General features: G+C 28.6%; 49 protein-coding genes and 1 other annotated feature. Of the genes, 46 read left to right on the forward strand and 3 right to left on the reverse strand.

The annotated features are described in order from the left end of the window. The first annotated feature begins 36 nt into the window (after window positions 1–36). The 19 genes from ABCM86_RS08715 (at window position 37) to ABCM86_RS08805 (ending at window position 19,005) form a co-directional block, all read left to right on the forward strand. Entirely contained in the window at window positions 37–813 is a 777-nt protein-coding gene (locus ABCM86_RS08715) for a shikimate kinase (RefSeq protein ID WP_295777654.1), read from the forward strand. Between the two features lie 342 nt (window positions 814–1,155). Then, window positions 1,156–1,713, forward strand: a complete 558-nt coding sequence (efp, locus tag ABCM86_RS08720; RefSeq protein ID WP_195929040.1) for an elongation factor P — start codon at window positions 1,156–1,158, stop codon at window positions 1,711–1,713. Between the two features lie 288 nt (window positions 1,714–2,001). Beyond that, window positions 2,002–2,523: a CD1247 N-terminal domain-containing protein gene (locus ABCM86_RS08725; RefSeq protein ID WP_195929042.1), complete on the forward strand. Its 522-nt coding sequence runs from the start codon at window positions 2,002–2,004 to the stop codon at window positions 2,521–2,523. 137 nt (window positions 2,524–2,660) lie between these two features. Beyond that, window positions 2,661–3,362 (forward strand): ribonuclease III, encoded by a 702-nt coding sequence (rnc, locus tag ABCM86_RS08730; protein WP_195929043.1) that lies wholly within the window; start codon window positions 2,661–2,663, stop codon window positions 3,360–3,362. 14 nt (window positions 3,363–3,376) lie between these two features. Further along, window positions 3,377–4,444 carry a radical SAM protein gene (locus tag ABCM86_RS08735; protein WP_295675901.1) on the forward strand — a complete coding sequence of 356 codons (1,068 nt, stop codon included), beginning with the start codon at window positions 3,377–3,379 and terminating at the stop codon, window positions 4,442–4,444. A 20-nt stretch (window positions 4,445–4,464) separates the two neighbouring features. Continuing rightward, window positions 4,465–8,019, forward strand: a complete 3,555-nt coding sequence (gene smc / locus ABCM86_RS08740) for a chromosome segregation protein SMC (protein ID WP_343003859.1) — start codon at window positions 4,465–4,467, stop codon at window positions 8,017–8,019. A gap of 450 nt (window positions 8,020–8,469) precedes the next feature. Then, entirely contained in the window at window positions 8,470–9,399 is a 930-nt protein-coding gene (gene ftsY, locus ABCM86_RS08745) for a signal recognition particle-docking protein FtsY (protein WP_343003873.1), read from the forward strand. Between the two features lie 99 nt (window positions 9,400–9,498). Continuing rightward, a complete protein-coding gene (gene ylxM / locus ABCM86_RS08750; protein WP_195929050.1) occupies window positions 9,499–9,867 on the forward strand; it encodes a YlxM family DNA-binding protein in 369 nt (122 codons plus the stop codon). Further along, on the forward strand, window positions 9,864–11,216 hold the full coding sequence (gene ffh / locus ABCM86_RS08755) for a signal recognition particle protein (RefSeq protein ID WP_295675907.1): 1,353 nt from the start codon (window positions 9,864–9,866) through the stop codon (window positions 11,214–11,216). Before ylxM ends, ffh begins: the two co-directional genes overlap by 4 nt. Window positions 11,217–11,260: 44 nt before the next feature. After that, window positions 11,261–11,509 carry a 30S ribosomal protein S16 gene (gene rpsP, locus ABCM86_RS08760; RefSeq protein WP_195929054.1) on the forward strand — a complete coding sequence of 83 codons (249 nt, stop codon included), beginning with the start codon at window positions 11,261–11,263 and terminating at the stop codon, window positions 11,507–11,509. A 44-nt stretch (window positions 11,510–11,553) separates the two neighbouring features. After that, entirely contained in the window at window positions 11,554–11,781 is a 228-nt protein-coding gene (locus ABCM86_RS08765; RefSeq protein WP_195929056.1) for a KH domain-containing protein, read from the forward strand. A 63-nt stretch (window positions 11,782–11,844) separates the two neighbouring features. Beyond that, a complete protein-coding gene (gene rimM, locus ABCM86_RS08770; protein WP_195929058.1) occupies window positions 11,845–12,357 on the forward strand; it encodes a ribosome maturation factor RimM in 513 nt (170 codons plus the stop codon). 8 nt (window positions 12,358–12,365) lie between these two features. Further along, window positions 12,366–13,061, forward strand: coding sequence for a tRNA (guanosine(37)-N1)-methyltransferase TrmD (gene trmD / locus ABCM86_RS08775; protein WP_195929060.1), 696 nt, complete (start codon window positions 12,366–12,368; stop codon window positions 13,059–13,061). A gap of 96 nt (window positions 13,062–13,157) precedes the next feature. Beyond that, window positions 13,158–13,511 (forward strand): 50S ribosomal protein L19, encoded by a 354-nt coding sequence (gene rplS, locus ABCM86_RS08780; protein ID WP_195929062.1) that lies wholly within the window; start codon window positions 13,158–13,160, stop codon window positions 13,509–13,511. Window positions 13,512–13,690: 179 nt separating this feature from the next. After that, window positions 13,691–14,590, forward strand: a complete 900-nt coding sequence (ylqF, locus tag ABCM86_RS08785; RefSeq protein ID WP_195929064.1) for a ribosome biogenesis GTPase YlqF — start codon at window positions 13,691–13,693, stop codon at window positions 14,588–14,590. 304 nt (window positions 14,591–14,894) lie between these two features. Continuing rightward, complete coding sequence (gene brnQ / locus ABCM86_RS08790; RefSeq protein WP_195929066.1) at window positions 14,895–16,196, forward strand: branched-chain amino acid transport system II carrier protein; 1,302 nt, start codon at window positions 14,895–14,897, stop codon at window positions 16,194–16,196. Window positions 16,197–16,359: 163 nt separating this feature from the next. Continuing rightward, the gene (locus ABCM86_RS08795) at window positions 16,360–17,127 is read left to right on the forward strand and encodes a ribonuclease HII (RefSeq protein ID WP_195929068.1); all 768 of its coding nucleotides are present in this window, start codon (window positions 16,360–16,362) and stop codon (window positions 17,125–17,127) included. Between the two features lie 64 nt (window positions 17,128–17,191). Next, the gene (locus ABCM86_RS08800; protein ID WP_195929070.1) at window positions 17,192–18,211 is read left to right on the forward strand and encodes an alpha-hydroxy-acid oxidizing protein; all 1,020 of its coding nucleotides are present in this window, start codon (window positions 17,192–17,194) and stop codon (window positions 18,209–18,211) included. A 167-nt stretch (window positions 18,212–18,378) separates the two neighbouring features. Beyond that, entirely contained in the window at window positions 18,379–19,005 is a 627-nt protein-coding gene (locus tag ABCM86_RS08805; RefSeq protein ID WP_295675913.1) for a hypothetical protein, read from the forward strand. 127 nt (window positions 19,006–19,132) lie between these two features. Here ABCM86_RS08805 and ABCM86_RS08810 read toward each other — a convergent pair whose 3' ends face one another. Further along, window positions 19,133–20,416: a CapA family protein gene (locus tag ABCM86_RS08810; protein WP_295734162.1), complete on the reverse strand. Its 1,284-nt coding sequence runs from the start codon at window positions 20,414–20,416 to the stop codon at window positions 19,133–19,135. Window positions 20,417–20,549: 133 nt separating this feature from the next. Between ABCM86_RS08810 and ABCM86_RS08815 the strand changes: the two genes are divergently transcribed. The 25 genes from ABCM86_RS08815 (at window position 20,550) to ABCM86_RS08935 (ending at window position 47,156) form a co-directional block, all read left to right on the forward strand. Beyond that, window positions 20,550–20,921 carry a YraN family protein gene (locus ABCM86_RS08815; protein WP_195929074.1) on the forward strand — a complete coding sequence of 124 codons (372 nt, stop codon included), beginning with the start codon at window positions 20,550–20,552 and terminating at the stop codon, window positions 20,919–20,921. A gap of 12 nt (window positions 20,922–20,933) precedes the next feature. Next, window positions 20,934–22,466, forward strand: a complete 1,533-nt coding sequence (locus tag ABCM86_RS08820) for a YifB family Mg chelatase-like AAA ATPase (protein ID WP_295675918.1) — start codon at window positions 20,934–20,936, stop codon at window positions 22,464–22,466. A gap of 9 nt (window positions 22,467–22,475) precedes the next feature. Next, window positions 22,476–23,600 (forward strand): DNA-processing protein DprA, encoded by a 1,125-nt coding sequence (gene dprA, locus ABCM86_RS08825; protein ID WP_195929078.1) that lies wholly within the window; start codon window positions 22,476–22,478, stop codon window positions 23,598–23,600. A 24-nt stretch (window positions 23,601–23,624) separates the two neighbouring features. Beyond that, complete coding sequence (topA, locus tag ABCM86_RS08830) at window positions 23,625–25,703, forward strand: type I DNA topoisomerase (RefSeq protein WP_195929080.1); 2,079 nt, start codon at window positions 23,625–23,627, stop codon at window positions 25,701–25,703. A 170-nt stretch (window positions 25,704–25,873) separates the two neighbouring features. Continuing rightward, entirely contained in the window at window positions 25,874–26,659 is a 786-nt protein-coding gene (codY, locus tag ABCM86_RS08835; RefSeq protein ID WP_195929082.1) for a GTP-sensing pleiotropic transcriptional regulator CodY, read from the forward strand. Between the two features lie 89 nt (window positions 26,660–26,748). Further along, entirely contained in the window at window positions 26,749–28,017 is a 1,269-nt protein-coding gene (locus ABCM86_RS08840) for a replication-associated recombination protein A (RefSeq protein WP_295734165.1), read from the forward strand. A 270-nt stretch (window positions 28,018–28,287) separates the two neighbouring features. Next, entirely contained in the window at window positions 28,288–29,064 is a 777-nt protein-coding gene (locus ABCM86_RS08845) for a GNAT family N-acetyltransferase (protein WP_295675924.1), read from the forward strand. Window positions 29,065–29,223: 159 nt separating this feature from the next. After that, on the forward strand, window positions 29,224–29,697 hold the full coding sequence (locus ABCM86_RS08850; protein ID WP_195929088.1) for an Rrf2 family transcriptional regulator: 474 nt from the start codon (window positions 29,224–29,226) through the stop codon (window positions 29,695–29,697). 12 nt (window positions 29,698–29,709) lie between these two features. Continuing rightward, window positions 29,710–30,909, forward strand: a complete 1,200-nt coding sequence (nifS, locus tag ABCM86_RS08855; RefSeq protein ID WP_195929090.1) for a cysteine desulfurase NifS — start codon at window positions 29,710–29,712, stop codon at window positions 30,907–30,909. A gap of 155 nt (window positions 30,910–31,064) precedes the next feature. After that, the gene (nifU, locus tag ABCM86_RS08860; protein ID WP_195929092.1) at window positions 31,065–31,511 is read left to right on the forward strand and encodes a Fe-S cluster assembly scaffold protein NifU; all 447 of its coding nucleotides are present in this window, start codon (window positions 31,065–31,067) and stop codon (window positions 31,509–31,511) included. A 147-nt stretch (window positions 31,512–31,658) separates the two neighbouring features. Continuing rightward, window positions 31,659–32,747, forward strand: coding sequence for a tRNA 2-thiouridine(34) synthase MnmA (gene mnmA / locus ABCM86_RS08865; protein WP_295572632.1), 1,089 nt, complete (start codon window positions 31,659–31,661; stop codon window positions 32,745–32,747). Window positions 32,748–32,866: 119 nt separating this feature from the next. Beyond that, window positions 32,867–33,084, forward strand: a binding site (T-box leader). Between the two features lie 67 nt (window positions 33,085–33,151). Then, window positions 33,152–35,791, forward strand: coding sequence for an alanine--tRNA ligase (alaS, locus tag ABCM86_RS08870; protein WP_343003860.1), 2,640 nt, complete (start codon window positions 33,152–33,154; stop codon window positions 35,789–35,791). A gap of 73 nt (window positions 35,792–35,864) precedes the next feature. Further along, window positions 35,865–36,125: an IreB family regulatory phosphoprotein gene (locus ABCM86_RS08875; RefSeq protein ID WP_195929098.1), complete on the forward strand. Its 261-nt coding sequence runs from the start codon at window positions 35,865–35,867 to the stop codon at window positions 36,123–36,125. A 42-nt stretch (window positions 36,126–36,167) separates the two neighbouring features. Further along, window positions 36,168–38,372 (forward strand): hypothetical protein, encoded by a 2,205-nt coding sequence (locus ABCM86_RS08880; RefSeq protein ID WP_343003861.1) that lies wholly within the window; start codon window positions 36,168–36,170, stop codon window positions 38,370–38,372. Window positions 38,373–38,474: 102 nt separating this feature from the next. Then, on the forward strand, window positions 38,475–38,900 hold the full coding sequence (ruvX, locus tag ABCM86_RS08885; RefSeq protein WP_195929102.1) for a Holliday junction resolvase RuvX: 426 nt from the start codon (window positions 38,475–38,477) through the stop codon (window positions 38,898–38,900). Window positions 38,901–39,009: 109 nt separating this feature from the next. Then, window positions 39,010–39,300, forward strand: coding sequence for a DUF1292 domain-containing protein (locus tag ABCM86_RS08890; RefSeq protein ID WP_330593176.1), 291 nt, complete (start codon window positions 39,010–39,012; stop codon window positions 39,298–39,300). Window positions 39,301–39,497: 197 nt separating this feature from the next. After that, complete coding sequence (locus ABCM86_RS08895) at window positions 39,498–39,941, forward strand: Fur family transcriptional regulator (protein WP_195929104.1); 444 nt, start codon at window positions 39,498–39,500, stop codon at window positions 39,939–39,941. Between the two features lie 301 nt (window positions 39,942–40,242). Then, entirely contained in the window at window positions 40,243–41,919 is a 1,677-nt protein-coding gene (locus tag ABCM86_RS08900) for a ribonuclease J (protein WP_195929106.1), read from the forward strand. 123 nt (window positions 41,920–42,042) lie between these two features. Next, window positions 42,043–43,194, forward strand: coding sequence for a D-alanyl-D-alanine carboxypeptidase family protein (locus ABCM86_RS08905; RefSeq protein ID WP_195929108.1), 1,152 nt, complete (start codon window positions 42,043–42,045; stop codon window positions 43,192–43,194). Window positions 43,195–43,580: 386 nt separating this feature from the next. Next, on the forward strand, window positions 43,581–44,180 hold the full coding sequence (locus tag ABCM86_RS08910; RefSeq protein ID WP_195931754.1) for a site-2 protease family protein: 600 nt from the start codon (window positions 43,581–43,583) through the stop codon (window positions 44,178–44,180). Continuing rightward, the gene (locus ABCM86_RS08915; RefSeq protein ID WP_195931755.1) at window positions 44,181–44,906 is read left to right on the forward strand and encodes a segregation/condensation protein A; all 726 of its coding nucleotides are present in this window, start codon (window positions 44,181–44,183) and stop codon (window positions 44,904–44,906) included. A 1-nt stretch (window position 44,907) separates the two neighbouring features. Then, complete coding sequence (gene scpB / locus ABCM86_RS08920; protein WP_343003862.1) at window positions 44,908–45,441, forward strand: SMC-Scp complex subunit ScpB; 534 nt, start codon at window positions 44,908–44,910, stop codon at window positions 45,439–45,441. Window positions 45,442–45,461: 20 nt separating this feature from the next. Then, entirely contained in the window at window positions 45,462–45,659 is a 198-nt protein-coding gene (locus ABCM86_RS08925; protein WP_295572653.1) for a hypothetical protein, read from the forward strand. A gap of 320 nt (window positions 45,660–45,979) precedes the next feature. Next, window positions 45,980–46,171 (forward strand): transposase, encoded by a 192-nt coding sequence (locus tag ABCM86_RS08930; RefSeq protein ID WP_295572699.1) that lies wholly within the window; start codon window positions 45,980–45,982, stop codon window positions 46,169–46,171. A 154-nt stretch (window positions 46,172–46,325) separates the two neighbouring features. Continuing rightward, window positions 46,326–47,156, forward strand: a complete 831-nt coding sequence (locus ABCM86_RS08935) for a transposase (RefSeq protein WP_343003863.1) — start codon at window positions 46,326–46,328, stop codon at window positions 47,154–47,156. Window positions 47,157–47,217: 61 nt separating this feature from the next. On the opposite strand, the gene ABCM86_RS08940 is transcribed toward ABCM86_RS08935, so the two are convergent. Continuing rightward, window positions 47,218–47,361: a hypothetical protein gene (locus ABCM86_RS08940; protein ID WP_022072466.1), complete on the reverse strand. Its 144-nt coding sequence runs from the start codon at window positions 47,359–47,361 to the stop codon at window positions 47,218–47,220. 163 nt (window positions 47,362–47,524) lie between these two features. Between ABCM86_RS08940 and ABCM86_RS08945 the strand changes: the two genes are divergently transcribed. Further along, complete coding sequence (locus ABCM86_RS08945; RefSeq protein ID WP_195930233.1) at window positions 47,525–47,695, forward strand: hypothetical protein; 171 nt, start codon at window positions 47,525–47,527, stop codon at window positions 47,693–47,695. A 141-nt stretch (window positions 47,696–47,836) separates the two neighbouring features. On the opposite strand, the gene ABCM86_RS08950 is transcribed toward ABCM86_RS08945, so the two are convergent. Then, window positions 47,837–48,583 (reverse strand): NAD-dependent protein deacylase, encoded by a 747-nt coding sequence (locus ABCM86_RS08950; protein WP_343003864.1) that lies wholly within the window; start codon window positions 48,581–48,583, stop codon window positions 47,837–47,839. 283 nt (window positions 48,584–48,866) lie between these two features. On the opposite strand from ABCM86_RS08950, the gene ABCM86_RS08955 reads away from it, so the two are divergent. Beyond that, on the forward strand, window positions 48,867–49,556 hold a 690-nt coding region (locus ABCM86_RS08955; RefSeq protein WP_343003865.1), incomplete at its 3' end, for an SH3 domain-containing protein.

Here is a 49,556-nt window from a genome sequence, read left to right on the forward strand (position 1 = left end):
GTATTTTAAATACAATTAGATAGGGTGGGTATATATATGGATAATATAGACAAAGTAAGAGCAAAAATAAGTATGTATGATGATGAAATTATAAAAATTTTGTCAAAAAGAATGGATTGTATAGATGAAATAATGGAATACAAAAAAGAAAAAGGTATGCCTATACTACAACCAGAATATGAAGGTAAAAAAGAAATAGCACTATGTAAAAAATTAAAAGATAATAAATATCAAGATGAAATTATGAACATATTTAGATATGTTGTAAAGAATGCAAAAAAATATCAAGCTAAAAATTTATTTCCATATAATATAATGTTGATTGGATTTATGGGATCTGGGAAATCTACTATAGCAAAATATTTAAGCCATATACTTGAAATGCAGGACTTAGAAACTGATGAGTTTATAGTTAAAAGAGAAGATATGACTATAAATGAAATATTCCAAAGAAAAGGAGAAGAGTATTTTAGAAGATGTGAAAATAATGCATTGAGAGAATTAGAAACTAGACAGGGAATTATAATTTCTTGTGGAGGTGGAATGCCTATGAAAGATGAAAATGTCGAATTAATGAAAAAAAACGGAAAAATAGTACTACTTACAGCATCACCAGAGACTATATATGAAAGAGTAAAATATAGTAATGAAAGACCTCTATTAAATGGGAATATGAATGTTGAATATATAAAAGATTTAATGGAAAAACGTAAAGATAGATATGAATCTATAGCAGATATAGTAGTAGATACAAATAATAAGCCTATACATGTTATAGCAGAAGAAGTAGTAAGCAAATTGGCGACTTTATAAAAAGAAAAAATAAATAATTAATACAAAAAATCCTTCCTTTTATATATATAATTTAGGAAGGATTTTATTTATTGTAAATTTTAAGGAAATATGTGTTTTGAAAGAATTTTGACTAAAGATTTTATTGTAAACGTTGAATAAATATTATGTAGAAAGTCAAAATTATAATATAGAAACAAAATATAATAAACTAAAGACAGTTAAAACCTTGTTTACTCGAGATAATTTATGATATTATAGTATATGAGATTGTTAATTTATATAAAAACTTGACAATCTGAATAACATATATATAATAAAACTGATAAAACATTAGAAATTTATTTAGATGGAGGAATAACAATGGTAACAGCAGGAGATTTTAGAAAAGGTGTAACTTTCGAAAAGGATGGTCAACCATGTTTAGTAGTTGATTTCCAACACGTTAAACCAGGTAAAGGTGCAGCTTTCGTAAGAACTAAATACAAAAACTTAAAAACAGGAGCTATAAGAGAAGAAGCTTTCAACCCAAGTGATAAATTCCCAAAAGCAATAATAGAAACAAAACAAATGCAATATTTATACAATGATGGTGAATTATACTACTTCATGGACGAAGAAACTTTCGACCAAATACCACTAAACTATGAGCAAGTTGAAGATGCTATAAAATTCTTAAAAGAAAATGAAGCAGCTACAATAAGATTCTACCAAGGACAACCATTCCAAGTAGAAGCACCAAACTTTGCAGAATTAGAAGTAACTGAAACTGAACCAGGTATAAAAGGTGATACAGCAAGTAACGTTACTAAATCAGCTACAGTAGAAACTGGAGCAGTAGTTCAAGTACCTTTATTCATAAATGAAGGAGATAAAATAAAAATAGATACTAGAACTGGAGAATATTTATCAAGAGTTTAATATTTTAGCATAAAAAAAGCTTATATATCCAATATTAATGGTATATGAGCTTTTTTATAACACATACTAAAGATAAATAATGCTTAATAAATAAGAAAAATACAATTTACTTACTTTAATAAGCACAAAATAAAATTTTTTAAAGGAATTAAATTGTATTCCTTAGAAATTATAATACATACGATTTTTGGTAACGTGTTAAAAATCTATCTTAATGAAAATCTACTTTAAAAAATTTTAATAATGATTTTCTACAAGATATAAAAAATGCAAAAGGAGAGGTTTATCATGAAAAAACTAGGTGAAGAAGTTGCATATTTAAAAGGTTTAGCTGAAGGATTAGATATCGATGATAAGAGTAAAGAAGGCAAAATGATTAGCAAAATAGTAGAGATATTAGGAAGTTTTGCCGATACTGTAGAAGAATTAGAATATTCAGTAGTAGACTTAGAAGATCAAGTAGAAGAATTACAATACGAAGTAGAAGAATTACAACAAGACGTAGAAGATTTAGAAGAGTGGCTTTATGACGAAGATGAAGACTACGATGATGAAGACGACTACGATGAATACGATGACGAAGAAGAAGAGGACGACGAAGAATTAAGTTTCATAGAAATGGAGTGTCCCAATTGTTCTGAAATCGTAGAAATTGATGAAGAATTATTATTTGACGACTCAGTAGATGTTGTTTGCCCAAGTTGTCACGCAGTTATATTATCATCTGAAGATGATGAGTGTGGTGATTGTGATGATGAAGGTGGATGCTGTGGTTGTGGTGTAGAAATACACGAAGAAGATAATGAATAACAGTTGTAATTTTTAACAATGAATGTTTGGTTTAAAAAGCGCCTATGAAGTTTAAATCTTCATAGGTTTTTTAAAGTAAATATGTTTTAATTATATTGAGATTGATCTAACAAAACAATTAATTTGGAGGATGTTTAATGAAAATTAATAAAAGGATATTAAATAACATATCGTTATTTGAAGAAAATATAAATTATGAATTTACAAATAAAGAATATATATTAGAAGCTTTAACACATAGTTCTTATTCAAATGAAAATAAAAACTATGCTTTTAATGAAAGATTAGAGTTTTTAGGAGACTCTGTCTTAAGTATAGTAATAAGTGATTACTTATTCAAAAAAGAAACAAAACTTCCAGAAGGGGAGCTTACAAAAATAAGAGCCAATATAGTTTGTGAAGAATCTTTAAGTGAAGTATCTAAAGATATCCACCTAGGTAAATATATGCTTTTAGGTAAAGGAGAAGAAGCTACAGGTGGTAGAGAGAGAATATCTATACTTGCAGATGCTCTAGAGGCAGTTATAGCAGCTATTTATTTAGATGGTGGATTAGATAAAGCTAGAGAGTTCATATTAACTTATATGGATAAAATAATAAATGACTCTATAAAAGGAAAAATATTTAGAGATTATAAAACTTGCCTTCAAGAAGTACTTCAAAGCAACGGCGAAAATAATATCTGGTATAAATTAATCGAAGAAAAAGGACCAGATCACAACAAACGATTTGTTATGGAAGTCGGCATAAATGATACAGTATTAGGCGTAGGAGAAGGTAAAAGTAAAAAAGACGCAGAGCAAGTTGCTGCAAAATGCGCACTAGACAAAAAAATGTAAGGTGGTCTATTTAAATGAAAAAAAGAATAATACCTATATTTGTTCCACACAGAGGATGCCCTCATGATTGTATATTTTGCAATCAAAAGAAAATAACAGGAGTAAGTACTGAAGTTACAGCACAAGATGCTAGAAATATAATAGAAGAATGTCTAGAAACTATAGATAAAGATACAAATGTAGAGATAGCATTTTTCGGAGGAAGCTTTACTGCAATCGAAGAAGAATGTCAAAATGAATTATTATCAGTTGCAAAAGAATATGTAGATAAGGGGTTAGTCCACGAAATAAGAATGTCTACAAGACCTGACTGTATAAGTGACTCTATATTAGAAAGACTTAAAAAATATGATGCAAGCATTATAGAGCTAGGTGTTCAATCTATGGACGCTAAAGTACTTATAGACAGTGTAAGGGGACATGATATAGAATCAGTAATAAAAAGTGCAAAATTAATTAAAAAACACGATATAAAATTAGGTCTACAGATGATGGTAGGACTTCCTTCTGACACAGAAGAAAAATGTATAGAAACTGCGAGAAAGTTTATATCATTACAACCTGATTGTGTAAGAATATACCCTACATTAGTAGTTAAAGATACGGGGCTTGAAACTCTTTTAGAAAGAGGAGAATACACTCCATTTTCTTTAGAAGAATGTGTAAATATAGTTAAAAAATTATTAGTTTTATTCTATATTAACGATATAAACGTAATAAGAGTTGGTCTTCAAGCTACTGACGATATACAACTTGGAAAAGGTGTTGTCGCAGGGCCATACCATCCTGCATTTAGAGAGTTAGCAGAAGCTGAGATGATAAAAGACTACTTAGACTATATCGTAAAAGAAAATAATATAGAAAAAGAGCTTATAGTAAATACAAATAACAAAAATATTTCTAAAATAGTAGGAAATAAAAAATCAAATAAAATATATATGAAAGAAAAACACAATATAAACCTTAAAACAATGCCTACAGATTTACAAATAGATGAGTTAGTAATATCATCATCAAAAGGCAGCTTTAGTGTAAATATGAATGAAGTTTATGCTAAATTATTAGAGATATATAACCTTTAGTTTTGAAGGGAGATGAAACAGTGCATTTAAAGAGATTAGAATTAAAGGGATTTAAATCCTTTCCAACAAAGACAGAGATAAATTTTAACGAAGGAATAACAGCGATTGTAGGACCAAATGGTAGTGGAAAAAGTAATATATCTGATGCAGTTAGATGGGTTTTAGGAGAGCAAAGTATAAAAAGTCTTAGAGGAGATAAGCTAGAAGACGTTATATTTGCTGGTACAGTAGATAAAAAACCTATGAATTACTGTGAAGTAGCTTTAACTATAGATAATAGCGATCAAAAGTTAAATATCGACTTTAGTGAAGTTACTATAAAGAGAAGGGCCTATAGAAATGGAGAGAGTGGATTCTTTTTAAATGACAAAGCTTGTAGATTAAAAGATATAAAGGAATTACTACTAGATACAGGAATAGGTAAAGATGGATACTCTATTATAGAGCAGGGGAAAGTAGATGAAATATTAAGCAATAACCCAGCTAATAGAAGGAAAGTCTTTGATGAAGCATGCGGTATATCAAAATACAGATATAAAAAAATTGAAGCTGAAAAAAATCTAAAAAATACTAAAGAAAATTTAGAGAGAATAGAAGATATATATATAGAAATTGAAAATAGGATAAAACCTCTTTTCACTCAACAAAAAAAGGCTCTTAAATATTTAGAACTTAGAGAAAGTCTAAAAAAACTAGAAGTAAATAACTATATAAGAGAAATTAAAAAAATAGATTTAGAGTTATCAGAAATAACAAAGCAAAAGACAATACTTGCAAAAGAGTTAAATGAAAAAGAAGAATTAAGAGAAAAAATGGACAAAAATGTAGAACTAGCTAATGAGGAGATAGAAAAACTAGAACAAAATATATCAAAACTTGGCGAATACATAGACTCTATAAAAGATGTAATAAATCAAAATGATTCTCACATCTCTCTTATAAATGAAAGAATAATTAACTCAAAAGTTAATATAGAAAATAATAATAAAACTTTAGAAGAATTTGAACTTAAGTTAAAACAAGACAATGAAAAATTAGCTTCATTACAAAGTAAAAGACAAGTAGATAAAGAAGCTATATCTATATTAGAAAAAGATATTTACGATATAGAACAAAAGACTAGTCAAAAAGAAGCTAAATTAAATGACTTAACTAAAAATTTAGAGAACTTAAAAGATAATATAATAACTTATTTAAATGAAAAAAGAGATTTAAGTAATAGTTTATCTATGTTAGGTGCAAATATTGAAAATATAAATTCTAGAAATGAAGCAATAGAAAATAATATTTTAGATATAAATACTTCATTAGAAGAAAAGAAATCTATTTATATAGAAAAAGAAGAAAAAATAAGTGAGATTAGAAAAGATCTAAAAGATGAAACTATATCTTTAAATAATTTAAAAAATGATTTAGAAAATTATAGACTTAAAAATAAAGATATAGATTTAAAAATACAAAACAACAACTATTCTCACAAAGAATACTCTTCTAAACTACAAATATACATAGACATGGAAAAACACAATGAAGGCTTCAATAGAGGTGTTAAAGAAGTATTAAAAAATAAAAACTTATCCGGTATATGTGGAGCATTAGGACAAGTTATAACTACTGAAGAAGCTTATGAAAAGGCAATAGAAGCTGCCCTAGGAGCTTATATGCAAAATATTATAACTACAGATCAATATGCAGCGAAAAATGCAATAAATTATCTGAAGAAAAATAATATGGGTAGAGTAACTTTTCTTCCTATGAATGTTATAAAATCTAAGAGAATAGATGAAAAAACTATAAATGCAAAGACAAAATATATAAAAGTAGCAAGTGATTTAGTTTCTTTTGATGAAAAATATAGAGATATAATTGAAAGTATATTAGGTAGAACTATAGTAATTGATAATATGGATGAAGGTATAAAGTTTGCAAATGAAACTAACCATAGATTTAAAGTAGTCACTTTAGATGGAGATATATTAAATCCAGGTGGGTCTTTAACAGGAGGAAGTTTAAAAACTACTACAAACATATTATCTAGAAAAAGACTTATAAATGACTTTGAGGAAAAGATACAAAGTATAAAAATAGAAAATGAAAAACATCTAGAAAATAAACAAAGAGTTATTGAATCTATTTCAAATACTAAAAAAGAAATAGAAAAATATGAAATTGATATAAATAATTTAGAAAAAGAAATCGTAAGACAAAATACTAAATTAAAATCAATGGAATATGAAATAGACTCATTAAATCAAAATATTGAAAAGCTTCAAAAAGAAAAAAATGGTCTAAAATCAAATTTAGACTATACATCTAATAAAATAGAAAATATAGAACAAAATATAAAACAAATAGAATTAAAAGAAATTGAAAATAAAAAGCAAATTGAAGAACTTAGCAAAATGCAAGAGTCTCAAAATGAAGATTTCGATAAAGATAAAAAGCAAATTGAAAGTTTAAAATTAGATTTTGTTCAAAAAAGCGAAATATTTAAATCTACAGATGCTGAGATAAATAGAATTAAAGAAGAGGTAGATGATACTAATAAGAAAATTATCGAAAATAAAAATTCTATAGAAAATCTACAAAAAGATATAGAAAGTCTAGGCAATGAAGCTCAAATCCAAAAAAGAGAGAGCGAAAATTTAAATAAAGAACTTTTAAAGAAAAATAAAGAGATGGATAATGCTCAACAAGCTAAAAATAAATTTAAAGAAAATATAAATGATTTAAATAAAAAATTAAAGGCTTTTGAAAGAGAGAGCATGGAGCTTAGACAAAGTGAATTTAAAATAGAATCAAAAATGGAGAGATTATCGGCAAATAAAGAAAGTTATACAACTAGATTATTTGAAGATTATGACTTAAGCTATGTAAAAGCTTTAGAATTTAGAGATGATTCTATTGAAATAAATAAAAAAATACTTGAATCTATAAAAAGAGAAATTGCAAGTCTTGGAAATATAAATATAGATTCTATAAATGAATACAAAGAAACTAAAGAGAGATATGATTTCTATAGCGAGCAAAAAACAGATTTAGAAGAATCTATAAATGCAATAGAAAAAATCATAGAAGAGCTTGAAGTGAATATGAAAGTTCAATTTAAAGAACAATTTACTCAAGTAAACGAAAACTTCAAATACGTATATAAAAGACTATTTGGAGGTGGAGAAGGAGAGCTTACAATATTAGACGAAGATAATATACTTGAAAGTGATATTCAAATAACTGCTAAGCCACCAGGTAAAAAGATGAAAAATCTAAACTTACTATCAGGTGGAGAAAAAGCATTAACAGCTATAAGTATCTTATTTGCAATAATATTAGCTAAACCTACGCCGTTTTGTATCTTAGATGAAATTGAGGCGCCACTAGATGATGCCAATATATTTAGATTTGGAGAGTATTTAAAAGAATTATCAGAAGATACTCAGTTTATAGCAGTAACACATAGAAGAGGTACAATGGAAGCAGCCGATTATATTTATGGTGTTACAATGGAGCAAAAAGCTATATCAAAAGTAATTAGCTTAGACCTTCATGAAGCACATAAAATGACAGATATAGTATAAAATGGAGGAAATAGTATGTTTAAAAAACTTTTTGGTTTTGGGAAAAAGAAAAAAGAAGAAATACAAGAAGAATCAGTAGAAGAAATACAAGTTGAAGAAGATGATAATTCTGAATTAGAAGAAGCTCAAAATGACTCTGATGATTTAAAAGAAGAAATTGAAGAACAAGCAGAAGATATTGAAGTTCAAAGTGCAGATGAAGACGAAATATCTACAGAATATGAAAAACAAGAAGAAATAATTAATGAAAAATCACAAGATGAAGAAAAAGCTGTAGATGTTGTCGCAGAAGAAAAAGAATTAGAAACTTCAGATGAAGAAATTGAAGAAATAAAAGAAGAATTAGCTCAAGAAATAGAAGAATCTGAAGAAGCTCAACAATCTCAAGAAATAGAAGAAGATATAGAACAAGAAGATGAGTTTGTAGAGGAAATTGAAGAAACAGAAACAATAGAAGAAAAGCCTAAAAAAGTAAGTCTGTTTGACAGATTAAAACAAGGTTTAACAAAAGCTAAACAAGGTATAACAGATAGAGTAGATGAAGTATTAAAAGCATACACAAAAGTAGATGAAGAACTTTTAGAAGACTTAGAAGAAGTTTTAATAACTGCTGATGTTGGCGTTAATACTACTATGGATATAATCGAAAAATTAGAAGATGCTATAAGACGTAAGAAGATAACAGATCCACAAGACGTAAGAGAAGAATTAAAATTAATAATAGCAGATATTTTATCTAAAGATGATACTAAGTTAGATGCATCACACAGTCCAACTATAATATTAATGGTAGGGGTAAATGGTGTAGGAAAAACTACAACAATAGGTAAATTAGCTCATAGATATAAGTCAGAAGGTAAAAAAGTATTACTTGCTGCAGGAGATACATTCAGAGCAGCTGCTATAGACCAATTAGAAGTATGGGCAAATAGATGTAATGTAGATATAATAAAACATCAAGAAGGTGCAGACCCAGGAGCTGTAATATTTGATGCTATAAAAGCATCTAAATCAAGAGGGGTAGACGTATTAATCTGTGATACAGCAGGACGTCTTCACAATAAATCAAACTTAATGAATGAATTAGGCAAAGTATTTAAAATAGTAGATAGAGAATATCCAGAAGCTAAAAAAGAAGTTTTACTAGTAGTTGATGCGACTACTGGACAAAATGCAGTATCACAAGCTAAAAGCTTTAAAGAAGTATGTGATATAACAGGATTAGTTCTGACAAAACTAGACGGAACAGCAAAAGGTGGAGTTGTTTTAGCTGTTAAATCAGAAGTAGATGTACCTGTTAAATTGATAGGTGTAGGGGAACAAATGGAAGATTTACAAGATTTTGACTCTAAATCGTTTGTAGATGCTCTATTCGGTTAAACTTAGCATAAAATAAATGTTGACAAGAGTATTTATTTGATATAAAATACAATGTGTAAAGTAAAGAACCTTTACAGTAAGGTCTTGGAAGTGATTGTTATGAACATAGAAAAAATGGTTGAGATTGGATTGTTGTTTGAGCAATACAAAGAGCTATTGACTGACAAACAACGAGAAATGGTATCTCTTTACTATGAAGAAGATTATTCATTAGGAGAGATAAGTGAAAACTTAGGTGTATCACGACAAGGAGTTTACGACACATTGAAGCGTTCAGAGAAAATACTTAGAGAATACGAAAGTAAACTACATTTAGTAGCTAAGTTAAAAGACCAAGAAAAATTCCTTAAATCTATTAGGGAGAAAATTATTGACATAAAAGAAGATTTATTGCACAATAGAGATTGTGCTGATTTAATCCCTAAGCTAGAAAATATAGAAGAAATATGTAGGGAGTTGTTAAAATGATATTTGAAGGTTTATCTGATAAATTGCAAGGTGCCTTTAGTAAGTTAAAATCAAAAGGAAAACTTACTGAAAAAGATGTAAAGGCTGCTATGAGAGAAGTAAAACTTGCATTACTTGAAGCCGATGTAAACTTTAAAGTCGTAAAAGATTTTGTAAAAAAAGTGCAAGAAAGATGTGTTGGACAAGAAGTTATGGAAAGTTTAACTCCAGCACAACATGTTATAAAGATAGTAAATGAAGAACTTACTGCTTTAATGGGAGATGTTCAAAGTAAAATAACAATATCTTCAAAACCACCAACAATAATCATGATGGTAGGTTTACAAGGGGCAGGTAAGACGACAACATCAGGAAAGCTTGGCGGATATTTCAAGAAACAAGGAAAGAAACCATTACTTGTAGCTTGTGACGTTTATAGACCAGCAGCGATAAAACAATTAGAAGTTGTAGGTTCAAGCTTAGGCATAGAAGTATTTAACATGGGCGATAAAGAAAACCCAGTTAATATAGCAAAAGCAGGACTTAGTCATGCTATGAAAAACAACAACGATTTAGTTATAATAGATACAGCAGGTAGACTTCATATAGATGAAGAATTAATGGATGAATTAAAATCTATTAAATCAGAAGTCAAACCACATGAAATACTTTTAGTAGTCGACTCAATGACAGGTCAAGATGCAGTTAACGTAGCTGAAAGTTTTGATAATGCTTTAGGTATAGATGGAGTTGTACTTACTAAACTAGATGGTGACACTAGAGGTGGGGCAGCACTTTCGATAAGAGCTGTAACACAAAAACCTATAAAATTCATAGGTATGGGTGAAAAATTAGATGATTTAGAACCTTTCCATCCAGACAGAATGGCTTCTAGAATTTTAGGAATGGGTGATGTCTTAAGTTTAATTGAAAAAGCTCAAGAAACTATGGACATGGAAAAAGCAAAAGCACTAGGTGCTAAGCTTAAAAAACAAGAATTTGATTTTGAAGATTTCTTAGATCAAATGGAACAAATCCAAAAGATGGGGTCTATGGACAAGATTCTTGGAATGATTCCAGGAATGGGAGATATAAAAAATCAATTAGGCGACGTAGATATGAATGGCAAAGAAATGAACAGAGTAAAAGCCATAATACAATCTATGACGATTGAAGAAAGAAGAAATCCACAAATACTTAATGCATCTAGAAAAAGAAGAATAGCAAAAGGTAGTGGAACAAGTGTACAAGAAGTAAATAAACTAATAAAACAATTAAATGAAATGAAAAAAATGATGAAGATGTTTACTTCTAATAGTAAAGGTATGAAGAAAAGAGGCGGTTTTCCCGGACTTCCTTTCTTTAAATAAATAAATTAAAAACTAAAATAGAAAAAAATTTCGGAGGTGGCCAAATGGCAGTTAAAATAAGATTAAAAAGAATGGGTTCAAATAAAAAACCTTTCTACAGAATAGTGGTAGCAGATTCAAGAGCTCCAAGAGATGGTAGATTCATAGAAGAAATAGGATACTACAATCCAGTTTCTGAACCAAAACAAATAAAAATAAACGATGAAAAAGCTAAAAAATGGTTAGGTGTTGGTGCACAACCTACTGAAACTGTTAAAAAATTATTACAAAGCCAAGAAATAATAGCAAAATAAGAAACGTAACTTATTTTATTGAAACATTTTAGGAGATGGAAAATATGAAAGAGCTAGTTATCGATATAGTTAAGGCTCTAGTTGATAATCCTGATGAGGTGACAGTTGAGGAAACAAGAAAAAAAGGTGAAATAATCCTTAAACTTTCAGTTTCTCAAGAAGATATGGGCAAGGTTATAGGAAAACAAGGGAGAATAGCTAAAGCTATTAGAACTGTATTAAAATCTGCTGGAAATAAAGAGCACCTTAAGGTTTCTCTTGAGATAGTATAAAAAGGATTAGGTATATGCCTAATCCTTTTTGTATATACTAAAAATGTAAAAAGAGGTGACAAAATGACTGAAAAATTAACTGTCTTTAGAATAGGACAAATAGTAAATACACAAGGTTTAAAGGGTGAAGTTCGTGTTTACCCATATACTGACGATATAAACCGTTTTGATGAATTAGAGTATTTTTATATAGATAAAAATTTAAATAATAAATACGAAGTTGAAAGAGTTAGATACAAAGGTAACATGGTCATAATGAAAATAAAAGATATCGACTCTATAGAATTAGCGGAAAAATTAAAAACTAAAAATATGTATATCGGAAGAGAACAAGGTAGAGAATTAGAAGAGGGTGAATTTTTCGTATCTGATTTAATTGGATTAGATGTTTTCACTGTGGACGGAGAAAAAGTAGGTGTTCTTAAAGATGTATTGCAACATGCTATAAATGATGTATATGTAGTTTCATCTGGAGAAAAAGAATACTTAATACCATCAATTGAAAAATTCGTACCAACTATTGATTTAGATCAAAATAAAATGATAATAGATCCTATAAAAGGAATGCTTGATTAGGTGGCAAGATGAGATTTCATATAATGACACTTTTTCCAGAGATATTTAATTCATACTTTGGAGAAAGTATAATGAAAAGAGCTATAGAAAAGGGAATTATTGAAGTGTTTGTATACAATATAAGAGATTTCTCTACTAACAAACATAAAAAAGTAGATGATTATCCTTTTGGAGGTGGGGCAGGTATGCTTATGACTCCTCAACCTATTTATGATACATATAAGCACATAGTAGATACTCATAATATAGAAAATCCAAGAGTTATATACTTAACTCCTAAAGGAAAAACATTGAGACAAGGTATTGTAAAAGGATTCTCAAAAGAAGAAGACATTATACTGCTTTGTGGACATTATGAAGGTATAGACCAAAGAATAATAGATTTAATAGTTACAGACGAAATATCAATAGGAGATTATGTACTTACTGGAGGAGAATTGCCAGCTCTTATACTTGTAGATGCTATAGCTAGGCTTATTCCAGGAGTATTAAATCAAAATGAGTCATTTGAAGATGAATCATTCGAAAATGACCTGCTTGAATATCCACACTATACTAGACCGAGAGAATTTATGGGACTAAGTGTACCAGATGTATTATTATCTGGAAACCATCAAAAAATAGAGGCGTGGAGAAAAGAACAATCTATTGAAATTACCAAAAAAAGAAGAAAAGATTTATATAAAAAGTATTGTAAGAAATAATTTTTTATAGTATAATATGAAAAGTCGAGACTACGGGCATTCCTCTGTTACACTGGTCAGTAATTAAGAATGTCTATGAATACTAGGAGGAAAAAAATGAACGAATTAATAAAATCATTAGAACAAGAACAATTAAAAAACGAAGTTCCTAACTTTGGACCTGGGGACACTGTAAAAGTACACGTTAGAATAGTAGAAGGAAAAAGAGAAAGAGTACAAGTATTTGAAGGTGTTGTAATAAAAAGACAAGGTGGAGGAAACAGAGAAACTTTCACTGTTAGAAAAATATCTTTCAACGTAGGTGTAGAAAGAACATTCCCAGTTCATTCACCAAAAATAGAAAAAATAGAAGTTACTAGAAAAGGTAAAGTAAGAAGAGCTAAAATCAATTACTTAAGAACTAGAACTGGTAAAGCTGCTAAAGTTAAAGAAGCTAGAACTAAAAGATAATAAATCTTTATTAAAATAAAAGGAAATCTCGAAAGAGCTTTCCTTTTTGTCTTATATGGAGAAATAAACTAATAAATACATAAATTATTAGAGATAATATAAATAAAAATATACATCTTTAAAAATGTTAAAATAAAGAGAGTTTTATAAAATATAACTAATAAAAAGGAAGTGAGAACATGACAAGAGATTACGAAGAATATTTAAAAGATGATAATCTACATATAAACTGGTATCCAGGACATATGAAAAAAACTAAAGAAATGGTACAAAATAACTTAAAGCTTGTAGACGTTGTTATAGAGCTTTTAGATGCTAGAATACCACTTAGTAGTAAAAACCCTGAGATAGATAAATTAGCACAAAATAAACCTAGAGTAGTAGTTTTAAATAAAAGTGATTTATCTGACAAAGCTAAATTAAATAAATGGATAAGCTACTATCAAAGTAAAGGTATAAAAGCTATACCAGTAGACACTCTAAAAGGTAACGGAGTAAATAAAATTGTAGAAGAATGTAAAAATGCTACAAAAGAAAAAATGGATGCATTAAAAGAAAAGGGAAGAAAAGAAAGAGCGATAAGAGTTATGATCGTTGGTGTTCCAAATGTAGGGAAATCTTCTCTTATAAATAAATTAACAGGAAGAAAAAGTACTCAAACAGGAGATAGACCAGGTGTAACAAAAGGTAAACAATGGGTTAGACTTAAAGGAAACTTAGAGTTATTAGATACACCAGGTATATTATGGCCTAAATTTGAAGATCAAAAAATAGCTTTAAATTTAGCATTTACAAGAGCTATAAAAGACGAAATACTAGATATAGATACTTTAGGACTAAAATTCATAGAAAAAATGTCTGAGATAGAGCCAGAGAAGTTAAAAGCTAGATATAAATTAGATTCTCTAGGTGAAGAACCACTAGAAACTATGGAGATGATAGGAAGAAAAAGAGGATTCATCTTAGGAAGAAATGAATTAGACTATACAAGAATAGCAAAAACAGTTCTAAATGAGTTTAGAGAAGGTAAATTAGGTCAAATAACTCTAGAAGTGCCTGAAGATATAGAAGAAGCATAAATTAATTGATTAAATATATAAAGCTGGTCTTGAATACTTAAACTTAAATATTCAAGACCAGCTTTTTTATATATTATAGAAAAGAAAAAGTAATAATACTATGCTTTAAAAAAGTAATTCTTATGATATTTTAAAGCTGTATTATGATAATTATATGTATTTAGATGTATAAAAATAAAATAAAAATTACTCTGAATTGTCTGTATAATTTAAATTTTAAATATATTTAAATTATATTGACTATTAAAGCTAATGTATGTATAATAGAGTAATCAGTAAGACAACAATATTAGGAGGAATAATTATGAATACAAAAAATAAAGACATAATTGTAACTGGTTTTGCCCTGTTCGCTATGTTCTTCGGAGCAGGAAACTTAATATTCCCGCCTTACTTAGGGGTTATAACAGGAGATAAATTCTTAATAGGATTTTTAGGGTTTATACTAGCTGACGTAGGTTTATCACTACTTGCTATATTAGCATCAGCTAAATCTGATGGAGATACGGGAAGAGTATTTGGTAGAGCGGGTAAATTATTTGCGATAATTTTAGGTTCTGCTATAATGATATGCTTAGGGCCACTTCTTGCAATACCAAGAACAGCTGCTACAACTTTTGAAATGGGGATAATACCACTTATACCGGGATTCAATGCAGTATTATTTTCGACAATATTCTTTGCTATAACATTGGCTTTAACAATAAAGCCATCTAAAGTGGTAGATATAATTGGTTCGTATTTAACACCAGCATTATTAGTTTGCTTATTAGCTTTAATAGTAATTGGTATAATAAATCCAATAGGAAATTTAAATGATGCTGCCATAGAAAATGTATTTAGTGAAGGAATATTACAAGGATACCAAACGTTAGATGCATTAGGAGCGATATGTTTATCGGCTGTATTAATAAAAAGTTTAGTACAAAAAGGATATAAAAAAGAAAAAGATAGAGTTAATATTTTATTAAAAGCAGGATTTATAGCTGCGTTAGGTCTAGCGCTTGTATACGGAGGTCTTACTTATCTTGGAGCGACAGTATCAACTCAATATGGAGTAGATGTATCGCAATCAGCATTAATAGTTGCTATAACAGTTGCTTTACTTGGTACTCCAGGAAAAGTAGTTTTATCTTTAATAGTAACGCTAGCATGTTTAACTACAGCTATTGGTTTAACATCTGCTACAGCAGAGTATTTTTCAGGCTTAACTAAAAATAAATTAAAATATGAACATATAGTAATAACTGTATGCTTATTAAGTTTAGTAATATCAACTTTAGGAGTTGGAACTATAATAAAAATATCTGCTCCAATACTTAGTTTAATATATCCAGCAACAATAGTATTAATAGTAGTAACTATATTTAATAAATACTTTAAAAATGATAATGTAGTTAAAGGTGCTACTTACGTTGCGCTATTAATGGGTATACTTATGGCAGGTAATGATTTAGGTATGAACTTTGACTTTATAAATTTATTACCTTTTGCAAACTTAGGTTTCTGTTGGGTAGTGCCAGCAATAATAGGTGGACTTATAGGATTCTTTATAAAATCATCTAAAAAAGTTCAAGATAAAGATTCAGAAGAAATTGCAGTTTAATATATAAAAATATATAAACTATTTATATAAATCGCCGAGGAATTTAATGTATATTGAGTTCCTTGGCGATTTTTTGTATTATACTAAGTATAATAAAATAATAATTAATTAAAAATTACATAATAACTATAAAAATATTAATATATAAAAAAAGAGGTGTATTATGAAAAATAAAAGTGTAAAAGAAATAAAAGAGATAGTAGATAATTTAAATGAAGATCAATATGTAGAATATATACAATTATTGAATCAAGATGATAGAAAATCAGTTCAGAATATAGCTAAGAGCTTAGGTAAAAAATTAGAAAAAATAAAAAAAGAAGAAGAGAGACTTGAGTTTATAAATACATTTGAAAATGAAGGATATGCAAATGGATATTTATATATAGGAGGAGTTGATGAAGCTGGAAGAGGGCCTTTAGCAGGACCAGTAGTAGCCAGTGTAGTAGTATTTGAAAAAGGAACAAAAATTCCGTACATAAATGACTCTAAAAAGCTTTCTGAAGCAAAAAGGGATGAATTATTCGACATAATAAAAGAACAGGCATTAGATTATGGAATAGGCATTGTAGAAAATGATGAAATAGATGAATATAATATCTTAAATGCTACATATATGGCTATGAATAAAGCGATAAATGCATTAAGTAAAAAGCCAGATTATTTACTTTTAGATGCAGTTACAATACCTGATTTAGATATAAAACAATTCCCGATAATAAAAGGGGATTCTAAATCAATATCTATAGCAGGCGCTAGTATACTTGCCAAAGTTACAAGAGATAGACTTATGTATAAATATGATGAAATATATCCACAATACGGATTTAAACATCATAAAGGATATGGAACAAAAGAGCATTATGAGGCTATTGAAAAATATGGTATAACTCCTATTCATAGAAAGAGTTTCTTAAAGAATGTGTTATAATTACTATGAGAATTAGAAGATAAATTAACTAAAAATTTAAAAATACTATTTGGGAGGATTAAATATGGATTACAAAAGTGTCTTAAAGAGTGCAAGAGAAAACTTAAATGGAAGTTGTAAAGTATGTAAAGTATGTAATGGTATAGCATGTTCAGGTGAGGTCCCAGGAATGGGTGGAAAAGGAACAGGTGTAGCATTTACTGAAAATATAAAAAGTCTAGAAAAAGTCAAAATAAATATGAGGGTTTTACACAATGTTAAAAATCCAGATACATCAGTAGAAATGTTTGGCAAAAAAATGAAAGCTCCTATATTTGCAGCTCCAGTATCAGGAACTACTTTAAATATGGGTGGAAAATATACTGAAAAAGAATATATATCATGGGTAATAGAAGGATGTTTAAAAGCTGGAATATATCCAATGGTAGGAGATACTGCAATAGAAACTTTCTTGACTGATAATTTAGAAGTATTAAAAGAAAAAAATGCAGATGGTATAGCATTTATAAAACCATGGGAAAATGATGCTATAATTTCAAAAATGAAATTAGCAGAAGATGCAGGTGTATTTGCGCTTGGTGTAGATGTAGATGCATGTGGATTAGTTACTTTATCACTTCACGGTAAAAATGTAGAACCAAAAACTTTAGATAAAATAAAAGAATTAAAAAAAGCTACAAAACTACCTTTTATACTAAAAGGACTTATGACAGTAGATGAAGCTATATTAGCGGCAGAAGCTGGTGTAGATGCAATAGTTGTATCTAATCATGGTGGTAGAGTACTAGACTGTACTCCAGGAGCAGCTGATGTACTTCCTGCCATAGCAAAAGCTGTAAAAGGGAAAACTATAATACTTGCTGACGGTGGAGTTAGAACAGGTGTTGATGTATTAAAATTAATAGCTTTAGGAGCAGATGGTGTATTAATCGGTAGACCATTTGTAACAGCATCTTTTGGTGGCGGTACTGAAGGTGTAGAGATTTATGTAAATAAAATAATATCAGAGCTTGAGGCGACTATGAGACTTACTGGATGTGCTACTATAGCTGATATAGATGAAAGAGTAATATTTAGTAAATAAAAATTAAAAAATATCAATATATGTAAAAAGAGGCGTTATTTAGCCTCTTTTTTAAATAATATTAAAAATAAAACAATATCAATTTAAGTAATATGATAATATAAATAATATATAGGGATTAATCTATATTTTGGCAATTCTATAAAAAGCGGGTGAAAAGGGTGAGAATGGAGAGAATATTAGACTTAGAGCTTTTGAAAATAAAAGATAGTATTGAAGATTATACTTATTTTGGAGGAAATCAAGAGTGGTTTGAAACAAAATGGAGAAGAATGTCAGGATGTGGTCCTACAACTGCTTCAACGATTATTATGTATGAGGATATAAAAAATAATATAGACAAATTTCAACATTATAGTAAATCAGAATTTTTAGTATTAATGAATGATGTTTGGGAGTTTATAACACCTCAGATTGGAAGAGGAGTAAATACAATTGAATTATTTTTAGAAGGATTTGAAAAATATATAAACTCGAGACAACATAAAAATATAAAATCCAATTTTTTAAAAATACCGAAAAAAGTTGAGGAAAGACCTTCAAATAAAGAAGTATTTAAATTTTTAGATGAAGCATTAGAAAAAGGCCATCCAATCGCATTTTTAAATTTAGACAATGGCAAAGAAAAAAACTTAGATGCATGGCATTGGGTTACGGTAGTAGGTGTTTTATATTGCGACTTGGATGATAAATTAGAAATTACAATTTGTGATGAAGGAATATTAAAAAAAATAAATCTAAGTTTATGGATTGAAACTACTAAAAATGAAGGTGGATTTGTTTATTTTGAATAAATTTATTATTTAAAACTTATTATCATAAGCAATAGATAAAGTCGGTGGATAAATAAGTGAAGTGAATTTTGTAGAAATTAAAAAAGCTAAGTAGAATATGAATCTACCTAGCTTTTATTTAGTTTATTTAATTTTCAAATGGACTCTTTACAATGCTTATTTTATCATCTGTTTTTATAAGTTCAGATGTATTTTTATAAGATTGTTTTAGATAACTTTGATCTATATATGTTGTTTTTTCTAATATATTATCGGCAACAGGTATTATTTCATAAACGCTTTTGCCACCAGATTCGTATTTATTTACCCAAGTTGGTATACAAGTAACTTTTTTAACTTTAGCTTCATTATTACCTTGTTTTTCGATATTTATATCTACCATAAGACCATCTTCTGTATACATGCTTATATATTCTCTTCTTTGGTTAGATATATAATTTCCTAGAGAATAAATAACAAGTGTTTCATTTTTACCATCAGTTGATTTTATTGTCTCTACAGGTTCTACAACATGAGGATGAGATCCTATTATAATATCTACTCCAGCATCACATAATTTTTGAGCTAATTTCTTTTGAAAATCATTAGGCGTTCTGCTATATTCATCTCCCCAGTGAATTATAACTATTTGCATATCTGTATCATCTTGATATTTTTTAACAGTAGAATAAATTGTATCAAATGCCTTATTTACATCAGAAGTATCAAATACATTCATTAAATCAGTTTTATCACTAGAAACTTTTATACCATTTAAATATTTTGTTCCATTTTTAATTTCTCCATAAGTATAAGATGTAATACCAAGTTTTATATTGTTTACATTTTCTATTATGTAATCATCATCTGATGTTTTTTGACGAGTACCTACAGTATCGAATCCTTTTGATTTTAATGTAGATAAAGTACGTTCAACACCTAAGCTAGACATATCAAAACTATGATTATTGATAGTTGATAATAAGTCAAATCCAGTATCTTTTAATGCATCTGCAAGTGAATCTGGCGTATTAAATGTTGGATAAGAACTGTAATTATATACATCATTACCAGCAAGTGTAGTTTCTAAGTTAGCTATTGCTAAATCTGCTTTTTGGACATATTCTTTTACGTATTTATAATTATTTTCAAAAGAATATTGTTTTGTGCTCGGATTATATTGTGCATCAAGTTGAGGTGAATGAGCCATTACATCACCACATGCAATTAGAGATGCGCTGTAAGTTTCATTATTTTGTGATTGAGTTAATTCAGTAGTTTTATTTACTTTAGCAACATTATCCCCTTTATTAAATGATTTAACTCCAGCAACAATAGCAACTAAAAATACTACTAAAGCTGCTAATACAATTGTTAGATTTTTACGATTAATTTTTGATTTTTTTTTCTTTTTGTTTCTGTTACTTCCCATTTTTACCCTCCAATAGAAATGTTTATAATATTTATCGTATAATTATTTGTAAAATTTTTCAATTAAAACTTGTAAAAGTGTATATATTGTAACCTTTATGACTAAAATACAAAAAAGATTTTGGGTGGTATATATGGAAATTTATAAAATGATTAAAAATTTAGATAATGTTAAAAAAGGTAAAATAGGGGAAAATATAGCAAAAAAATATTTAATATCACTAGGAATGACTATAATCTGTAGCAATTATAGAACTAAATTTGGTGAAATTGATATTATCGCAAAATTAGAAAACAAAATAATATTTGTGGAAGTAAAGTCTAGAATGTCTAAAGATTATGGACTTGCATGTGAAGCAGTTGATTATAAAAAGGCATCAAAAATAACTTCTGTTGCAAAATATTATATTTCCACAAATAATTTAAAAAACTATGAAATAAGATTTGATGTGATTGAGATTTATTTTATTGAAGAAAAAATAAATCATATAGAAAATGCATTTTAAGAAAGGATAGTTATGTTAAGTATAGTGAATTCATGTAATCTAATTGGAATAGATGGCTTTATTGTAAATGTAGAAGTCGACATTACTAGAGGGATGCCTTGTTTTAATATAGTAGGCTTAGCTAGTATTGAAATAAAAGAAGCAAAAGAACGAGTAAAATCAGCAATTATAAATAGCGACTTTGAATTTCCAACAAAGAGAATAGTGGTAAATTTATCACCAGCAGATATAAAAAAAGAAGGGTCTTTATTAGATTTACCTATATCTATTGGACTTCTTATAAATTATATAAAAAGAGAAAAATCATATTTTGACGAGACAATATTTGTAGGTGAATTATCTTTAGATGGAACATTAAAAAAAGTCAGAGGTATTTTGCCTATAGTTTTGAGTGCAAAACAAAATGGATATAAAAGAATATTTATTCCATATGATAATTTAAAAGAAAGTTCATATGTAGATGGTATAGAGATAATACCAATAAAAAATCTGAAAGAATGTATATCATATATAAATAGTAGAGAAAAATTTGATTTAACTTCTATATTAAAAATTTATGATATCGATACAGAAAATGAAAGCTATGAAGAAGATTTTTCTGATGTAAGAGGTAATTATTTTGTAAAAAGGGGGCTTGAAATTGCAGCAGCGGGAAATCATAATGTTATCTTAATGGGACCACCAGGGTGTGGCAAAACAATGATGGCGAGAAGAATAAGAACTATAATGCCGGATTTAGATAAAGATGAAATGATGGAAATAAGCAAAATATACAGTATAGCGGGACTTATAAATAACGATATAGGAATTATAAATAAAAGACCATTTAGAGCTCCACATCACAGTGCAACAAATATTTCGCTGCTTGGAGGAGGGGCAAAAGCTACCCCAGGGGAAATAGTATTAGCTCATAGGGGTGTATTGTTTTTAGATGAATTAGCTGAATTTAATAGAAAAACTTTAGACATGCTAAGGCAACCGATAGAAGACGGAACAATAAGTATATCTAGATTAAAGTTTCACATTAAATATCCATGCAATACCTTGATTGTAGCAGCTATGAATCCTTGTCCATGTGGGTATTTTATGTCTAACACAGAATGTAAATGTAGTGCTAGTGAAATAATGAGATATAAAAATAAAATATCAGGACCACTATTAGATAGATTTGATATATTTTTAGATGTAGATCGAATTGAAATAGGAGAATTTAATGAAAATAATCTAAATGAGACATCTGAAACAATAAAAAATAGAGTACAAAAAGCTAAAGATATACAAATAGAGCGTTTTAAAAATAGCAATATAAAAAACAATGATGAAATAAGCTCATATCAAATTAACAACTACTGCAAGTTAAATAAAGAAGGTAAAAATACAGCAAATAAAATATTTAATAAATATAAATTGAGCAATAGGAGTTATACAAAATTACTTAAAACTGCTAGAACAATAGCAGACTTAGAAGTATGTGAAGAAATACAAAAAAATCATATATTAGAAGCTTTTTCATATAGAAAAGGATATTATAAATATTTTAAATGAGGTGATAATATGGAAGAGAGGGAAATGTATTTATTCTTAAGTTCGATATATAGAATTACCCAAGAAGACATAATTTCTTTAAAAAATGAATTTGAAAAATTAATAAATTTAATGTATTTAGAAAAAGATAAGATTTTGAAAAATAAAAAAATAAATTTAAAATTATCACGAAATATAGTAAAATATAGAAGTCCTGAAAGAATAGAAAAAATAAAAGCGGTTTTACAACAACAGCAAATACATTACATATGTATTGAAGATGATGATTATCCAGAGAGATTAAAACATATTTCTAAGCCACCGCCTATATTATTTTATAAAGGGGATATTTCTTTTTTACAAGGGGGAAACGTTATATCAGTTATTGGATCTAGGACTCCGACTAAATACGGTCTTAAATATGTAAGAAAATTTACAAAAGAATTATCTGATTGTGGTATGCATGTTGTAAGTGGACTTGCTATAGGGATAGACTGTGAATCTCATCTTGCATGTATGGAAGGTAAATATGGAAAAACAGCTGCGATATTGGGAAGTCCTCTTGATAATATAAGGCCTGCCGTAAATTTAAAAACAGCAAATAAGATTTTAGAAAATGGTGGAGCAATAATATCAGAGTTTTTTTTAGGCACAGATGTAACTCCATTAAATTTTATTATGAGAAATAGAATTATAAGCGGTATAAGTGAAGCTACTTTTATAATAGAAGCTGCTGAAAAGAGTGGCGCTTTATCAACTGCTAGATACTCAAATAATGAAGGAAGGGAAGTATTTGTAATACCTGGAAGAATAGATGACCCTAAAAGTAGAGGTTGTTTAGATTTACTTTTTGAAGGTGCATTAATAGTAAGAGAGTTAAAGGATATAACACAACATCGCGTATATTATGACCATATGAAAAAATTTTGTACTTTAAATAATTGCAAAGATAGTATAGAATATGATATTAAGAGTTTAAATTATGAAAAACAGGAAATTTTAAACTCAATACGACAAAATGGTAATATAAAAATAGATGATATTTGTGATTATACTGGAATTGATATAAAAACAATAAACTCAAATATAAATGAACTATTAATAGATGACTATATTATTGAAATGGAAAATAAGACTTATGGATTTAATGTTTAACATAAAAAGTGGGGGTGTAAAAACATGGCGAAAGCATTAGTAATTGTCGAATCGCCAGCTAAGGCTAAAACAATAGAAAAGTTTTTGGGAAAAAGTCACTACACAGTTAAGGCTTCAGTAGGACATGTAAGAGACCTACCAAAGAGCCAACTAGGTGTTGATATAGAAAATAATTTTGAACCAAAATATATAAATATAAGAGGTAAGGGTGATGTGATTAAAGAGCTAAAAAAGGAAGCTAAAAAAGCTAAAAAAGTTTATCTAGCTACCGACCCTGATAGAGAAGGGGAAGCTATATCATGGCACTTATCTTATATTTTAAATATAGATGAAGATGAAAAATGTAGGATAGAATTTAATGAAATAACAAAAGGCGCTATTAAAAATGCAATAAAAAATCCTAGAAATATAGACTTAAACTTAGTAGATGCACAACAAGCGAGAAGGGTTTTAGATAGATTACTAGGATATCAAATAAGTCCTATATTATGGCAAAAGGTGAGAAAAGGTTTAAGTGCAGGTAGAGTTCAATCTGTCACAACTAAATTAATATGTGAAAGAGAAGAAGAAATTAAATCTTTTATACCTAAAGAATATTGGACTATAGAATTAGTTGTCTTAAATAAAGACGGAGAAGAATTTACATTAAAATTCTATGGAGAAGACGGCAAGAAAATAGATTTAGAAAATGAAGCTCAAGTAAATAAAATATTAGATATTATAAACAACGCAGAATTGACTGTAAGCAAAATAGAATCTAAAAGTCGTAGAAAATCAGCTCCAAAGCCATTTACAACAAGTGTGCTTCAACAAGATGCTGCAAATAAACTAAACTTTACGACTAAAAAGACTATGATGGTTGCCCAAGAACTTTATGAAGGTATAGATATAAAGGGAGAAGGCACAGTAGGTCTTATATCTTATATAAGAACAGACTCTAAGAGAATATCTGAAGAAGCGAGAGAAAAAGCAAAAGATTATATAGTAGATTCAATAGGTCAAAACTACTACAAAGACCACACAAAAGACAGTAAAGGCAAAAAAGAAAAGAAAGTTCAAGATGCCCATGAGGCTATAAGACCTACTTCTGTAGAGAGAACTCCAGATAGTATCAAAGATTCTTTAAGCAAAGATCAATATAAATTATACAATTTAATTTGGAGAAGATTTGTTGCAAGTCAAATGGAAGATTCTATATTTGATGTATTAAATGTAGAATGTAATATTGAAAATCTAGTATTTAAAGCTACTGGGTCTAAACTTAAATTTGACGGATATACGAAAATTTATAATTTTACAGATAGAGAAGATAAAATACTTCCAAGTTTAAGTGAAGGAGAGAGTTTAAAAATACAAAAACAAGACCCTCAACAACACTTTACATCTCCTCCACCAAGATATACTGAAGCTAGTTTAGTAAAAACTTTAGAGGAGCTTGGAATAGGAAGACCAAGTACTTATGCACCTACAATAACAACTATACTAAATAGAGAATATGTTGAAAAGGAAGGTACAAGTTTACTTCCAACAGAGTTAGGTATAATAGTGACAAAAATACTAGATGAGAATTTCCACAAATTTATGGAAGTTGACTTTACAGCTGATATGGAATCACAGTTAGACCAAATTGAAGAAGGCAATGCTGAGTGGAAACACGTAGTTGAGGAATTTTATTCACCACTAGAAGAAGCGATTAAAACAGCCTTAGAAAATATAGAAAAAGTAAATATGGATGAAGAAACTGACGAGATTTGTGAACTTTGTGGCTCAAATATGGTAATAAAATACGGTAGATTTGGAAAGTTTATGGCTTGCAAAAATTATCCTGAATGTAAAAATACAAAACCTATAGTAAATAAAATAGGTGTTAAATGTCCAAAATGTAAAGAAGGGGACATTATAATGAGAAAAAGTAAAAAGAAAAAGGTATTTTACGGATGTTCAAACTATCCTGAGTGTGATTTTGTAGCTTGGAACAAACCTGTAGAAGAACCTTGTGAAGAATGTGGATCTTATATGTATGAGAAATACTCTAAATCTGGTACTAAAATAGTATGTTCAAATAAGGATTGTAAACATGAACGTATTGTTAAAGAAGAATAGAGGTATTATCAAACAATCATATTGCTAAAATGAGTGAAAATTTGAAATATTTAATTATATTATTGAATTGATTACAGAAATATGTTAAGATTACATTGTATAAATGTTATTATGAACATTATTATATTTTGATTTATATTTAGATTGACTTAAATTAAGGAGAGGATTAAATGGCAAGCGAAGTACTACAAAAAACGAGAAGAATTAATAAAACTCTACAAACTAGCAGCGGAAGCAAAGTATCTTTTGACAGATTAGCAGAAACATTAGGCGAAGTTTTAGATGCCAATGTTTATGTTTTAAATACAAAGGGGAAAGTATTAGGATTACATTTAACAGATATACAAGATAGTTCAGTTGTAATAGATGAAGATACTAAACAAAAAAGATTCCCGACTGAATACAACGAAAGCTTACTTAAAATATCAGAAACACTAGATAACTTAACTGGAGAAAAATTAGTTCAATTATTCCCAGATGAACATAGTAGAAGTGAAAAATATCTTACAATAGTTCCTATACTTGGAAGTGGACAAAGATTAGGATCACTAGTATTATCTAGATATGACAAAGTGTTTAACGATGATGACTTAGTTATATCAGAATACAGTGCTACTGTAATAGGTATGGAAATATTAAAATCTTTAAGTGAAGAATTAGAAGTTGAAATGCGTAAAAAAGCTGTAGTTCAAATGGCAATAGGTACGCTTTCTTACTCTGAACTTGAAGCTGTAGAGCATATATTTAATGAATTAAACGGAAATGAAGGTCTATTAGTAGCTAGTAAAATAGCTGATAGAGTTGGAATAACAAGATCAGTAATAGTAAATGCTTTAAGAAAATTCGAGAGTGCAGGTGTTATAGAATCTAGATCATTAGGTATGAAGGGAACTCATATAAAAATACTTAACGATAAATTAATACCTGAATTAAAAAAAGTAAGAAATAATTATTAATTAAAAATTAATTTTAGAAATCCTTCTTTATATAAAGAAGGATTTTTTGATATAAAAAATTTATACTATTTAGTAGATAAGGAGGCAACATGCAACCTTTAGCAGATAAATTAAGACCAGAGACTATAGAAGATATGGTAGGACAATCTCATATTATTGGAAAGGGAAAGATAATAAATAGATTAATTGAAAATAAAACTATTCCAAATATGATTTTATATGGACCACCAGGAACAGGAAAGACGACATTGGCAAATATAATAGCTAATGTTACAGGTAAAAAATATATAAAATTAAATGCAGTAAATTGTGGTGTAAAAGAAATAAAAGAAGCTATAGATAATAGTAAAAGAGATTTATTTTCATATAACGGCATTATATTAATGCTAGATGAGATACAAGCACTAAATAAAAAACAACAGCAGGCATTGTTGGAGGTAATTGAAGAAGGTTCTGTTACTTTAATTGCTAGCACAGCAGACAATCCTTATTTTGTTGTCTATAAAGCTATACTAAGTCGAAGTACTATATTTGAATTTAAGCCTATACAAAAACAAGATATATACTTAGGTTTAAAGAGAGCTGTAAATAGATTAAAACCAATGTATACATATGAAAATATAAATGTAGAAGATGAAGCTCTTAGATATATAGCAGAGACTTGTAATGGCGATATGAGAAGTGCATTAAATAAATTAGAGTTAGTTTTTAATATTGGAATTGATGTAGGGACAAATAGCGTGAATATAACATTAGAAGATACTATAAATTGTTCTAGTGTCAAAATATTAAACTATGATAATAAAGGTGACGATAGCTACTCTGTATTATCAGCTTTTCATAAATCTCTCAGAGGTTCTGATGAAAATGCGGCACTACATTATTTAGCTAGACTTATAAAGTCACAAGATATCCAATCTATAATTAGAAGGTTGTTGTGTGTTGCAAGTGAAGATGTAGGTTTAGCTGTGCCACAAGCTATAACAATAACTAATGCATGTGTTGAAGCTGCACTAAAACTAGGATTTCCAGAGGCAAGATTGCCATTAGCACAAGCTACTGTATATTTAGCAAGATGCCCGAAATCAAATTCAGTAGCAGAGGCTATCGATATGGCATTATACGATTTAGACAATATAGAAACAGGTGAGATACCGAATCATCTAAAAGATGCACATTATGCAGGGGCGGCGAAATTAGGAAGAGGTGTTGAATATAAATATCCTCACAATTATCCTAATAACTATATAAAACAACAATACCTCCCAGATGCTATCAAAGATAAAAAATACTATAAAGCTGGAAATAATAAAAATGAAATGGCATATGAACAATATTGGAACAATTTAAAAAAATAAATTAAAAGACAAACATAACGTTTGTCTTTTTTAATTCTAAGGAAATTATACATTATCTGGTTTGTGGATAATGTATAATTTCCAACCTATTAATTAAAGCAACGGACGGAGTCGTTGGCGATATGAACGCAGTGAATTTTTATTTATTTTTTATTAGAGAATTTATTGATAAAAAAAATGGTAATATTTATAATTAGGTTAGAAAACTTTATTTATAATACATAAAATGAAACGACAGGGGTTGGAGATAGTCGTATTTGGGGGATTCATATGATTAAAATATTAGACAAAAAATATGAAAAGAAGGTTATTGAATATTTAAATCTTGAAAAAGAGATTAATACATTTAACCTACAAGAAATACAGAATTATGGATTTGAAAATGTATTTTATAAGATATATTCAGACATAGATGAATTTGGGAACATAAAAGGGATATTGTTTAAATGTTTTGAATATCTTACTTTTTATGCTTATAAAGACTTTGATGTTGATGGATTTTGTAAATTTATATCTGATATGGAATTTAGCGAGATAAGTGGAAAATCCAGTTGTGTCGATATAATTGCAGAAAAATTAGGATTATTAAAATATAGAAAAGTACATCTATGTGAGCTTGAAGAGATAAATGAAGAGGATAAGGATCTTGATTGTAATTTGAAATTAAAAAAAATAAATGTATTTAATATAAAGAGAGTAGTGAATTTATATGAGCAAATAACTGAATTTCAAAATACGACTTTAGAAGGTTTAAGATCAAATTTAAAAAGCGGTAGAGGTTATTGCATTGAGTATAGAAAAAAAATAATATCAATGGCAAAATCTACTGCAGAAAATAAAAATACAGCTATGATTATAGGTGTTGGAACACATCCCAAATATAGAAATCAAGGCCTAGCAACAAAATGTCTTATTAAATTATGCGAAGAACTCTTAAAAGAAGGGATAAAGCCATGTTTATTTTATGACAATGAGGAAGCTGGAAAACTATATCGAAAATTGGGGTTTAAAAGAATAGATGAGTGGACAGTATATTATAAAGATTAAAAAAAGTACTTTAAATACAGTAATTTCAATGCTTTAAAAAAATAATTTAATTCTGACTAAAATAGTCTAAATTAATGTTGACAAAATTACTCGAGTATAATACAATTATAACAGTAAGATAAATCCTACTAAAAAAGTAGGAATAAAAAGGGTGATAAAATGAAACTATCAACTAAAGGTAGATATGGGCTCAAGGCTATGTTTGAATTATCACTTAATCATAGTAAGGGGCCAGTATCTATAAAAAATATTGCTGCCAAACAAAATATACCGGAGCAATACTTAGAACAGATTTTTTCAAAACTAAAAAAAGCAAATTTAATAAAAAGTGTAAGAGGTGCCCAAGGAGGGTATCTATTATCTAGAAAAGCAAGTGAAATAACAGTATATGACATATTGACTGTACTTGAAGGGCCTGTATCAATATCTGATTGTTTGCTAGATAAAGACTCATGTCAAAACTCAGACAGTTGTGTAACAAAATTAGTCTGGGAAAAGATGAGAGATGCCATGGACAATGTTATGAAATCTATTACACTTTGTGATATGGTAAACAATTATAATGAAACTCATAATATAAATAGGTTAGAGAATGATATTTATTGTTTAATGAATAATGAAATAAAAAAATAGGAGATGACAATCATGGAAAAAAGAAGAATATATATGGACTATGCAGCAACTACTCCAGTTAAGTCTGAAGTATTAGAGGCTATGATGCCTTATTACACTACTTACTTTGGAAATGCTTCAAGTTTCCATCAATTCGGTAGAGAAGCAAAAGAAGGTTTAGATAAAGGGAGAGCTCAAGTAGCTTCATTAATAAATGCAGACCCAAGAGAAGTATATTTCACTAACGGTGGATCTGAAAGTGATAACTGGGCTTTAGAAGGAACTGCTTTTGCTAGAAGAAATAAAGGAAATCATATAATAACTAGTAAAATAGAACATCATGCAGTACTACATACTTGTGAATACTTAGAAAAAGTTCACGGATTTGAAGTAACATACTTAGATGTAGATGCTGATGGTAAAGTAGATTTAGAACAATTAAAAAACGTTATAACTGACAAAACAATACTTGTAAGTGTAATGTATGCTAATAACGAAATAGGTACTATACAACCTATAAAAGAAATAACAGAAATAGCTCATGCACATGGCGCTTTAATGCATACAGATGCTGTTCAAGCATGTGGTAATATACCAGTTGATGTTAAAGATTTAGGTGTAGACTTAATGAGTATGTCTGGACATAAAATATACGGACCTAAAGGGATCGGAGCTTTATACATCAAAAAAGGTGTAAAAATCCATAATTTCATGCACGGTGGAGCTCAAGAAAGAAGAAAAAGAGCCGGTACTGAAAATGTTCCTGCAATAGTAGGATATGGAAAAGCTGCTGAAATGGCTAAAAACAACATGGAAAACCATGTTAGAGAACTTACAAGACTTAGAGATAAATTAATGTATGGTTTACAAGAAAGAATACCTCATACAAGAATAAACGGTCATAAAACAGATAGATTACCAGGTACTGCAAATGTATCATTCCAATTTATAGAAGGTGAAGGTATATTATTACTTCTTGACCAAGCTGGAATAGCTGGTTCTTCAGGTTCTGCTTGTACATCAGGTTCATTAGATCCATCACATGTACTTATGGCTTTAGGTTTACCACATGAATTAGCTCATGGATCTTTAAGACTTGTAGTTGGTGACTTTACAACTGAAGAAGATGTAGACTATGTATTAGAAACATTACCACCAATCATAGCTAGACTTAGAGAATTATCTCCATTATATCAAACATATATAAAAGAACATCCAGAAGAAAAAAAATAAGTGATTAATATATAGATATAATGGGTAAAAAATAAATATACAAAAGAAATAAATGACATTAAAATAAATACACAAAATAGGGCTTAAATTGAAATTAACTTATATTAACTCATAGATAAAAATAAAAAATTAGTAAAATTAGGAGGATTAAGATTATGCAATATAGTGATAAAGTAATGGACCATTTCTTACATCCAAGAAATGTTGGAGAAATAGAAGATGCAAGTGGTGTAGGTGAAGTAGGAAACGCAAAATGTGGGGATATAATGAAAATATTCTTAGACGTAGAAGATGATATAATAAAAGACGTTAAATTCCAAACATTTGGATGCGGTTCTGCAATAGCAAGTTCATCAATGGCTACAGAACTTATAAAAGGTAAAAGTATACATGAAGCTTTAGCTTTAACTAACAAAGCAGTAGCAGAAGCTTTAGATGGACTTCCACCAGTAAAAATGCACTGTTCAGTTTTAGCAGAACAAGCTATAAAAGCTGCACTTGTAGACTACGCTCAAAAAAATAACATAGATATACCAGAATTAGAAGGATTCGAACCAGACCATGACCATGATCATGACCACGGAGTAGAAGACGAAGACTAAGAAAATTTTTAAAATAAATATAAGAAAAATCTTTGGGATAATCTCAAAGATTTTTTCTTGTTTATAGATTTTTTAATAATTAATGTTTTAATGCTTTTAAAATTATTGCAAAATAGATATAATATAAAAACGAGGTGATAAACAAATATGAAAAAGAAAGTAATGATAGGTATGAGTGGTGGAGTAGATAGTTCTGTTGCTGCCTATTTATTAAAAGAACAAGGATATGATGTAATCGGTGTAACTATGAAGTTATGGCAAGATGATGAAGAGTACGAATTAATAGAAAATGATGGCGGATGTTGCTCTTTAGAAGCCGTAGAAGATGCTAGAAGCGTTGCGCAAAAGTTAGGCATACCGTTTTATGTATTAAACTTCAAAGAAGTATTTAAAGAGAAAGTAATCGATTATTTTATAGATGAATATATAAATGGTAGAACTCCAAATCCATGTATAGCATGTAATAAACATATAAAATTTGACGATCTATATAGAAGAGCTAGACAAATAGGATGTGATTATGTAGCAACAGGTCACTACGCTAGAATAGAAAAAGACGAAGAAACAGGAAGATATCTTCTTACTAAATCTGTTACAGATAAAAAAGACCAAACATATGCGCTATATAATCTAACACAAGATCAATTAGAACATACACTACTGCCAATAGGTGAGTTCGAAAAAGAAAAAGTAAGAGAAATGGCTAAAGAACTTGGCTTAGTAGTTCACAATAAACCAGATAGTCAAGAAATATGTTTCGTAAAAGACAACGACTATGCAAACTACGTAAAAAGACATTCAAACACAAGTATAAAAGAAGGTAATTTTGTAGATACTAAAGGTAATGTTTTAGGAAGACATAAAGGAATAGTAAACTACACAATAGGCCAAAGAAAAGGTCTAGGAATAGCATTTGGTAAGCCTATGTTTGTAATAGACATAAATGCTAAAAACAACACAGTTATCTTAGGTGATAACTCAGACTTATTCCAATACAACTTAATCGCAAAAGACGTTAACTTTATATCAATAGAAGATATAAAAGAACCTATAAGAGTAAAAGCAAAAGTAAGATATGCAGCAAAACCAGCTGATGCGACAGTTTATAAAGTTGCTGAAGATAAAATAAAAATCGTATTTGACGAAGCTCAAAGAGCGATAACAAAAGGACAATCTGTTGTTATGTATGACGGAGATAAAGTTGTCGGTGGAGGAATTATAGAAAGTAGTTTCTAACATAAAAAGACATAAATAATTATTTATGATGACAAATTTATTAAGAAAAATTTAAAAGTAAATTATTTATTGACAAAATATGATTTATACTTTAAATTAGTATTAGTAATTTATAAAATAAAAATACAATGAAGAGAAGTAGTAAAATATTTATATGACTTTACAGAGAAAAGGAAATGGTGAGAACCTTTAAGTACAGGATATTTGAAGCAGTCTTGGAGTAGCAATTCGGAGCTTAGTATGAATTGCCGGTAGTTACGTTATAGCTAAGGTTTTCCGAAGATGCCACTTTTTAGTGGTAATTAGGGTGGTACCGCGAATATACCTCGCCCCTATAATTTATTTATAGGCGTGAGGTTTTTTTTATGAAAATAATATTTGAAAATTTTAGGAGGTAATGCAATATGAAAAAAATGGGTTGCAACGAGATTAGAAAATCTTTTACAGATTTCTTCGAATCTAAAGGACATTATGTAGGTAAGAGTTCATCTTTAATACCAAAAAACGATAAAAGTTTATTATTAATAAACTCAGGGATGGCTCCACTTAAAAACTATTTCTCAGGAGTTGAAGTTCCACCAAGAAATAGAATGAGTACAGTTCAAAAATGTATAAGAACGGGAGATATAGAAAACGTAGGTAAAACTGCAAGACACGGTACATTCTTCGAAATGATGGGTAACTTCTCATTTGGAGATTACTTCAAAGAAGATGCTATAAAATGGGCTTGGGAATTCGTAACTAAACATTTAGAAATACCAGAAGAAAAAATATGGGCTACAGTATACTTAAATGACGATGAAGCTCGTGACTTATGGTTAAAATACTCAACTATACCACAAGAAAGAATAGTTAGATTAGGAAAAGACGATAACTTCTGGGAAATAGGATTAGGACCATGTGGACCTTGTTCAGAATTATACTATGACAGAGGTGAAGAATACGGATGTGATAATCCAGATTGTAAACCAGGATGTGACTGTGATAGATACTTAGAATTCTGGAACTTAGTTTTCACTCAATTTGATAGACAAGAAGATGGAAGTTATCCAGAACTTGCTCATAAAAATATAGATACAGGTATGGGTCTTGAAAGAATAGGTTGTATAATGCAAGGTGTTGACAATATATTCGAAGTTGACACTATAAGAGCTATAATAGATGAAATAGAAAAAATATCAGGTGTTAAATACGGTTCAGATGCTAAAAGTGATGTATCAATAAGAATAATAACTGACCACATAAGAGCAACAAGCTTTATGATAGCTGATGGAATACTTCCATCAAACGAAGGTCGTGGATATGTTCTTAGAAGATTATTAAGAAGAGCTGCAAGACACGGTAAATTATTAGGAATAAAAGAAGATTACTTATACAACTTATTTGATGTAGTTAAAGAAGTAAGTGGAGAAGCTTATCCAGAACTTATAGAAAAAGAAGGTTACATCAAAAAAGTTATAAAAATAGAAGAAGAAAAATTCAATGAAACTATAGACCAAGGTAGTGAAATACTAAACGGATATATAAAAGAATTAAAAGCAAACAACGAAAGTACATTAGCTGGAGAAAAAGTATTCAAATTATACGATACTTATGGATTCCCAATGGACTTAACTCAAGAAATATTAGAAGAAGTTGGATTTGATTTAGATGAAGAAGGATTCAACGCAGAAATGGATAAACAAAGAGAAAGAGCTAGAAGTGCAAGAGGAAATATGGAAGGTGAAAGCTGGAAAGAAGATCCACTTTCTACATTAGACGCTTCAGTAGCATCTACTTTTGAAGGATATAAACATTTATCTACTACAGGAGTTGTAACTGCTATAGTTAAAGGTGACGAAATAGTAGACACTATAACTGAAGGTGATGAAGCAGTAATAGTACTTGATAGAACTACTTTCTATGCTGAAGGTGGGGGACAAGTAGGTGACTCTGGTATATTAGAAAACGAAAATGCATTATTTGAAGTAATAACTACTAAAAAAGGTGCAAACAATACAATAAAACACATAGGTGTTGTTAAAAAAGGTAGCATAAATACTAAAGATGCATTAAAATCATTAGTAAATAGAGAAATAAGAATGGCATCAGCTAGAAACCATTCAGCTACACACTTATTACACAAAGCTTTAAAAGAAACTTTAGGAGAACATGTTAACCAAGCTGGTTCATTAGTAACTCCAGATAGATTAAGATTCGATATAACTCACTTTGAGCCAATATCAAAAGAAGAGTTAGATATAATAGAAAGAAAAGTAAATGACGTTATTTTACAATCTCTTGATATAGAATGTGAAGTAATGGGAATAAACGAAGCTAAAGAAAAAGGGGCAATGGCTCTATTTGGTGAAAAATATGGAAATGAAGTAAGAGTTGTATCTATGGGAGATTATTCTATAGAACTTTGTGGTGGTACTCACTTAACAAACACTTCTCAAGTAGGATTATTTAAAATATTATCTGAAGGTGGAGTAGCAGCTGGAGTAAGAAGAATAGAAGCTATTACAGGAAGAAGCGTATATGAATACTTAAATTCAAGAGCTGAATTAATCGAAGAAGCATGCTCTGCATTAAAAACTAAAGAAGATAACTTAGTAAATAGAGCACAAGCTATAGTAGAAGAAAATAAATCTTTAGCAAAAGAACTTCATGAAGTAAAAGCTAAAATGAGTTTACAATCAGCTGACAAACTTATGGATTCAAAAGTTGATATAAATGGAGTAAGCTTACTTACTGCAAAATTTGAAGATATGGATATGAATTCATTAAAAGAAATGGCAGATAATTTAAGAGATAAATTACAAAGCGGTGTAGTAGCTATCTCTAATGTTAGTGATTCTAAAGTTAACTTCGTAGTTACAGCAACTAAAGATGTTATAGAAAAAGGAATTCACAGTGGAAACATAGTAAAAGAAATAGCACAAATTGCAGGCGGTAAAGGTGGCGGAAGACCTAACATGGCTCAAGCTGGAGCAACTGACGCTACAAAAATAGATGAAGCTCTAAGCTATGCTTGTGAGGTTATAAAAAGCCAAATAAAATAATAGTCTATAAATAACCAAAAGCTCTTATATAATTTGAGCTTTTGGGGATTTTAACTAATGGAGGGCTTTAAGTATGGATAGAAATTTAGATTACACAATGAAATTTGAGGGTATATCAGAAGAAAAACTGAGCATAAAAGAAACTTTACAATATGTTTATGAAGCATTAGAAGAAAAGAAACGTTATGACCCTATTGACCAAATTATAGGATATATACTTTCTGGGGACTCAAGCTATATAACAAGCAATAGAAATGCAAGAAGCATAATAAAAAAATACGAAAGAGATGAGTTATTAAAAGAACTATTAAAAAGCTATCTATCAAAAGAATAGAACAGCTTACCTTACAAGGTAGGATAGAAAGAGGTTGACTTAATGAAGAAAAAATTAATATCACTTTTATTATCACTAATGGTAATTTTAAGTTTTTCTATGTCTAGTGTATATGCTGACACCAACCAACAGGGAAAAATAATATATATTAGTTTAAATAGAACAAGCTTAGAACATTTACTTGAGATACCTATAATACAAAAAAAGACATCTGATAGTGGTTATGTTGCCCTTATGACTACTCGTGGTGATGGATCAAACAGTGATCAAAAATCTTTTGCAAGTATAGGTGCAGGTGTAAGAGCTAATGTTTTAGACCAAGATTATACAATATTTGAATCTTTAGATAAGGATGGAAAGGAACAATTTAAAGCTGTAACAGGCGCAACTCCTTGGGCTATCAATAATCTAAGAATAAATAGAGATTTAAATCAAAACTCTGATTATGGAAGTTATGGTGCAACTCTTGGTACTTTAGGAACAACATTAAACGAAAATGCTTTAAAAGTTGCGCTTCTTGGAAATAGTGATATAATCAAAAACGGTGAACTTAAAAAGATAAGAAATTTAGCTTTAACATGTATGGATAAGTATGGTAGGGTTAAATCTGGAAATGTCGACAACATAAATAAAAATGATAATACTATGCCATATGGTATCTCAACTGACTATGAAAAACTAAAAAAAGAGACAAAAAAATATTATGAAAACAGTGATATTACTTTTGTTGAACTTGGAGATACATACAGATTAGATGAGTTTAGAAAAAATCTAAACGAAAATACTTACAAATCTATGCAAGACGAAATATATAAAAGAGTTAGCGATTACTTGACAGAAGTCTTTGATATGGTAGGTGAAAATGATACTGTATATATAGTAAGTGAATTCCAAAGTAACTTAGATAATCTAAATAAAAGAAGATTAGCGCCAGTTATGAAGTTTACAAAAGACGGATATGGCCTATTAGAATCAGCTACAACTAGAAATAACGGTATAGTGAGTAATATCGATATAGGTGTAGATATTTTAAATGAATTTGGAATAAAAAATGAGTTAATGATAGGAAAAGCATTTAAAACTGTACAAGCTGAAAATGGAATCGAAAAACTTACAAATGACTTTAAGAGAATTGTCTCAATAAACAGCATAAGAGCATCAGTTGTAAACACTTATGTAGGAATAGTATCTGCATCATGGGTTATAGCTATGATAGCATTATTATTTAAAAATAAAATACCTAAAAAAGAAAAAGGTCTAGGTAGAGACCAAATATTTAAAATTCTAAAAGAGTTTATAAAATTAGGACTTATAATGCCGTTAGCATTTTTAACTGCACCAATATTCCAATTTAAAACTCAAACTGGATTAGTAACAGGAGTATTAATAGCAACAATTATCTACTACGTAATAGGATCTACAGTATTTAAAAAGGATGATATTAAACAAATGGGATTCTATGCGTTTTTAACAATAGGATTGATTATACTTGACTGTATAATAGGAACTCCACTTATGAAGAGCAATATAATGAGTTATGATGCTATAAATGGAGCTAGATATTATGGCGTAGGTAACGAATATGAAGGTGTTACTATCGCAAGTGCTGTATTTGCATTAGCTGTTTTATTAAACTACAAAAAAATACCTAAATGGTTAGCAGTCGTATTATCTATAATTATACTAGTTACTAGTGCGATGCCTTCAATGGGAGCAAATGTTGGAGGGGCTATATCAGAATGTGTAGCTTATTTATTATTTATACTTCTTATATTTGATGTTAAGTTAGACTTAAAGAAAATAATTATGATAGGAGTAGCTACAGTATTAGTTGTTGTAGCATTTGCAGGATTAGATTTCTTAATGGGAAGTGAATCTCATTTATCAGTATTTACTAATCAAATAATTCAAGAAGGTCCAGCAGCTATAATCAATACATTTGGAAGAAAAATACAAATGAATATGAAGTTAGCTAAATCAAGTGTATGGGTAAATATACTAATTGTAAGTATTGTTATAATTGGAGCTCTTATATTTAAACCATCTGGATACTTCAAAAAAATCCATGACAGATATCCTATGATATTTAAAGGATTTATGGCTTCATTTGTAGGATGTATAGTAACATTACTAGTAAATGATTCAGGAATAGTAGCTGCATCTACAGCGGCGATTTATATACTAATTCCTCTTATAATAATTAGTATTAATATGAGTTTATTTGATAAAAATAAAGATACAGAATAAATTTTTCTGAAAATCAAAAATTAGTCAGGATTAACCTGACTAATTTTTTTAAGACAAAGCTAAACTAAATATACGAATAATTAATTGATTAAGGAGAACAATATGTTAGATGGAAGAATAATGGGCCTAGATATAGGTGACAAGACAATAGGAGTTGCTGTAAGTGATATAATGGGTATAACAGCACAAGGTGTAAAAACTATAAGAAGAGAGTCTAAGAAAAAAGACATCGAAGAATTAAAAAACATAATAAAAGAAAGACAAGTAAATAAAATTGTATCAGGTCTTCCAAAAAATATGAATGGTACTTTAGGACCACAAGGAGAAAAAGTTTTAAAATTCTGTGATTTAATAAAAGAAGAAACAGGATTAGAAATTGATTTTTGGGATGAAAGATTGACAACAGTAGCAGCAGAAAGATCTCTTATAGAAGGTGATGTAAGCCGTAAAAAGAGAAAAAAAGTAATAGATATGTTAGCTGCAGTAATAATATTACAAGGTTATTTAGATAGCAAGTCAAAATTTTAAATTATATTAAATAAAATATGTTAAAATTTCTATTTATGATATATAATTATATATCATGATAAAAAATGAAAAATTATATCAATAAATTTATTTATAAAAGGAGAAAGACATGAACGAAATGAACGAAAATATAATAACATTATTAGATGAAGATGGACAAGAGGTTCAATTTGAAGTATGCTTAACTTTAGAAGCAGAAGGGAAAGAATACGCTATATTATTACCATTAGATGAAGAATCTTATGACGATGATGAAGATGTAGCATTAGTATTTAGAATTGATTCTGATGAAAATGGAGATATATTAGTTCCATTAGAAGATGAAGAAGAATATCAAATAGTTGTTGATGTTTACAATACATTAATGGATGAAGAAGGATTAAATGACGACCAATTCTAATTGAGAATTGATTACAAATGGGGGGCTTATGCTCCTCATTTTTTGTTTTAAATAAGATTTAATATCAAAAAATAAATATCTTCAATAGTTGAAATTACTTGAATTATCAGAAGTTAAAATCAAATGAAACGTTGACAAAATAAATAAAATATCGTAAAATAATTAAAAGAGATTATCAGTTGAAAATAGGTGAGTTTATGAAAGAATCAATAGAAAGCATAAAAGGTAGACTTAAGGAAACTGGTTTTAAAATTACACCACAGAGAAGGGCTATATTAGAAATACTATTAGAAAATGACGATAAACATTTAAGTAGTGAAGAGATATATGACATGGTAAGAGTTTCTTGTCCAGAAATAGGACTAGCAACCGTTTATAGAACAATACAACTTTTAAGTGAAGTAGGGTTACTTTCTAAATTAAATTTAGATGATGGATGCATAAGATATGAAATACGTCTTAATAAAGACGAAAAACATAATCATCATCACTTAATATGCGAAAAATGTGGTAGGATTATAGAAACAAAAGAGGATTTATTAGATGGAATAGAAGAGTTAATCCGTCAACAATATAAATTCAATGTTACAGACCATGATATTAAGTTTTTCGGAATATGTGAAGATTGTCAAAAAATATAAGTCCTGAACGGGGCTTATATTTTTTGAAAATAAAATATAAACTAATAAATTAAAAACATACAACTTAAAAATTTTTTAGAGTAATTTTAGAATAAATAATTTTTTATTTTTATAGATTAAAGATTTTATTGATTGAAATTTAAATGATTATAAGTCTTGTCATAATAATTAGAGAAATGTATTACGATTATGGGTTAAAATATCTTCGAATTTATGATACAATAAAATCAGCTGGTAAAAGTGTACGTGATTTAATATTATTTTTTTTTGTAAATTTAAAATTGAATAGACAGAGGAGAGGATGCAATTGTTTAAGAAAAACACCAACAAGATAAAGGTGATGGCTTTAGGTGGTCTTAACGAGATAGGTAAAAACATGACTTTAATCGAATACAAAGACGAGATAATTGTAATCGATGCAGGTCTTAGTTTCCCAGAAGACGAGATGCTAGGGGTGGATATCGTTATACCAGATATCACTTACCTACTTCAAAACCGCGACAAGATTAAAGGTATTTTTATAACACACGGTCATGAGGATCATATAGGAGCTCTTCCATACATCCTAAAGAAAATCGATGTACCTGTATATGGGACGATGCTTAGTATAGGATTAATACAAGTTAAATTAAAGGAGCATAAATTAAGTACAGCTAAATTAAATGTAGTTACTCCTAGACAAATAATTAAACTTGCAAATATGAGCGTTGAGTTTATTAAAAACAACCATAGTATACCAGGGGCATGTTCTATAGCAGTTCATACAGACCAAGGTATTATATACCATACAGGGGATTTCAAAATAGATTTAACTCCAATCGATGGAGATATTATGGACTTACATAGAATATGCGAATTAGGTCAAGAAGGAGTACTTTTATTACTAGCAGATAGTACTAATGTTGAAAGACCTGGATATACTATGTCAGAGAGAACAGTAGGAGCTGGACTAGATGATTTATTTAGAAGAGCTGGTGATAGTAGAATAATAGTAGCAACATTCTCTTCTAATATACACAGACTACAACAAATAATAGATATGGCTAAAAAATGCAACAGAAAAGTAGCTATATCAGGTAGATCTATGGTTAACGTGATAGGTGTTGCTAGAGAATTGGGGTATTTAGATATAGAAGATGAAATGTTAGTTGATTTAAACGATATATCTAAATATAATGATAGTGAGCTTGTAATTATAACTACAGGGACTCAAGGAGAGCCTATGTCTGCACTTGCGAGAATGGCAAGTAGCGAACACAAAAAAGTAGAAATTAAAGCTGGGGATTTAGTAATAATATCAGCTCATCCAATACCAGGAAATGAAAAATTAATTTCAAAAGTTATAAATTTATTATTCGAAAAAGGTGCAAGAGTAGTATACAACGATATCGCTGATATACACGTTTCTGGTCATGCATCTCAAGAAGAATTAAAATTAATAAATGTTATGGCAAAACCTAAATTCTTTATGCCAGTGCATGGTGAGTACAGAATGTTAAAAAGACATTCTGAGCTAGCTCAAGAAGTGGGAATGCCAGCAGAAAATATATTTGTAATGCAAACAGGCCAAGTTCTAGAATTAGATAAAAATTCTGCGAAAGTTACTACTACAGTTCCAATAGGAAATGTTTTAGTAGATGGTTTAGGTGTTGGAGATGTTGGAAATATAGTTTTAAGAGATAGAAAACATCTATCAGAAGATGGATTAATGATAGTTGTTGTAACTATTTCAAAAGAAGACGGAAAAGTTTTAGCAGGTCCAGATATAATCTCAAGAGGATTTGTATATGTTAGAGAATCAGAAGATCTAATGGATGGAGCAAAAACTGTAATAAAAGACGTCTTAAATGAATGTGAAGAAAAAAATATAAAAGAATGGGCTTATTTAAAAAATAATATAAAAGAAAATCTTAAAGAATATCTGTACACAAAAACTAAGAGAAATCCAATGATATTACCGATCATAATGGAAGTATAGAAATAGATTAAAGGGATGCTAATTTTTAGCATCCCTTTTTGCTTGCCAATAATACACTAATTATAAATTTCTGATTTTGGAAAATATACTATATATAGAATAATCATTTGAAGAGGTGACATTATGAAGAAATTTATAGGCGTATTTTTAGCAATAATACTTATTATTAGCCAAAGTACTCTAGTATTTGCAGATAACAATTCAGCCAACTTAAATCTAAAGTGTAAATCTGCTGTCCTTATGGATGTTACAAGTGGACAAGTCTTATATGAAAAAGATTGTCACGAAAAACTACCTCCTGCTAGTGTAACAAAAGTTATGACTATGCTACTTATATGTGAAGCTATAGAAAGTGGAAAAATAAAATTGACAGATGAGGTTACAATAAGCGAGACTGCATCTTCAATGGGCGGAAGTCAAATTTTCTTAGAACCAAATGAAACTCAAACTGTAGATACACTTTTAAAAGGAATAGCTGTAGCGTCAGCAAACGATGCTTGTGTAGCTATGGCTGAATATATAGGTGGCAGTGTAGAAGAATTTGTGGATATGATGAATAATAAAGCAAAAGAACTTGGAATGAAGGATACAAATTTCGTTAACACAAATGGATTGCCAGTAGATAACCACTATACATCAGCATATGATATAGCACTTATGTCGAGAGAGTTATTAAAACATCAAATGATAGAAAAATATTTAACTACATGGATGGATAGCGTTGTTGTAGGTAAAAAACAAGCGAAAATAGGTCTTGCTAATACAAATAAGATGATAAAATACTACAATGGTGCAACAGGAGTAAAAACTGGATTTACAGGGGCTGCAAAATACTGTGTATCAGCATCTGCAAAACGAGGCAAAACTCACCTTGTTGCAGTCGTATTGAGAGGAGAAACTTCTCAAGAGCGATTTAAAGATGCATCTACACTTTTAGATTATGGATTTGCAAATTATGAAAGTATAAAAATATGCTCTAAAGATGAAAAACTATATACATTAAAAATGAGAAAAGCAGATGAAGAAAATATCGATTTAGTGGCAAAAGATGATTTAGGAATATTAATTAAAAAAGGAGATTCTAAAGAATTTACTAAAAAGATAAAAATAAACGACGATATAAAACTTCCTATAAAAAAAGGAACTGTATTAGGAAAAGCTATGATTTATCAAGATAATAAATTAGTAGATGAAGTAGAACTTGTAAACAATAAGCCTATAGAAAAAGCAAGTTACTTACAAATGTTAAAACGACTAGCAGAAAATATACTTTAATAAAAAATAAATATATTTTAAAAGAATAAAAAATCCTCTTTATGATAAAAATCTATTTTAGATAAATATCACAGAGAGGATTTTTTAATTCTGATGAAATTATATAGTATCTGTTGTGTGAATAATATATAATTTCCAAGTTATTAACTAAAGCAACCTAATCTCTAATTCGTTGGCGCCATGAACGTAGTGAATTTTTTTATAATGTATATATATTATATATTTTAAATTGTATTTATAATTAAGGTTTTTAAGAAGATTTCAGTTTATTATAAAATATAATAGAATAATTAAATTACTATTTATATTTAAATTATTTTGATTAAAGATATTATTATTGTTATAATAATATTATTATCTAAAAAATGACTAGGAGAGAAATTTAAATGAATTATTTAAGTAGTATTTTAGTATCTCTAGTAGGTATAGTATTTGCAATGACAATACATGAATTTGGTCATGCATTTGCAGCGTATTTACTAGGTGATGATACAGCTAAAAGAGCAGGAAGAATGACTATTAATCCATCTAGACATGTCGATTTAGTAGGTTTAATAATGCTTATGATATTCCATTTTGGATGGGCAAAACCAGTGCCAGTAAATCCAAATAATTTTAAAAATTATAGGGTTGGAAATTGTATAGTTTCATTAGCTGGGGCTTTTGGAAACTTAGTAGGTGCAATAATTTGTGCTATGATTGTAAAATATAGTACTATGTATTCTATTTCATTAATAGCAGCTACAGCACTAAACTATAACCTATGGTTTGCTGCATTTAACTTACTTCCAGTTCCTCCACTTGATGGATGGGGCGTTATTTCTAGTTTTTTACCTTATAAATTTAGAGAATTTGAAATTAAATATGAAAATGTAGGATATATAGTATTAATTGTATTATTATTTACAAATTTAAGTTCTTATATAACATCTCCATTAGTAAATATATTCTGGTCTATCGTGAGAAGCGTAACACACGTTATATAGATGAAATACAGCATACATTTAAACGTATATGACGGTCCACTAGATTTACTTTGTGATATGATATCTAAACAAAAGATAGATATCAAGGATATTTCTATAATCGAAATTACAAAACAGTATCTAGCATATATAAATATGTTAGAATCTATGGACTTAGAAGTTACAAGTGATTTTATTACTATGGCTACTAAGCTATTAGAAATAAAATCAAAGTATCTACTGTTTTCACAAAGAGATTTAGACGAAGAAGAAGACCCAAGACTTGAACTGATGGAGCAATTAAAAGAATATAAGAAATATAAAAAAGCTAGTGAAGTGATAAAAGACAATGTAGATTATTTAAATCAACCATATTACAGAACTAGAGAAGAAGTAATAATAGATGATAAGATGGATTTAAGCGAAATATCTATCGAATCTATAAAATCTATACTTCCATATATATTTAAGGTAAAAAATGTTGAAGAAGAAACTAAAAAAGATGAAAGATTAAATAAAATAGTAAGAGGAAAAATAATATCTGTTGAAGAAAAGATAGAATATATACAAAATATATTAACTACCGCAGATAAAATAAGCTTTAACAATATAATAAAAGATAATACAAAAGATGAAGTGATAGCTACATTTTTATCACTACTTGAGCTTATAAAAGCTAAGGAAATAGTTGTAGTACAAGAAAACTTCTTTGAAGATATTATTATTAAAAAGAATTTGGAGAATTAATATGAGCAGAAGTGAAATAAAATCTATTATAGAATCAATAATGTTTGCATATGGAGAACCAATAAGTATAAAGGAATTAAATTATGCCATTAATGAAGAACTTTCTCCAAAAGAAATAGAATATATGTTAAATTTATTGAAAGATGAATATGAACAACAAAATCGAGGTATACAAATTATAAAGCTAGAAGATAGATACCAAATGTGTACTAATAAAGATTTTACTCCATACATAAAAAAAGTGTTGGAACCAAAACGAAAAAAGACTTTAAGTCAAGCAACATTGGAGTCATTGACTATAATTGCATACAAACAACCTATAACAAAGGTTGAGATTGAAAATATAAGAGGTGTAAAATGTGATAAAGTTTTACAAACTCTACTTGAAAATTCTTTAATAAGAGAAGCTGGTAGACTAAATAAAATAGGAAAACCTATAATATATAGAACTACAGATGAATTTTTAAAGCTTTTACATATTGAAAAGTTAGAAGATTTACCTCCAATTGAAGAATTTGAAGAAAATATAGATTAGATCTTTTAGGGGGAATCAATATGAAAAATATAAGTTTATCGATAGTAATAGGGGCGATAATGTGTATAGCAAGTATTTTATTTGGAATTAATACAATAAATTCAGGCAATATACTTAAAGGGGTATTGTGGATGGTTGCAGCTTTATGTTGGGCATCCTTTGTAAGAAATATCTTTAGAAAAAACAACAAGCAAAATAATAGACAAAATAATAAATAAAGAAATCTTTATCATAAAGATCCTTAAAGAAATTAAAAAAGGGCTGTCGCACTAAGAAATAGGGCGATGCCCTTTTTGTATAATAATTGTATGACCAAACACAATACTATACAAGTAGATTATACTATTTCAGAAAATAATTATCAATTAAAATCATTATTAAATATTGATTCTTTAATACCAAAAGATGATTCTGTGAGGTGTTGTTAAGTCAAATTATAGAGGAGATGAATTTAGAAAAATTATATCAGATTTATTCTCGTATTCGAGGAAATTCAGTAACCCCAAGACAACTTTTGAAAATTATAATATACGCAAATATGAATAATATTTACTCATCTAGAAAAATTGAAACTTCGTGTAAAAGGGATATTAATTTTATGTATCTTTTAGGCGGAGCCTCCGCTCCAGACCATTCAACAATTGCAAGATTTCGTAGTATTCATTTTGCACCAGTATGCGAAAGCCTAATGGCTCAATTTACAAAAATAAGATTAAAAAGTATCATTTGAAAAAACTTTTAAAAAGCTTAAACACTTATCAATTAAAGAAAATATAGTTTTTGTCCATGGTAAAGGAAGAAGGAAATCACTTATTCAAAAGGCTATAGAAAAATTAAATGAATATATTAATCGATTGAAAAAATATACTAAAGATTTATACATAATGGGTCAAAGAAATAGCTATTCAAAAACAGATAAAGATGCAACATTTATGCGAATGAAAGAAGACCATATGAGAAATGGACAACTTAAACCAGCATATAATGTTCAATTTGGTGTTGATTCTGAATATATAGTTTGGGCAAGTGTTGGACCTCAAACTACAGATACAACAACCTTAATACCTTTTTTAAAATCAATCGAAAAACATACTGGATTTAAGTATTCTAAAGTAATAGCAGATTCAGGATATGAAAGCGAAGAAAATTATGTATTTTTAGAAGATAATCAGCAATTATCTTTTCTAAAGACATCTGATTATGAAATTAAAAAAACAAAAAAGTATAGAAATGATATTGGCAGAAAAGAAAATATGATTTACTGCGAAAAAGATGATTATTACATTTGTAAAAATAATAAAAAGTTATACGTAAGTGGAACAATTAATAGAAAATCAAAAACTGAATATAAAAGTAAAATAACTTGTTACACTTGTGAAGATTGTAGTAATTGTGAATATAAGAAAAAGTGTATTAAAGGAAACAATAGTAAAATACCTATTGAGCAAAGAACTAAAAATCTACAAGTATCTAAATTATTTCATAAAAAACAAAAAGAAAACTTAGAGAGAATTACTAATCCCGAAGGGCGTAAATTAAGAATGAATAGAATCATACAAGCGGAAGGAGCTTTCGCTCAAGTGAAACAAAATATGCAATTTAAAAGATTTTTAAGTCGTGGTAATAAAAATGTACTTTCTGATGGTGTATATTTTTATATTTTAAAAGTAAATTTCCCTTATAAAACACTAAAAAATACATTAAATTTAAGTTAAAAAAAGGCTACCGCAGAACGAATTTTTTATTGTTCGTGCGACATCCCCTTTTTGTTTATCATTATTCCTCATCTTCGCCAAATGTATCGTAATAAAGCGCTTTTATTTCTTCATCAGATTTCTCTTGTAAAGAATCTGAAATATCCTTGTGTGCAATTATAAGATAGTAGTTGATTAATTCATCTGCCATTATAGATATATCCATTTTGTCCTCCTATAGTCATTATTAGAAATTTAAATAAAAGTTATTTATAAGGTGATTGTAGCACATATTATCTTTAAAATATATTTAAAAATAATATATTAAAAAATATACTGTAAAATTTAAAATAAATTAGTATTTTATATGAAAAAAGGGAATAGTAATAATGATTAAGAAGAAAGTTGCAAAGAGGTGTAAAATGGACATTATAAGAGAAGCGACAAAACTAAAAAAAATAGCTTTATCAATAGCTAAAACTAAAGGAATAAGCAATTTAGAAGCATGGCCTGAAGCTATTTCAATTTATAAATTAAAATACGAAAATTATTTTGAATAAACTATGATTTATAAATTAAACTTTATATTAAAAGTACGGCGTAAAATAAACTCACGACGATCTCCTTAAATTTAAAAGGAATACCAAAGTAATTCATTTTGGTATTCCTTTTTATATCATAAATCATATTGATTAAATTTACTATTTGTAAACATCTAAAACAGCTTCTTTTAAAACTTCCCCTATAGCATCATTTATAACTAAAGAAGCATCATTATCATATCCAGTAGAACTTTTATTAATTAAAACCATATCTTTTCCTCTATAATAATTTATAAAGCTAGCAGCGGGATAAACAACAAGAGAAGTCCCTCCTATAATAAGTAAATCAGCAGAACTTATAGCTCTTATAGCGCCTTCAATAGTGGCATTATCTAATCCTTCTTCATATAAAACGACATCAGGCTTTACAACACCGCCACATTTATCACAATGAGGAATATTTCCATCAAGAGCAAGCATAGAATCCAAGTCAAAGAATTTATGACATTTTGTGCAGTAATTTCTATGTACAGAACCGTGAAGTTCATAAACAGTTTTACTTCCAGCCATTTGATGAAGTCCATCTATATTTTGAGTTACAATTGCTTTTAATTTGCCCATTTCTTCAAGTTTTGAAAGTGCCTTATGGGCATTATTGGGCTTTGCATCTTGATATATTAATTTATCTTTATAGAATTTAAAAAATTCTTCAGGATAGTTCACAAAGAAAGTATGTGAAACTAATTGTTCAGGAGTGAAGTTTTTATTTAACTTTTGACTAAATAATCCAGAAGAACTTCGAAAATCAGGAATATTTGATTCGGTAGATACTCCTGCTCCACCAAAGAAAACTATATTGTCACTTTTTTCTATTAGTTCTTTTAATTTGTCTATTTTATCATTCATTTTTTGACCTCCTAAATTAATCTATAATTATATAATATCAAATTATCAGATATTTATAAATAATTGAATGATTTGTTGTATTTAAAAATATTTAAAATTTTAGTTATATTTTATTGATATTTAGCCATTAGAGGTCTATATAAGATATTTAGCTGATTTGAGGGTTGTAACATTATTTACCACAAGAGGAATACATAGATTTAAATTGTAAATAAAGGAATATGCAATTATAATGTATATGTGTTGGAGTAGAAAATAAAGGGAAGGAGATATATATTAGAATATGAATAAGAAAACAATTATAACTAGTATGGCTGTTTTACAGCTTTTTGCAGGAACAATTAATGCACAATCAAATCAAGGTATAGTTACAGCCACTTCATTAAATGTAAGAAGCGGACCAGCGACATCTTATACAACTAAATTTATAGTAAATAAAGGTGATAATGTTACAGTGGAGGATTCTGCTGATGGATGGTACAAGATAACAACTAAAGATGGTAAAAATGGTTGGGCTAGTTCTAAGTATATACAAACAAGTCAAAATACAACAACTACTAAAGTAGTTTCTATTTCTTCATTAAATATGAGAAGTGGTCCATCTACAAGTTATAGCATAATAGAGGTTTTAACTAAAGATACACAGGTAGAAGTTATATCTGTAGAAGATGGTTGGGCAAAAATAAAATACAACTCAAAGACAGGATATGTTTCAAATCAATATCTAAGTGATAAAAAAGTTGAAGAAGTTACACAAATAAAATATGTAAATGCAACAACATTAAACGTAAGAAGTGGACCAAGTACAACTTATAGCATAATAGATACATTAAAACAAGATGCTAAAGTAGAAGTTATATCAATAGAAAATAATTGGGCAAAAATAAAACACAATAATGAGATAGGATATGTTTCAGCAGAATATCTAAGTGATAAAAAAGTTGAAACTATACAAATAAAATATGTAAATGCA

It is taken from the genome of Clostridium sp. 2218st1_F5_2218SCRN_220325, assembly GCF_039062665.1.
In the GTDB taxonomy this organism is placed as follows: domain Bacteria; phylum Bacillota; class Clostridia; order Peptostreptococcales; family Peptostreptococcaceae; genus Intestinibacter.

Excerpts from the sequence above, each read along its gene's own strand:
- ABCM86_RS08945 (WP_195930233.1), top strand. The coding sequence starts at position 47,525 with ATGATTAAGAAGAAAGTTGCAAAGAGGTGTAAAATGGACATTATAAGA.
- rnc (WP_195929043.1), top strand. The coding sequence starts at position 2,661 with ATGAAAATTAATAAAAGGATATTAAATAACATATCGTTATTTGAAGAA.
- ABCM86_RS08915 (WP_195931755.1), top strand. The coding sequence starts at position 44,181 with ATGAAATACAGCATACATTTAAACGTATATGACGGTCCACTAGATTTA.
- ABCM86_RS08905 (WP_195929108.1), top strand. The coding sequence starts at position 42,043 with ATGAAGAAATTTATAGGCGTATTTTTAGCAATAATACTTATTATTAGC.
- rimM (WP_195929058.1), top strand. The coding sequence starts at position 11,845 with ATGACTGAAAAATTAACTGTCTTTAGAATAGGACAAATAGTAAATACA.
- codY (WP_195929082.1), top strand. The coding sequence starts at position 25,874 with ATGGCAAGCGAAGTACTACAAAAAACGAGAAGAATTAATAAAACTCTA.
- ABCM86_RS08805 (WP_295675913.1), top strand. The coding sequence starts at position 18,379 with ATGGAGAGAATATTAGACTTAGAGCTTTTGAAAATAAAAGATAGTATT.
- ABCM86_RS08900 (WP_195929106.1), top strand. The coding sequence starts at position 40,243 with ATGCAATTGTTTAAGAAAAACACCAACAAGATAAAGGTGATGGCTTTA.
- ABCM86_RS08895 (WP_195929104.1), top strand. The coding sequence starts at position 39,498 with ATGAAAGAATCAATAGAAAGCATAAAAGGTAGACTTAAGGAAACTGGT.
- ABCM86_RS08925 (WP_295572653.1), top strand. The coding sequence starts at position 45,462 with ATGAAAAATATAAGTTTATCGATAGTAATAGGGGCGATAATGTGTATA.
- ABCM86_RS08850 (WP_195929088.1), top strand. The coding sequence starts at position 29,224 with ATGAAACTATCAACTAAAGGTAGATATGGGCTCAAGGCTATGTTTGAA.
- ABCM86_RS08725 (WP_195929042.1), top strand. The coding sequence starts at position 2,002 with ATGAAAAAACTAGGTGAAGAAGTTGCATATTTAAAAGGTTTAGCTGAA.
- ABCM86_RS08890 (WP_330593176.1), top strand. The coding sequence starts at position 39,010 with ATGAACGAAATGAACGAAAATATAATAACATTATTAGATGAAGATGGA.
- ABCM86_RS08840 (WP_295734165.1), top strand. The coding sequence starts at position 26,749 with ATGCAACCTTTAGCAGATAAATTAAGACCAGAGACTATAGAAGATATG.
- ffh (WP_295675907.1), top strand. The coding sequence starts at position 9,864 with ATGATATTTGAAGGTTTATCTGATAAATTGCAAGGTGCCTTTAGTAAG.
- ABCM86_RS08845 (WP_295675924.1), top strand. The coding sequence starts at position 28,288 with ATGATTAAAATATTAGACAAAAAATATGAAAAGAAGGTTATTGAATAT.
- ABCM86_RS08940 (WP_022072466.1), bottom strand. The coding sequence starts at position 47,361 with ATGGATATATCTATAATGGCAGATGAATTAATCAACTACTATCTTATA.
- nifS (WP_195929090.1), top strand. The coding sequence starts at position 29,710 with ATGGAAAAAAGAAGAATATATATGGACTATGCAGCAACTACTCCAGTT.
- ABCM86_RS08875 (WP_195929098.1), top strand. The coding sequence starts at position 35,865 with ATGGATAGAAATTTAGATTACACAATGAAATTTGAGGGTATATCAGAA.
- ABCM86_RS08735 (WP_295675901.1), top strand. The coding sequence starts at position 3,377 with ATGAAAAAAAGAATAATACCTATATTTGTTCCACACAGAGGATGCCCT.
- rpsP (WP_195929054.1), top strand. The coding sequence starts at position 11,261 with ATGGCAGTTAAAATAAGATTAAAAAGAATGGGTTCAAATAAAAAACCT.
- nifU (WP_195929092.1), top strand. The coding sequence starts at position 31,065 with ATGCAATATAGTGATAAAGTAATGGACCATTTCTTACATCCAAGAAAT.
- ylxM (WP_195929050.1), top strand. The coding sequence starts at position 9,499 with ATGAACATAGAAAAAATGGTTGAGATTGGATTGTTGTTTGAGCAATAC.
- efp (WP_195929040.1), top strand. The coding sequence starts at position 1,156 with ATGGTAACAGCAGGAGATTTTAGAAAAGGTGTAACTTTCGAAAAGGAT.
- mnmA (WP_295572632.1), top strand. The coding sequence starts at position 31,659 with ATGAAAAAGAAAGTAATGATAGGTATGAGTGGTGGAGTAGATAGTTCT.
- ruvX (WP_195929102.1), top strand. The coding sequence starts at position 38,475 with ATGTTAGATGGAAGAATAATGGGCCTAGATATAGGTGACAAGACAATA.
- scpB (WP_343003862.1), top strand. The coding sequence starts at position 44,908 with ATGAGCAGAAGTGAAATAAAATCTATTATAGAATCAATAATGTTTGCA.
- ABCM86_RS08800 (WP_195929070.1), top strand. The coding sequence starts at position 17,192 with ATGGATTACAAAAGTGTCTTAAAGAGTGCAAGAGAAAACTTAAATGGA.
- ABCM86_RS08935 (WP_343003863.1), top strand. The coding sequence starts at position 46,326 with ATGGGTCAAAGAAATAGCTATTCAAAAACAGATAAAGATGCAACATTT.
- ABCM86_RS08930 (WP_295572699.1), top strand. The coding sequence starts at position 45,980 with ATGAATAATATTTACTCATCTAGAAAAATTGAAACTTCGTGTAAAAGG.
- ABCM86_RS08765 (WP_195929056.1), top strand. The coding sequence starts at position 11,554 with ATGAAAGAGCTAGTTATCGATATAGTTAAGGCTCTAGTTGATAATCCT.
- alaS (WP_343003860.1), top strand. The coding sequence starts at position 33,152 with ATGAAAAAAATGGGTTGCAACGAGATTAGAAAATCTTTTACAGATTTC.
- ABCM86_RS08910 (WP_195931754.1), top strand. The coding sequence starts at position 43,581 with ATGAATTATTTAAGTAGTATTTTAGTATCTCTAGTAGGTATAGTATTT.
- ABCM86_RS08795 (WP_195929068.1), top strand. The coding sequence starts at position 16,360 with ATGAAAAATAAAAGTGTAAAAGAAATAAAAGAGATAGTAGATAATTTA.
- ABCM86_RS08810 (WP_295734162.1), bottom strand. The coding sequence starts at position 20,416 with ATGGGAAGTAACAGAAACAAAAAGAAAAAAAAATCAAAAATTAATCGT.
- rplS (WP_195929062.1), top strand. The coding sequence starts at position 13,158 with ATGAACGAATTAATAAAATCATTAGAACAAGAACAATTAAAAAACGAA.
- brnQ (WP_195929066.1), top strand. The coding sequence starts at position 14,895 with ATGAATACAAAAAATAAAGACATAATTGTAACTGGTTTTGCCCTGTTC.
- trmD (WP_195929060.1), top strand. The coding sequence starts at position 12,366 with ATGAGATTTCATATAATGACACTTTTTCCAGAGATATTTAATTCATAC.
- ABCM86_RS08715 (WP_295777654.1), top strand. The coding sequence starts at position 37 with ATGGATAATATAGACAAAGTAAGAGCAAAAATAAGTATGTATGATGAT.
- ABCM86_RS08950 (WP_343003864.1), bottom strand. The coding sequence starts at position 48,583 with ATGAATGATAAAATAGACAAATTAAAAGAACTAATAGAAAAAAGTGAC.
- ABCM86_RS08815 (WP_195929074.1), top strand. The coding sequence starts at position 20,550 with ATGGAAATTTATAAAATGATTAAAAATTTAGATAATGTTAAAAAAGGT.
- topA (WP_195929080.1), top strand. The coding sequence starts at position 23,625 with ATGGCGAAAGCATTAGTAATTGTCGAATCGCCAGCTAAGGCTAAAACA.
- ABCM86_RS08820 (WP_295675918.1), top strand. The coding sequence starts at position 20,934 with ATGTTAAGTATAGTGAATTCATGTAATCTAATTGGAATAGATGGCTTT.
- ylqF (WP_195929064.1), top strand. The coding sequence starts at position 13,691 with ATGACAAGAGATTACGAAGAATATTTAAAAGATGATAATCTACATATA.
- dprA (WP_195929078.1), top strand. The coding sequence starts at position 22,476 with ATGGAAGAGAGGGAAATGTATTTATTCTTAAGTTCGATATATAGAATT.
- ABCM86_RS08880 (WP_343003861.1), top strand. The coding sequence starts at position 36,168 with ATGAAGAAAAAATTAATATCACTTTTATTATCACTAATGGTAATTTTA.